This is a genomic window from Mycobacterium szulgai, assembly GCF_002116635.1.
Taxonomy (GTDB): Bacteria; Actinomycetota; Actinomycetes; order Mycobacteriales; family Mycobacteriaceae; genus Mycobacterium; species Mycobacterium szulgai.
On sequence record NZ_LQPW01000016.1, the window covers coordinates 1 to 55,807 of the forward strand.

Sequence of the window (55,807 nt, forward strand, 5' to 3'; positions counted from 1 at the left end):
CACCCACCCAACCCCCGCCCGCGGTGGCGCCGTGTCCGGGACCGACCGGCGAACGCGCCCCGTGGTGGTATGAACCCTTCCAGCCACAACCATCACCGACAACCAACTAACCCGGCCACCTACCACTGGGCCCGATTCACCGACTACCGGTCTCTTACCTGCGGCTATACACCTTCAAGACAAATTACTTGGGCAGGCGGGGGAGTAGCAGGCCGTAGCCGTTGGCGCGCAAGCTGCACCGCAGCGCTGCCGTCGGGGTGTGGTCCAGCAGCCAACCGCTGATGGCTGACTGTTGGCGGGTCACCGACTCGCCATCCACCTTCAGCAGCCTGAGCAACCTCAGCGCTGTTGACGGTTCCACTTCTGAAGCCGCGTCCATCCTCGTTACCTCCCGCTCAGCCGGATTGGCCGTGGCATGCCCCGGCTGGGAAAATCGATACCCAGATCGGGGGCCGCGCAAACCCGGCGCGGCCGGGAACCCCGGTGGTACCGGTTAGGGCGGAGGTGCTTCGCGTCGTGGACGTTCGATGTGGATCAATCGACGCGAGATGCCGGCGAACGGCGTGTTCGATTCCAGCGACCGTCGCTTCAGCAAATCGAATGTCCCGGGGAGCAAGCGCACGGCGGAATTAGTCGTCGCGCCGAAAGATATTCCACACCAGTGCGGCATGAGTGGCGAAAGCCAGGCCTGCTTCTACCGAATCGTCGTCGAATGCATGCGGTTCCCCGAATCGACTTGTGCCGCCGTAGTCCGGCATCGTCTCATTATCGACGCGACCGCCACGGCGTGGCAAAGCGAGTACACGGAATGCGCAGCTAGACAGACATAATCGCGGTATGTCCCGATGCGCATGTTTGAGGCACGCGCGGATCGGCTATGGACAAACGTGGGGGGGTTCTCGTAATTCACACGAAGCGTAGCGCTTCGGCGAGGAACGCTATGGACTCGAAAGGGAGGAGTCAAGTATGAAGTTCACGAAAACCGCTGCAAAAACTGCTATCGGAGCCGCTGGAATCGCAGCTGCTGCCGCATTCAGCGCAGCTCCGGCAATGGCCAATCCAAGCATTCAGGATTTCGGCACGAGTGCGCCGCTCATCAGTGGGCCGCTGGTTACCGCCTACACGGTCAGCGACTTGCAGCCGAGCAGCACCACGATCCCTGGCTATACACCCAAGGGTCAGCTGTGGGAGGCCAACGTCACCGCGGTGGCCAATAGCGGCACGGTGACGCCCGTGGTGTCCGACTTCAACGCGCGCACCGCAACCGGCCAGAACTACCACGTCGTCAACAACGTGCCTGCGCCGGCCGGTATCAACCCCGCGCCGATTCCGCAGGGCGGCCAAAGCACCGGAAAGGTCTACTTCGACGTGACCGGTGCCCCCCCGAATGGAGTCGTCTACAACGACGGTGTTCAGGACGTCCTCATCTGGACGAATAACGCCTGACTTTTGCACGGCGTAACCCCTCCCCGCGTCAATGGCGACGCGGGGAGGTTGCGTTTCTGCCGGACTCGGGTACTCAACGGCGATGACACGTTCGGACCACAGACCACCCGAAGTCGTCGAGCAGGCGCGTCAGCACACCGATCAAGCACGCGAGTCGATGCAGGAAAAGCGCGACGGCCTGGACGGCGGCTTGAGCGGCTGGGTGGCCAAACGCGCCGGGGAATGGCATCTCGAGGGTCAGGACGAGACCACGCTGCAGCGCCAGAAATTCTTCTGGAATGTGTTGGTGGACTACTGGTTTCGCATGGAGATAGACGGCTGGGAGAACGTCGGCGACGCGCCGGTGCTGCTGATCGGTATCCATTCCGGTGCCCCGTTCGTCTGGGATGCGTGGACCGTCGGCCTCCAGTGGTGGCGACATTTCGGCCCTGAGCGTCCATTGCACGGCACCGCACACGACGCGCTGATGGCGATTCCGGGTATCGGCCGCTATTTCCGGTCGATGGGTGTGCTTCCGGCCGCCCCGGACGCGATCGCCACGGCGCTGGCCGAGGGACGCGACGTGGCGTTGTGGCCGGGCGGTGAGGTGGATTCGCTGCGGCCGTGGACTGAGCGTGATCGCGCGAACCTGGCGGGGCGCAAGGGTTTCGTGAAGATGGCCATCGGCGCGGGAGTGCCGATCGTGCCCATCGCGACCGTCGGCGGCGCAGACGCGATGCCGGTACTGATCCGCGGTGATCGTCTCTCCCGGGCCTTGCGACTGGATCGGATACTGCGGCTCAAGGTGTTTCCGCTGGCCATCTCTCTGCCCTGGGGGATAGCGCCGGCGGCGCTTCCGCAGCTGCCGCTGCCGGCCAAGATCCGGACCCGGTTCATGCCCGCTGTCGAGGTGGATCACGATCCGGCCCGGGCATCCGACGACGAGTACATCGATCGCAAGTACCACGAGGTAGAGGACAGCATTCAGCGCGGGATGGACGCGCTGGCACGCAGACGCACCCTGCCGGTATTCGGCTGAGGCCGCTATTGCGCGATCGAGCCCTCCGCCGGCGTCGGCGCTGCCCAGGCCGGGTTCAGCAGCGGGTCGCCGACCACCCATCGCGGTTGCGGTGGCGTCACCGCCATATAGCCCACACCGCGCACGGTATCGATCATCGACTCGTACTCGGGGCCAAGCTTGGCCCGCAGCCGTCGCACGTGCACATCGACGGTTCGGATACGTCCGGTGCAGTCGTATCCCCACACTTCGTGCATGAGCCGGGTGCGGCTGAAGGCCCGGCCCGCATGCTGCACAAGGAAATTCAGCAACTTGAATTCGGTGAGCGTCAGGCCGAGGCCCTTGCCGTCCACCGACACGCTGTAGCTGTCGGGGTGCAAGACGAGGTCCCCGAATTGCAATGTGCCGGCAAGGGCGCTGCGGCGGCGCGCGATCGCCAACCGCAATCGCGTTTGCAGCTCGGTTGCGCCGGCAGCCGCCAGCAGCACGTCGTCGAAATTCCAGTCCACGTCGACTTCGACGAAGTCGGCAGGCGCGACGACGGCGACCACGGCAAGCGACGGCATACTGGCCGTCAGACGCCGGCAGACCCGGCGCGCCGTGACCAGATCGCTGCGCGCGTCGATCACGGCTACGTCGGCGCCGCCGGCTACCGCTTCGTCGCTATCGTCCAGCGGCGCGCGGCGAATGACCTGCGCAAAGGACGACAGTGTGGGCAGCGACGACTCGAAATCTGCGGCATTGGTCAGTAGCAGGACTTCCAACAGACGTCTCCAAACTTGATCAGGGTGCCCGACCCCCTCTCCGTAGGCACCTCCGGGGAGATGACTGCAGCGCAGCGCTGGATACCCGATTAAGGGCCGAACTATTCCAACCCTGTGGAATGACTTCGCCCAACAACCGCGCACGATCGGATCGTCAACTGGGCAAATAACGCACCCCGCCCACGCGGGGGTGGTGGGATGAGGCAGGATATGAGCGGCCGTCCCAGGTGGTTGCCGGGATGGCACTGTCATGCGAGGAGACTGATGACGGAGCCGACGAGCACCAACGGCATACCGGTCCGGCCGTCGAGGTATTCGCGGGTGCTGCTCAAGCTGGGCGGCGAAATGTTCGGTGGTGGGCAGGTCGGGCTGGACCCCGATGTCGTGGCGCAGGTGGCCCGTCAGATCGCCGACGTGGTCCGCGGGGGTGTGCAGATCGCTGTGGTGATCGGCGGGGGCAACTTCTTCCGTGGGGCACAACTGCAGCAGCTGGGCATGGAGCGCACCCGGTCGGACTACATGGGCATGCTCGGAACGGTAATGAACAGTCTTGCCCTGCAGGACTTTCTGGAAAAGGAAGGCATCGTCACCCGGGTCCAGACCGCGATCACCATGGGCCAGGTTGCCGAGCCCTATCTTCCGCTGCGGGCCGTGCGCCATCTGGAGAAGGGGCGGGTGGTCATTTTCGGCGCCGGCATGGGGCTGCCGTACTTCTCCACCGACACCACCGCGGCCCAGCGGGCGCTCGAGATCGGCGCCGATGTGGTCTTGATGGCCAAGGCGGTCGACGGCGTATTCGCCGACGATCCGCGGACGAACCCCGACGCCGAACTGCTCACCGCCGTCAGCCATCGCGAGGTGCTAGACCGTGGGCTGCGGGTGGCCGATGCGACCGCGTTCAGTCTTTGCATGGACAATGACATGCCGATCCTGGTGTTCAACCTGCTGACCGATGGCAATATCGCCCGAGCGGTCGCTGGTGAGAAGATCGGGACGCTGGTCACCACGTGAGGAGCGGCGCAGATGATCCGCGCTGGCGACGATGCAGAGCGGAGCGATGGCGGAGCGATGAGGAGGAGCGGCGCAGATGATAGATGAGGCTCTCTTCGACGCCGAAGAGAAAATGGAAAAGGCCGTATCGGTGGCCCGCGATGACTTGTCCACGATCCGGACCGGTCGTGCCAACCCGGGCATGTTCTCCCGGATCGCCATCGACTACTACGGTTCGACTACGCCCATCACCCAGCTGGCCAGCATCAATGTGCCGGAGGCGCGGCTCGTCGTCATCAAGCCCTACGAAGCCGGCCAGCTGCACGCAATCGAGACGGCCATCCGCAATTCCGACCTGGGCGTCAATCCCAGCAATGACGGCACTCTCATTCGGGTCGCGGTACCCCAGCTCACCGAGGAACGTCGTCGCGAGCTGGTCAAGCAGGCCAAGGGCAAAGGCGAGGACGCCAAGGTCTCGGTGCGCAACATCCGTCGCAAAGCCATGGAAGAACTGCACCGCATTCGCAAGGACGGCGAGGCCGGCGAGGACGAGGTCGTCCGCGCGGAAAAGGACCTGGAGAAATCCACTCACCAGTACGTCGCGCAGATCGATGAGCTGGTCAAGCACAAAGAAGGCGAGCTGCTGGAGGTCTAGCGACCGTCCAGCAGCTAAGTCCCTTCAGATCAGTGGCAACCACCGATACCGACCCCGGCGCGCCGCAAGACGAGCCTGCGCAGCCGCCGAAGAAGGCGTCGCGAGCCGGGCGCGATCTGCGCGCCGCGAATCTGGTGGGCTGGGGTATCGGCCTCGCCCTCATCGCGACGGTGATCTACGCCCCGCGTGGCTGGGTCGTGTTCTGCGCGGGTGCCGCGCTGATCGGCAGCCACGAGGTGGTGCGCCGGCTGCGCGAAGCCGGGTATCTGATTCCGGTCATCCCGCTGTTGGTCGGCGGTCAGGTCACCGTCTGGATGACCTGGCCCTACCGCGCGGTTGGTGCCCTGGCCGGGTTCGGCGCCATGGTGGTGGTCTGCATGGTATGGCGGCTTTTCATGCAGGACGCGCGCGACGACAACGACGCGCCGAAGACGAGCAACTATTTGCGCGACGTATCGGCAACGGTCTTTTTGTGCGCGTGGGTGCCCCTGTTCACGGCTTTTGCCGCGATGCTCGTGTACGACCCCAAACACGGCCCCGGGTACGTCTTTTGCCTGATGCTCGCAACCACCAGCTCCGACGTGGGCGGCTACGCATTCGGAGTCTTCTTCGGCAAGCATCCGATGGTCCCGAAGATCAGCCCGAAGAAGTCCTGGGAGGGTTTTGCCGGTTCGTTAATCTGCGGGATCACCGCGACGATCCTGACGGGGACTTTCTTAGCCGGAAGAACGCCATGGGTCGGCGCGCTGCTGGGTCTGCTTTTCGTGCTCACCACCACGTTGGGCGATCTGGTCGAGTCGCAGGTCAAGCGTGACCTGGGCATCAAGGACATGGGCCGGCTGCTGCCCGGCCACGGTGGCCTGATGGACCGGCTCGACGGCATACTTCCCTCCGCGGTGACGGCCTGGATAGTGCTGACCCTGATTCCTTACTAAGGGCCGATACTGGACAGATCATGGTCCAACAGTTGATCTTCGAGGCACCTCGGCGTGGCCAGCCGCCGCGTCACCTGGCCGACCTCGACGCGGCGGGGCGTGCGTCAGCCGTTGCGGAGCTCGGACTGCCGGCGTTTCGGGCCAAACAGCTGGCGCATCAGTACTACGGCCGGTTGATCGCCGACCCACGGCAGATGACCGACCTGCCCGCGGCGGTGCGAGAGCAGCTCGCCGAGACGATGTTCCCCGAGCTGCTCACCGGGGCCCGCCACGTCGCCTGTGATGCCGGCCAGACGCGAAAGACGCTGTGGCGGGCCCAAGACGGCGCGACCATCGAATCGGTGCTGATGCGCTACCCCCAGCGCAACACGGTGTGCATCTCATCGCAGGCCGGCTGTGGCATGGCCTGCCCCTTCTGCGCCACCGGCCAAGGCGGGCTGACCCGAAACCTGTCGACCGCGGAAATCCTCGAGCAGGTGCGTGCCGCCGCGGCGACGCTGCGCGACGACTTCGGCGATCGGCTGTCCAACGTGGTGTTCATGGGCATGGGAGAGCCGCTGGCGAACTACGCCAGGGTGCGCGACGCGGTGCAACGCATCACCGAACCACCGCCTTCGGGTTTCGGGATTTCAGCGCGCTCGGTGACGGTGTCGACGGTGGGTCTGGCGCCGGCCATCCGCAAGCTTGCCGATGAGCGGCTGGGCGTCACCCTGGCGCTGTCCCTGCATGCCCCTGACGATGAGCTGCGCGACACGCTGGTTCCGGTCAACAACCGGTGGAAGATCCCTGAGGCACTGGACGCGGCCCGCTATTACGCCGACGTCACCGGCCGGCGGGTGTCCGTCGAGTACGCGTTGATCCGGGAGGTCAACGACCAACCGTGGCGGGCAGATCTGCTGGGCCGGCGGTTGCATCGGGCGCTGGGGCCGCTGGTGCATGTCAACCTGATCCCGCTCAACCCGACACCGGGCAGCCAATGGGACGCCAGCCCCAAACCGGTCGAACGGGAATTCGTCAAACGTGTTCGTGCACAAGGCGTTTCGTGCACGGTTCGCGATACCCGGGGCCGGGAGATCAGTGCCGCATGCGGACAGCTGGCCGCTGAGGGGTAACGAGCTGGCGTGGCGATGAACCCGCGAAGGATGCGCTTCGTCAAATACGGTATGACCCTTCGCCTGCTCTCCCGAAGCAAAGCCGCTGCGGCCGTGGTAGCCGCGTTTATCTTGATGTTCGGCCTGGCCACCGCGCCGCGCGCGCTCGCGGCCGATGATCGTCTCAACTTCACCGCCACCACCCTGGGCGGCGCCCCCTTCAACGGTGCGAGCCTGCAGGGCAAGCCGGCGGTGTTGTGGTTCTGGACGCCGTGGTGCCCGTTCTGCAACTCCGAGGCGCCCGGCCTGAGTCAGGTGGCGGCCGCCAATCCAGGGGTGACCTTCGTCGGCGTCGCGGCTCATTCGGATGTGGGGGCGATGCAGGGCTTCGTCGCCAAGTACGGTCTCAATTTCACCAACCTCAACGACGCAGACGGTGCGATCTGGGCCCGTTACAACGTGCCATGGCAGCCGGCCTGGGTTTTCTATCGCGCGGACGGCTCCTCGACGTTCGTCAACAACCCGAGCGCGGCCATGTCGGAGCAGGAGCTGGCCGGCCGGGTGGCGGCGCTGACGGCCTGAACCGGTGAACCAGGCGTTGATCGGATTGGCCTTCGCCGCCGGGTTGGTGGCAGTGCTGAACCCTTGCGGCTTTGCCATGCTGCCCGCGTACCTGCTGCTGGTGGTACGCGGGCAGCCGTCTGCCGAGCCGGCCTCTGTGCTCGGCGCCGTGGGCCGGGCGCTGGGCGCCACGCTGGGGATGGCGCTGGGTTTCTTGACGGTATTCGGCCTGTTCGCAGCGCTGACCATCGCAGCGGCCGACACGGTGCAGCGCTACCTGCCGTATGCCACCGTGGTGATCGGCACCGTGCTGCTGGCATTGGGTATTTGGTTGCTGGCAGGCCGCGAACTGACGGCGCTGACGCCGCGACAGCGGACGGCGCGATGGGCGCCGACCGTTCGGTTGGGATCCATGTACGGCTACGGCGTCAGCTATGCGATCGCGTCGTTGTCGTGCACCATCGGCCCATTCCTGGCGGTCACCGGGGCCGGCCTTCGGGGTGGTTCGGTAGCGGGCAGCGTGGTCGTCTATCTCGCCTACATCGGCGGGCTCACCCTGGTGGTCGGTGTGCTTGCGATCGCGGCAGCCACCGCGAGTTCGGCACTGGCCGACCGCTTGCGACGCATCCTGCCGTTCGTAAACCGGCTCAGTGGGGCGGTGCTGGTGCTGGTCGGGCTGTACGTGGGCTACTACGGCATCTATGAGGTGCGGCTGTTCACCGGCAATGCCGATCCTCGGGATGCGGTGATCACCGCGGCCGGGCGGGTGCAAGGAGCGCTGGCGGGCTGGGTGCATCAGCACGGCGGATGGCCGTGGGCAGCGGCCCTCGTAGCACTGGTGTGTGTTGGGTTGGCCGGGGTTGTGGGGCGGCAAAAATGGCTGCGCAGACAGCGCGACACCAAAGATGCGCTTGCGGTGATGTCAAAGTAGTGTCACCATGACACCATGGATTTACAGCCTTATGTCGACGCGGTTCGGCACGAGCTGAACCTGGCCGCGGCCGCCGCCGGTGCCGAGGCGCAGAGTCTCGCCGAGCGACTGACTGCTCCGCTCGAGTCGGCCCTGCGGCTGGCGCTGCTGGAAGCGTTGTCGGCGGCGGCCGACGAGATCACCGGTGAACTCGCGCCGCGATCCGTGGAGGTTCGGCTCCGGGGACGCGACCCGGAGTTCGTTCTGAGCGACGGCCCGCACGAGCCCGATACCGGCGACCAGCACCAGGTGTTCGAGGCGCACTACCAACCCCTCGATGGCGCCCTCGATTCGGGCGACGGCGGCACCTGGCGAGTCACCCTGCGGCTGCCCGAGGGGCTACGCGCGGCCGTCGAAGCGGCCGCCCGCCGCGACGGAACGTCGCTGAACGCATGGCTGGTGCGCGCCGCCGCGAAGGCCAGCCACGGGGTGGGCGCGCCGTCCGATTACAGCGCCCGCGGTCACGGTCAGCACGTGACCGGCTGGGTGCGCTGACCTCAATTACCAAGGAGACGACAATGCAAACTTTTGACACGCCCGAGCCGATCAGCGTGCGCCTGGAAGCCGGCGCGGGTTCGGTCCGGCTTGTCGCGACCGAGCGCGCCGACACCGTAGTGCAGGTCCGCCCCCGCGACGAATCGAGCGGTTCCGACGTGTGGGCCGCAGAACACACCCGCGTGGAATTCCGCGACGGCAAGCTGGCCGTGTCCGGCGCCAAGCGCGGTCTGCCCAGGTTTCGGTGCGGGGCCGTCGACGTAGAGATCGCGCTGCCGTCGCGGTCTCGGGTCTACGCCACGCTGGCATCGGCCGACCTGCGCGCTGACGGCGAGTTCGCCGACTTCCGCTTCGGGTCGGCCAGCGGCGCGGTGGACATCGACGTCGTCATCGGAAAGATCAAGGGCGCCAATGCGTCCGGATCGTTTCGCGTCAACAGGGTGGAAGGTTATGCGTCGGTGGCAACCGCGTCGGGTGCGGTGCACGTCGGCAAGGTGGACGGCGAACTCAAGTTCAAGGGTGCCAGCGGCTCGTTGACGGTAGAGGAGCTGCGCGGCGGCGTGAAGTCGCGCACCGCCCCGGGGTCGGTGTCGGTGGGTGTGGCAGTTCGCGGTGCGGTATCAGCCGCGACCGGTAGCGGTGAGGTTGCCGTCGGAATTCCGGAGGGTACTGCCGCCCGGCTGGACATCACCACTGGATCCGGTGTCGTCACCAATCGGCTGCAGCCGTCAGACGGCCCGGAAGTCGGCGACGAGACCCTCACCCTGCAGGTGCGCAGCGGCTCGGGCGACGTCGACATCCATCGGGCGACACCCGCCCACGAAGCCGTGGGCGGGTGAGCGCTACCTGATCCAGCCGCGCCTGCGGCCCCACAAGTCGCGGACCAGCACCACCAGCACCAGGACGGCGAACCCGATCAGGAACCAGTCCTCGACGTGGCCGACGTGGTTGCCGCGCAGCATCGCCAGCAGGAACAGGATCGCGAACGCGCCGACGAAATGCCAGGTGCGGTGATTGATCCTGCTCCAACCCCACGCTGCGGACGGCACCTCAGCGACGTCCACACCGTTGAACTCGTCCACCTCAGTACTGGCCACGGCCGTTCCTCCGGATTTGCTTAAAGGTTGGAGGACATTCTGGCACACACCGCGTAGGCGGCACTGGCTACGTGTGACTAGCGGGGCGGCATCAGGACGGTGTCGATCATGTACACCGTCGCGTTCAAGGTCTGCACCCCGCCGCACACCACCGAGGCGTTGTTCACCCTGAGGTTATTGCCGGAACCGGTGACCGTCAGCGACGCGCCCTGAACCGTGGCATGCGTGCCGATGACTTGGGCGGGCGTCAGCTGCCCGGGCACCACGTGATAGGTGAGGATCTTATTCAGCAGTGGCGCATCGGTTTTCAACGACTCGACCGTCGCGGCGTCAAGTTTGCCGAAAGCTTGATCGGTGGGGGCGAAGACCGTGAACTGGCCGCCGTTGAGGGTGTCCACCAGATTCACCTGCGGGTTGAGCTTGCCCGAGATCGCCGAGGTCAGCGTGGTGAGCATCGGGTTGTTCGAGGCCGCCACCGCTACTGGATCGGCGGCCATCCCTTCCACGGATCCCGGCCCGGTGGGCACCTGCTGCGCGTAGGCCTGGCAGCCGGGACCGACCAGCGTGGTCGCCGGAGTGGCTGCCGCCGTGGGCGCGCCGGCCACTGCGAGACCGATCGCGGCCGCCGCTGCGAAAGTCATTGCCGCAGTAGCCTTCTTCTGTAGCTTCATTGCCTAAACTCCTCGGTGATTGTCGACGTCGGTGCTGCCGACTGATTTGTTGTGACATCAACGATTCGGAGCCGGATGGGTTTTGGATGGATCGCATTCCAAAGTCGTCAGCCGTAGGTGAACGAATACACCTGCAACCCTTGGCTGGGAACCACTTCAAGAGTGCCGTCGACCACCTGTTCGCCCGCGACGACCTGGTGGGCCGTCGGCGCGCCGCTGATCGGCAGTGTCGTCGACTTGCCGTCGCGCAACACCGTCAGGCTTCCGGTGCCACCGACGACGAGATAGACGTTCTTGGCGTGATAGTTGAGCTTGATGCCGGAGTTGTCGCTTTCAGCCGTCGCACCCTGGTAGTCCAGCGACCAGCGGCCGCTGAGCGCGAAGGAATTCACAGCCAGCGCCGGCGGGTAGGTAAACGTCGCCGAACCCTGGTCGTAGCGCTCGTTGCCGCCGAAATTGATCACCTTGCCGACCCCGAAATACGTCTCGGGGGTGAGCCCGATGGCTGGCGTGGTGTCGGCCGCATCCACCGGTGGCGGCAGCGCCGCGCCGGCGTTGGCGTCGAGAACTAACTGGCGAATCAGCTTCTCGGTGCCGTCGTAGTCGCCTTCGCCGAATTTGATATGGCGGACAATGCCTTTGGCGTCGATCAGGTATTCGGCCGGCCAGTATCGGTTGCGGTAGTTGGTCCACGTCGAGTAGTTGTTGTCCAGCGCTATGGGGTAGGTGATGCCCAGATCGGCGGCGCCGCTCGCCACGTTGCCGGCGACCCTCTCGAATGCGTACTCCGGCGTGTGTACGCCGATGACTTCGAACCCACTGTCCTTATAGGCCCGATACCAGCCGACGGTGTGCGGGATGGCGCGCTGGCAGTTGATGCACGAGTACGCCCAGAAGTCGATGAGGACCACCTTGCCGCGCAGTGAGGCGAGGTCGACGGGCTTGTTGCCGGGGGTGTTCAGCCAGGCCTCGATACCCCGGATATCCGGTGCGGCACCGCAGTTTTCAAGTTGCGCGGCGCCGTCGGTGCAGTTGGACAACTGCGCGTTCTGGTCATTGACCAAGCCACCGAGGTTGAGCTTCTCCCGAAGCTGGTTGTCCCCGCCCACCTTCTGCTGCAACGCGCTGGTGTAGTCGGGAATGGCCCGCTGCAGCACAGCGGGCACGTTGAACACCAGCGCGACCGCCAGCAGGATCGTGACGATCCCGGCCGCGACCCGGATCTCGCGCTGGCGGCGCCGAAACGCGCTCACCCGGGCAGCCACCTGCTGGCCGGCCAGTGCGAAGAACAACAGCGGCAATGCCGCGCCGACGGCGAACGAACACGTGAGCACCACGGTGTTGACGCCGATGTTCGAGGTGGCCCCGGCCACTACGATGGCGGCCAGTACCGGGCCCGCGCAGGGCACGTAAAGGGCGCCCAACGCCAGACCCAGACCGAAGCCGTTGCCGCCGGTGTTGACCTGCTTTTGCGGGATGCGCGAAAAGGGCCGCTCCAACAGCTGCTCAACCCGGGGAAAGATCAGTCCCAGACCGATCCCGACAAGTGCGACCAACGCCACCCAGCGAATCGCGTCCTGCCGCAGGTGCAGCAGCGAGAGCAGCGCGGTTCCGGCCAGCGTGACGACGCTGAAGCTCAGCACCAGCCCGGCGATCACCCGGTAGGGCCGCAGCGCCTCGGACCGCAGCCGTTTCGGCTTGACCGCCACCGCAACCGCGCCGGGCTCTGCCGGTGCCGCAGGTGTCCGAGCGCCGGAAAAGAAGATCACCGGCAGCACCGGCAAAATGCACGGCGATATCCCGGTGATCAAGCCTCCGATGAGGCCGATGAGTGCAAGCGTCAACATGTCTCCTATTCGAAGCCGAGGCCGCCGCGGATCGGAGCGAGCCCGAATTCTCTTGCGCGGTAGAGGCATTCACAGTAGGAAAGGGCGGCCCGGCAGAGCCGGGCCGCCCAGAGCTGACGCAGCCGCTACGTTGTCGGCGGCATCAGCACGGTGTCGATCATGTACACCTGCGCGTTCGCGGTGGACACGCCACCGCACACCAGGCCGGCGTCGTTGACCTTGAGGTCGTTGCCGCTACCCGTGACATTGACGGTGGCGCCCTGCACGGTCGTGTGCTGGCCGTCCACCTTTGCCGGACTAAGCTGCCCGCTCACCACGTGATAGGTCAGGATCTTGTTCAGCAGCGGCGCGTCGGTCTTGAGGCGGTCCAGTGTCGCGGCGTCGAGCTTGCTGAACGCCTTGTCGGTGGGGGCGAACACGGTGAACTGTCCGCCGTTGAGGGTGTCGATCAGGTTCACCTGCGGGTTGAGCTTGCCCGACAACGCCGAGGTCAGTGTGGTCAGTTGCGGGTTGTTCGACGCTGCCACCGTCACCGGGTCCTGCGCCATGCCCGCCACTGAGCCAGGCCCGGTGGGAACCTGCTCGGCGTAGCTGGCGCAGCCCGCGCCGATGAGGTTGGCCGACGGATTCGCGGTCGGTGTCATCGGGGCCGCCGTCGAGGAGCCGGCGGGCTTGGAGGTACTGGGACTGGCCGTCCCGCCGTTGCTCGAACACCCTGACAACATCACGACCGCGATCGCGCCGATGCCCGCCGCCGCACACGCCTTGCGCTTCACATCTTTCATGGTTGATCCGACTCCCTTGTCTCTCGTGTCGTGGGCCTGCACCCTCTATTCGGTGCCGGTTCCGGGACGGATGGGAGGCACAATGATCAAGTGACCAATCTGACCGACCGGCGGCTGCGTGTTCTGGTGCTGGGTAGCACCGGCTCGATCGGCACTCAGGCTCTTGAGGTCATCGCCGCCAATCCGGACCGTTTCGAGGTGGTCGGTCTGGCCGCCGGGGGCAATAACCTGGACACGCTGCTGCGACAGCGCGCCGAGACCGGGGTGACCAATATCGCCGTCGCCGACGACGAGGCGGCGCAGCGGGCCGGCGACATTCCCTACCGGGGCGCCGACGCCGTCACCCGGCTGGTCGAGGAAACCGAGGCCGACGTCGTGCTCAACGCGCTGGTCGGGGCCCTGGGCCTGCGACCGACGCTGGCCGCGCTGCAGTCGGGCGCTCGCCTGGCGCTGGCCAACAAGGAATCGCTGGTCGCCGGCGGACCGCTGGTAGTGCAAGCGGCGCTGCCCGGTCAGATCGTGCCGGTCGACTCCGAGCACTCCGCGCTGGCGCAGTGCCTGCGTGGTGGAACTCCCGACGAAGTCGCCAAGCTGCTGTTGACCGCATCGGGCGGGCCGTTCCGGGGCTGGTCGGCCGCCGATCTCGAGCACGTCACCCCGGAACAGGCCGGGGCGCACCCGACCTGGTCAATGGGCCCGATGAATACCCTGAACTCGGCATCGCTGGTCAACAAGGGTTTGGAGCTCATCGAGACGCACCTGTTGTTCGGCATTCCCTATGACCGCATCGAGGTCGTGGTCCACCCGCAGTCGATTATTCATTCGATGGTCACTTTCATCGACGGTTGCACGATCGCTCAAGCCAGTCCGCCGGATATGAAGCTACCGATTTCTCTGGCCTTGGGCTGGCCGCGACGGGTTCCCGGGGCCGCCGCCTGTTGTGATTTCACCACCGCCCAAACCTGGGATTTCGAGCCGCTGGACGCCGAGGTTTTCCCGGCCGTCGAATTGGCCCGGCACGCCGGCGAGATCGGCGGCTGCATGACCGCGGTCTATAACGCGGCTAATGAAGAAGCGGCGGCAGCCTTCCTCAATGGCCAGATCGGGTTTCCCGCAATTGTCGGCACAATTGCCGAGGTGCTGCAAGGCGCCGACCAATGGGCGCTTTTACCCGCTACCGTGGATGACGTGCTCGACGCGCAGCGCTGGGCGCGGGAACGGGCGCGGCGCGCGGTATCCGGAATGGCTTCAGTGGGTCGGCACGAATCGACCGTGGCGATCGCAAGCGCGGCGAAGCCGGGCGAAGCGGGTCGACACGAATCGACCGTGGCGATCGCAAGCGCGGCGAAGCCGGGCGAAGCGGGTCGACACGAATTGAATGTAGAAAGGTCCTGACAGCGGAGATGATGTTCGTTATCGGCATTGTGCTGTTCGCACTGGCCATCCTTATTTCGGTGGCACTGCACGAGTGTGGCCATATGTGGGCCGCGCGGGCCACCGGGATGAAGGTGCGCAGGTATTTCGTCGGCTTCGGTCCCACGCTGTGGTCGACGCGCCGCGGTGAGACCGAATACGGTTTCAAGGCCATCCCAGCGGGCGGCTTCTGCGACATCGCCGGCATGACTCCGGTCGAGGAGCTGGCGCCCGACGAGCGTGAGCGCGCGATGTACAAGCAGAAGACGTGGAAGCGCGTCGCGGTGCTGTTCGCCGGGCCCGCCATGAATTTCGTGATCTGCGTGGTGCTGATCTATGGCATCGCGCTGATCTGGGGCCTGCCCAACCTGCATCCGCCCACCAAGGCCGTCATCGGCGAAACCGGTTGTGTCGCACAGGAATCGGTTCAGGGCAAGCTGGAGAAGTGCACCGGCCCGGGGCCGGCGGCGCTGGCCGGGCTGCGCGCCGGGGACGTCGTCGTCAAGGTCGGTGACACCCCGGTGTCGACGTTCGAGGACATGGCCGCGGCGGTGCGCAAGCTGCACGGCACCGTGCCCGTCGTCGTCGAGCGGGACGGCACCACGATCACCACCAACGTCACCATCGAATCCACCAAACGCTGGGTGCCCAACAAGCAGGGCAACCAACTCGAGCCGGCCAACGTCGGTGCCATCGGGGTGGGTGCGGCACGCAACGGGCCCACGCAGTACAACGTCTTGACCGCGGTGCCCGGCACTATCGCGTTCACCGGTGACCTGACCGTCGAGGTGGGCAAGGCCCTGGTCACCATCCCGACCAAGGTGGGTGCGCTGGTGCACGCCATCGGCGGGGGACAGCGTGACCCGCAGACGCCCATCAGCGTGGTCGGAGCCAGCATCATCGGCGGCGACACCGTCGACCACGGGTTGTGGGTGGCGTTCTGGTTCTTCCTGGCCCAGCTGAATCTCATCCTGGGTGCGGTCAACCTGCTGCCGCTGTTGCCGTTCGACGGTGGGCACATAGCCGTGGCGGTGTTCGAGAAGATCCGCAATATGATCCGCACGGCGCGCGGCAAGGTGGCCGCCGCGCCGGTGAACTACCTCAAGCTGATGCCTGCCACCTACATTGTCCTGGTTTTCGTGGTTGGGTACATGTTGTTGACCGTCACCGCCGATTTGGTCAACCCGATCAGGCTCTTCCAGTAAGGGCCGGAGAGAAGGGTCAACTGTGACCGTTGGCCTGGGCATGCCGCAAAGTCCGGCACCCACGCTTGCCCCGCGGCGCACCACGCGTCAGCTGATGGTCCGCGACGTCGGGGTGGGTAGCGACTATCCGATCTCGGTGCAATCGATGTGCACCACCAAAACGCACGACGTCAACTCCACTTTGCAGCAGATCGCCGAGTTGACCGCGGCCGGTTGCGACATCGTCCGGGTGGCGTGCCCGCGTCAGGAGGACGCCGACGCGCTGGCCGAAATCGCCCGGCACAGTCAGATTCCGGTGATCGCGGACATCCATTTCCAGCCGAAGTACATTTTCGCCGCCATCGACGCGGGGTGTGCTGCGGTGCGGGTGAACCCGGGCAACATCAAGGAGTTCGACGGCCGGGTCGGAGAGGTCGCCAAGGCCGCCGGCGACGCCGGCATCCCGATCCGGATCGGCGTCAATGCCGGTTCGCTGGACAAGCGCTTCATGGCCAAGTACGGCAAGGCCACACCCGAGGCGCTGGTCGAGTCGGCGCTGTGGGAAGCCTCGCTGTTCGAGGAGCACGGGTTCGGCAATATCAAGATCAGTGTCAAGCACAACGACCCGGTGGTGATGGTCGCCGCCTACGAGCAACTAGCGGCCCAATGCGACTACCCGCTGCACCTCGGCGTCACCGAAGCCGGTCCGGCCTTCCAGGGCACCATCAAGTCCGCCGTCGCCTTCGGCGCCCTGTTGTCGCGCGGCATCGGCGACACCATCCGGGTGTCGTTGTCGGCACCGCCGGTGGAGGAGGTAAAGGTCGGCAACCAGATTCTCGAGTCGCTCAACTTGCGCCCCCGGTCGCTGGAAATCGTGTCGTGCCCGTCCTGCGGCCGCGCCCAGGTCGACGTGTACAAGCTGGCCAACGAGGTGAGCGCCGGTCTGGACGGTCTCGACGTGCCATTGCGGGTAGCGGTGATGGGTTGTGTGGTCAACGGCCCGGGCGAAGCGCGCGAGGCCGACCTGGGTGTGGCGTCGGGCAACGGCAAGGGCCAGATTTTCGTCCGCGGTGAAGTAATCAAGACCGTGCCCGAAGCGCAGATCGTCGAGACACTGATCGAAGAGGCCATGCGGCTGGCCGAGCAGATGGGCGAGGAAGTCGGTTCGGAATCCGAGCACGATCCGGGCGCGACATCGAGCGGTTCGCCGATTGTGACCGTAAGCTGATAGTGGCCAACATCACTGGCCGCTCAACCGCACTGTTCGCACCACGGAGAGTTCTTCAGATGTCGGCTCCGCCCATCTTGCGCCTGGTAGGCGAGCGACGGGTGTCCGTGGTGCGCGACGCTGCCGCGGTGTGGCGGGTTCTCGACGATGACCCGGTCGAATCGTGCATGGTCGCGGCGCGGGTCGCGGACTACGGGATCGAACCCAATTCGATTGGCGGTGAGCTGTGGACCCTGCGTGGTCCGCAGGAGTCGCTGTGTTTCGCCGGCGCCAACCTAATCCCGCTGCGCGGCGGATTGATCGACCTGAACGCCTTCGCCGATGAGGCCATGAGCACGTCGCGGCGGTGCTCGTCGCTGGTGGGCAGGGCGGACCTGGTGTTGCCGATGTGGCAGCGCCTGGAGTCGACTTGGGGGCCGGCGCGCGACGTGCGCGATGAGCAACCGCTGATGGCCATCAACACCCATCCCAGTTGCGCGATCGACCCCGGGGTGCGTCAGGTACGGCCCGAGGAGCTGGACGCCTACCTCATTGCCGCCGTCGACATGTTCATCGGTGAAGTGGGCGTCGACCCGCGGCTGGGCGACGGCGGTCGGGGCTACCGGCGCCGGGTGGCCAGCCTGATCGCGGCCGGGCGCGCCTGGGCGCGCTTCGAGCATGGACAGGTGGTTTTCAAGGCCGAAGTGGGTTCACAGTCGCCGACCGTTGGGCAGATTCAGGGGGTCTGGGTCCACCCCGAGTGGCGTGGCCAGGGTCTGGGCACGGCCGGAACCGCGACGCTGGCCGCGGTGATCGTCGGCAGCGGGCGCATCGCCAGCCTGTATGTGAACAGCTTCAACACCGTCGCCCGGGCGGCCTACGCGCGCGTCGGCTTCAAGGAAGTCGGCACTTTCGCCACGGTGTTGCTCGACTGAGCCGTGAAACTGTAGTTAGCGCGCAGAAGTGCCCCCCGTGGTCAGCACGGCAACTACCGGCTCGCTACGCAGCACCTAATCTGCCGTAACGGTTCGGTCTCGGTGTGTCTGCGCCGGTGTCACAGTCACAGTTCTTAACATCAGCAACGATGGTAACAAGAACAACATTGGCCTCAGCTGCCGCAGCTTTCCTCTTTGTCGCGGTGACCGCGCTGCCCGGATGCACGCCGCGGCCCGAAGGCCCAGGTCCGGCGGCCGAGAAGTTCTTCGCGGCCCTCGCCGTCGGCGATACGGCGACCGCCGCGCAGCTCAGCGACGACCCCAACGAAGCCCGCCAAGCACTCAACGCGGCGTGGGCGGGATTGCAGGCCACTCACCTGGACGCGCAGGTGCTCAGCGCAAAGTACGCCGAGGACACGGGCACCGTCGCGTACCGCTTCACCTGGCATCTGCCCAAGAACCGGACGTGGAGTTACGACGGCCAGCTGAAGATGGCGCGCGACGAGGGGCACTGGCAGGTCCGTTGGGCCACCACCGGGCTGCACCCCAAGCTTGGGGAGCATCAGACGTTCGCGCTGCGGGCCGATGCGCCGCGGCGCGCATCGGTGAACGAGCTGGGCGGTAGCGACGTGCTGGCGCCGGGCTACCTGTATCACTACTCACTGGATGCCACCCAGGCAGGACCCGAGCTGATCGGCACGGCGCACGCGGTGGTGGACGCGCTGCGACCGTTCAACGACACACTGAACGACCCGCAACTGCTCGCCGAGACCGCCAGCTCGGCCACGCATCCGCTGGATCTGGTCACGCTGCTTCCCGACGACAGCAACAAGGTCTTCCCGGCGATCGGCAAGCTGCCCGGCGTCGTGATCACCCCGCAGCCCGAGCTGCTGCCCACCGACCCGAATTTCGCGCCGGTAGTGATGAACGAGGTGAAGAAAGCGGTCGCCGACGAACTTGACGGCCAGGCCGGCTGGCGGGTGGTCAGCGTCAACCAGAACGGCGTCGACGTCGCGGTGCTGCACGAGGTCGAGCCATCCCCGGCGCCGTCGGTCTCGATCACCCTGGACCGGGCCGTCCAAAACGCCGCCCAGCACGCCGTGGACACTCGCGGCGGCAAGGCGATGATCGTCGTGATCAAGCCGTCGACCGGCGAGATCCTGGCGATCGCCCAGAACGCGGGCGCCAACGCTGACGGCCCGATCGCCACTACCGGGCTATTCCCACCCGGGTCGACGTTCAAGATGATCACCGCCGGGGCGGCCGTCGAACGCGATATGGCTACCCCGAACACGATGGTGGGTTGCCCCGGCCACCTGGACATCGGGCACCGGACCATCCCCAACTACGGCGGCTTCGATCTTGGAGTGGTGCCGCTGTCGCGTGCCTTCGCCAGTTCGTGCAATACCACGTTCGCCGAACTCAGCAGCAAGTTGCCGCCGCGGGGCCTGACCCAGGCGGCCACCCGCTACGGCATCGGGCTCGACTATCAGGTGGATGGCATCACCACGGTGACCGGTTCGGTACCGCCGACGGTGGATCTGGCCGAGCGCACCGAGGACGGTTTCGGTCAGGGCAGGGTGCTGGCCAGCCCGTTCGGGATGGCCCTGGTGGCCGCCACGGTCGCGGCCGGCAAGACTCCGGTTCCGCAGCTGATCGCCGGCCGGCCCACGACCGTGGACGGCGACAGCACGCCGATCAGCCCGAAGATGATCGACGCGCTGCGGCCGATGATGCGCTTGGTGGTCACCAACGGCACCGCCAAGGAGATCGCCGGCTGCGGCGAAATCTTCGGCAAGACCGGTGAAGCCGAGTTTCCGGGCGGGTCGCATTCCTGGTTCGCCGGCTATCGCGGCGATCTGGCGTTCGCTGCGCTCATCGTCGGAGGTGGCAGCTCGGAATATGCGGTCCGGATGACCAAGGTGATGCTCGAATCACTGCCGCCGGGCTTTCTGGCCTAGGCCGGTTACGGCACGCCGTTGAGCCCCGGCAACCCGTTCTGGCCGAACAGCCGGCCGCCGGTGCCACCGATACCCGGATTGCCCGGCAGTAAGCCGAGGCCGGCGTTGCCGCCGTTACCGCCGTCGCCGATGAGGTGGGCGTCGCCGCCCCGGCCACCGTCACCGCCGTTGTCGATTCCGGCGACCGACTCTCCGCCGGCGCCGCCGGCACCGCCGTTGCCGATCAGCCCCGCTTTCCCACCGTGCCCGCCGGCCCCGCCCAGGGCGGTGCCGATCCCGGCGGGCCCGCCGCTGCCCCCGATCCCGCCGTTACCGAAGAGCCACGCGCCGTTCCCGCCGGCGCCGCCGACGCCTCCGGTGTTCTGGCCGGAACCGGCGGCTCCGCCGGCACCGCCATTACCGAACAACCCGATGGCGTTGCCGCCGTTGCCGCCATTCCCGCCGTTGGCATCGCCGATGCCGGCGGGTCCGGCATCACCGCCGGCTCCGCCGTTGCCGAAGACCACGCCGCCGGTTCCACCGGCCCCGCCGGTGCCCCCGGTGTTGTGACCGGCCCCGCCTGCGCCACCGGCGCCGCCGGTGCCGAACCACCCGCCCGGCCCGCCGACACCTCCGGTGCCGCCGGCTTGTGCCAACGAAGCTCCGCCGACCCCGCCGGCGCCGCCGGAACTGAACAGCCCACCGGCACCACCGGCTCCGCCGGAACCGGCCGCGCCGGTTGACGCCTGGCTGCCCAGCCCCCCGGCGCCGCCGGTCCCGGCGGTGCCGAACAGGCCGGCGTTGCCGCCGGCCCCGCCCGCCCCGCCGTTGAGACCGAACCCGCCGCTGCCGCCGGTCCCGCCGACCCCGAACAGTCCGCCCGTTCCGCCGGCACCGCCGTTGCCGGCCGGGACAGCGTTAGAACCCCCGCCGTCGCCACCGTGGCCGCCGTTGCCGAACAGCAGGCCGGCCGCGCCGCCTCGGCCGCCGTCCTTGCCGGGCGCACCGGACCCGCCGGCGCCCCCGTTACCGATCAGGATGCCGGCGTCGGCACCATTGTTTCCCGTTCCCGGGGCGCCGGGTGCGCCGTTTCCGATCAACGGGCGCTGGAACATCGCGATCGACGGTGCGTTGATCGCGCTGAGCAGGCTCTGTTGGGCGTTAAAGGATTCGGCGGCCGCGTACGCGCCCGAACCCACGCTCATGGCGTGGACAAACTGGGTGTGAAACGCCGTAGCCTGGGCGCTGAGCCTCTGGTACGCCTGGGCGTGCGCGCCGAACAGGGCGGCAATGACCGCCGACACTTCGTCGGCCCCGGCGGCCAGCACCGACGTCGTCGGTAGCGCCGCGGCCGCACTGGCCGCGTTGATCGTTGAGCCGATACTCGCCAAATCGGCGGCCGCCGCGGACACCATTTCCGGCGTTGCGATTACAAACGACATCTGGCGCCTCGCAATACGTGTTGCCGCGCGAGCAAAGGTTCATCGTATCGTCCGTCAGCTGGATCTTCGCCCGGTTTCAACCCTGTAGCCTGGGGTTTGCTGGATAGCGCGACACGACATCAGGAAAGGCCATGACAGAGACCGGTGGGGACATAGCGGCTCCAATGGCGGCTCCAATGACATTGCGGGTCTCGGACGCCGACCGCAACGGCACGATGCGCCGCCTGCACAACGCGGTGGCCCTTGGGCTGATCGATATCCACGAGTTCGAGCAGCGCTCGTCGCGGGTGTCCTTCGCGCGCACTCGCAGCGAGCTGGACGGGCTGGTAGGTGATCTGCCCGGCCCAGGCGCGATCGTCACCTCCGCTGCCGACCGGGTGGAACTGCGTGGCTGGGCCGGCTCGCTCAAGCGCCAGGGTGCCTGGATGGTGCCCACCCGCCTGTCGCTGGTGCGCCGGCTAGGGTCGATCGAACTTGACCTCACCAAGGCCCGGTTCGCGGGGCCGGTGGTGGTGATCGAACTCGACATGAAGTTCGGCTCGCTGGACCTGAGATTGCCCGAGGGCGCCAGTGCCTCCATCGACGACGTCCAAGTCTATGTGGGCAGCGCCAGCGACCGCCGCAAGGACGCCCCGGCCGAGGGAACTCCGCACGTCGTACTGACCGGACAGGTGACGTGCGGCTCAGTGGTCATCCGCGGACCGCGGCGGGCGTTACTGCGCCGCCCGCGATTAAGCTAGCTGCCATGCCTGCTCGAACCGCGCTTTCCCCCGGCGTGCTCTCAGCAACGCTGCCGGTGCCCACGTGGATCGCGCGGCCCGAATACGTCGGCAAGTCGACGGCCAAAGAGGGCTCCGAGCCGTGGGTGCAGGAACCGGAAGTGATCGAAAAGATGCGCGTCGCCGGCCGCATCGCGGCCGGTGCCCTGGCCGAGGCGGGCAAGGCGGTCGCACCCGGGGTCACCACCGACGAGCTCGACCGGATCGCCCACGAATACATGGTCGATAACGGTGCCTACCCGTCGACGCTGGGCTACAAGGGATTCCCGAAGTCGTGCTGCACCTCGCTGAACGAGGTCATCTGCCACGGCATCCCAGACTCGACGGTGATCGAAGACGGTGACATCGTCAACATCGACGTCACGGCCTACATCGACGGCGTGCACGGTGACACCAATGCGACCTTTCTGGCCGGCGACGTCTCCGAAGAGCACCGACTGCTGGTGGAACGAACCCGCGAGGCGACGATGCGTGCCATCAATGCCGTCAAGCCCGGGCGTGCCCTGTCGATCATCGGCCGGGTCATCGAATCGTATGCAAATCGGTTCGGGTACAACGTGGTTCGCGACTTCACCGGTCACGGGATCGGCACCACTTTCCACAATGGACTGGTGGTGCTGCATTATGACCAGCCCGCGGTGGGGACGATCATTCAGCCGGGCATGACGTTCACCATCGAGCCGATGATCAACCTTGGCGCCCTGGACTATGAGATCTGGGACGACGGCTGGACCGTGGTCACCCGCGACCGCAAGTGGACCGCTCAATTCGAGCACACGCTGCTGGTCACCGACACCGGCGCCGAAATCCTCACGCTGCCGTAACGGGTGAGTGGGGCGCTGCTGGTCGCCGGCACCAGCTCTGATGCCGGGAAGTCGGTGGTGGTCGCCGGGCTGTGCCGGCTGCTGGCGCGCGGCGGGGTCAAGGTCGCGCCGTTCAAGGCGCAGAACATGTCCAACAATTCCGCGGTGACGGTCGAGGGTGGTGAAATCGGCCGGGCACAGGCGATTCAGGCCCGCGCGGCGGGCCTGGAACCCAGCATGCGGTTCAATCCGATCCTGCTCAAACCCGGCAGCGACCGGACTTCGCAGCTGGTGATCCGCGGCCACGTCGCCGATTCCGTCACCGCAGCAGGGTATTTCCAGCATCGCGACCGGCTGGCAGCCGTCGTCATGGACGAATTATCCAGCTTAAGAAGCGAATTCGAGGCGATAATCTGTGAAGGCGCCGGCTCACCAGCCGAAATAAACTTACGTGCAACTGATTTGGCGAATATGGGCCTGGCCAGGGCGGCCAACCTGGCGGTCGTTCTGGTTGGCGACATCGACCGCGGCGGACTGCTGGCGCACTTGTTCGGCACCGTCGCCGTCCTCGACCCCGACGATCAGGCGCTGATCGCGGGCTTCATCGTCAACAAGTTTCGCGGAGACCCGGCACTGCTGGCGCCGGGCCTGCAGCAGCTACTCGAACGGACCGGCCGCCCCACCTACGGCGTGCTGCCCTACGCCGAGCAGCTTTGGCTCGATGCCGAAGATTCGCTGTCGGTGGTTGCCCATCGGGTCGTCGGTACCCCCGCGGCGCCGCTCGGTGACCAGTGGCTGCGGGTGGCGGCGGTTCGCCTGCCAAGGATTTCCAACTCCACCGACGTCGAGGCGCTGGCGTGCGAACCCGGCGTGCTGGTGCGCTGGATCACTGACCCCGCCGACCTGGCCGACGCGGATCTGATCGTGCTGCCCGGCAGCAAGGCCACCGTCGCAGACCTGTGCTGGTTGCGCGAACGCGGCTTGGCCGGCGGCGTCGTCGATCACGCCCGCGCCGGCAAGCCGGTACTGGGTATCTGCGGAGGTTTTCAGATGCTGTGCCGGCAAATCGAAGACACCGTGGAGTCCCGAGCCGGAGTGGTCGCCGGGCTGGGACTGCTGGATGCCGACGTCGTCTTCGCCGCCGACAAGATTCTGCGTAGCTGGCAACCGCCACTGGCCGGCTACGAAATCCATCACGGCCGCATCGGCAGGTGCACCGAGGCGGCGTGGTTCGGTAGCGACGGCGTGCCGCAGGGAATCGTGGGCGACGCGGTCTTCGGTACCCACTGGCACGGCCTGCTGGACAACGACGACTTCCGTCGCACTTGGCTCGCTCAGGTTGCCGGGGCCGCCGGCCGGTCCGGCTTCGTCGTCGCCCAGGACGTGAATGTGCCCGCCCGTCGCGATGCTCAACTGGATCTGATGGCCGATCTGTTGGCATCCCATCTCGACATGGACGCGATTGTCGGCCTGCTTGACGGCCCACCGCCGCGACCGCACCTGATCAGCGAGCTGCGCAGGTAGAACCTGGGAGCCTCGCGCACCCAACTGATTACCGGTAGCTTGCGTAAGTGGCTTCGATGATGACCACACTCGACGGATTTCCCGTCCCGGTCGCGGTGACCGGGCCGGATAACGGTGTCGTCGTGGTCTTGCTCGCCGCCGATCAGCGCCCGCTCGCCGCGTATGACGCGGTCTGCGAGCGCCTGCACACCGCTTCGCTACGCACCATCGTCATCGGCAGTGAGCCGCGACTGACCCCCAAGTCGGTGATCGGCATCCTCGATGCGCTGAGGGTCGGGTGGGCGGTGCTGGTCGGCGACCGCACCGGCGCCGAGCTGGCCTGGGAATTAGCGGCGACCAGGGTCGGCCGGTTCGTGGGCCTGGTCGTCATCGACCGAGGGCATCCACGAGTGCCCGACGTCGACGGCGTGGTACGCGACGCGGACTGTCCACCGGTCGAGGTCAGCACGACCGTTCTGGTGAGCTCGCCTGCCGTGCGGGCGATCGCTCACGACAGCCAGCGATTCGTCTATGCCGAATACCGGGTGGTGGACCTGCCCGGACGGCGCAACGCGCAAGAGTCGACGGCCCAGCTCGCCACCGAGATCGTGTTGCGTACCAGCGCCTGGTAGCTTTCCGGCTGCTGGCCGCGCGGTTGACCACCACCGAATGGTTGACTTGCGGGCATGACCGGTCCCGAGTTGGAACAACTGGTCGCTGCCGGTGAGATCGACACCGTCATCGTGGCGTTCACCGACATGCAGGGCCGGCTCGCCGGCAAACGCATCTCGGGCCGGTTCTTCCTCGACGAAGTGGCCGCCCATGGCGTCGATTGCTGCAGTTATCTGCTGGCTGTCGACGTCGACATGAACACGGTGCCCGGCTATGCGATGTCGAGTTGGCAGAGTGGCTACGGCGACATGGTGATGACGCCGGACCTGACCACCCTGCGACTGATTCCGTGGCTGCCCGGCACCGCCCTGGTGATAGCCGATCTGGTGTGGGCCGACGGCAGCGTGGTCGCCGCCTCGCCGCGCAGCATCCTGCGCCGCCAACTCGATCGGCTCGCCCAACGCGGACTGAGCGCCGATGTCGCCACCGAGCTGGAGTTCATAGTCTTCGACCAGCCCTACCGGCAGGCCTGGGCCAGCGGCTACCGCGGGCTGACGCCGGCCAGCGATTACAACATCGACTACGCGATATCGGGCTCGTCGCGAATGGAGCCGCTGCTGCGCGACATCCGGCTGGGTATGCAGGGAGCGGGACTGCGACTCGAGGCCATCAAGGGCGAATGCAACCGGGGCCAGCAAGAGCTCGGGTTTCGCTACGACGAGGCGCTGGTCACTTGTGACAACCACGCCATCTACAAGAACGGTGCCAAGGAGATCGCCGACCAACACGGCAAAAGCCTGACCTTCATGGCGAAATACGATGAGCGCGAAGGCAATAGCTGCCACATCCATCTGTCACTGCGTCGCGAAGACGGGACACCGGTGTTCGCCGACGACAGCGGCCCGCACGGCATGTCGCCGACGTTCCGCAGCTTTGTCGCCGGCGTACTGGCCACGCTGCCCGAACTCACCCTGTGCTACGCACCGAACATCAACTCCTACAAGCGATTTACCGACGCCAGCTTCGCGCCCACCGCGGTGGCGTGGGGGCTGGACAACCGCACCTGCGCGCTGCGGGTGGTGGGCCACGGCGCCAGCATCCGGGTGGAATGCCGGGTGCCCGGCGGGGACGTCAACCAGTACCTGGCGGTAGCAGCGCTGATCGCGGCCGGGCTGTACGGTATCGAGCGGGGCCTGCAACTATCCGAGCCCTACACCGGAAATGCCTACCAAGCCTCCGACATCGAGCGGCTGCCCGCCACCCTGGCCGACGCCGCGGCGGCGTTCGAGACGTCAGAAGTGGCCGCCGATGCGTTTGGCGACGATGTTGTCGCGCACTACCTGAACAACGCGCGAGTGGAGCTGGCGGCGTTCAACGCGGCGGTCACCGATTGGGAGAGGATGCGTGGTTTTGAACGGCTTTAGGTCCGATGGCGGCGACCCGCAGCGCCCGGCTTCGCCGCGCTTGCGATCGCCGCGGTGCCGTCCGGTGGTGGGTCTTACGGCTTACCTGGAGCAGGTACAGACCGGAATCTGGGATGTCCCCGCGTGCTATCTGCCCGCTGACTACTTCGAGGGCGTCAGCATGGCCGGCGGTATCGCTGTATTGCTGCCGCCGCAGCCGGCGGATCCCCAGATCGTCGAATCGCTGCTGGACAGCCTGCACGCCCTGGTGATCACCGGCGGTTACGACGTCGACCCGGCTGCCTACGGTCAGCAACCGCACCCGGCCACCGACCAACCCCGAACCGCACGCGACGCTTGGGAATTCGCGTTGCTCAAAGCGGCGTTGGACCGCGGGCTGCCCGTCCTGGGCATCTGCCGCGGTGCGCAGGTACTCAACGTCGCCCTCGGCGGCACGCTGCACCAGCATCTGCCCGATGTGCTCGGCCACAGCGGCCATCGGGCCGGCAATGGGGTGTTCACCCGGTTACCGGTGCGCACTGTGCCTGGCACCCGGATCGCCGCACTGATCGGCGAGTCCGCCGACGTCCCGTGCTACCACCATCAAGCCATCGACAAGGTCGCCGACGGCCTGGTCGTCAGCGCGGGGGATATCGACGGCGTGGTCGAGGCGCTGGAACTGCCCGGCGACAGGTTTGCAATTGCGGTGCAATGGCATCCGGAGAAGTCGCTGGACGACCTACGGCTGTTCACCGCGCTGGTCGACGCGGCCCAGTCGTACGCGGACCGATGAGCACAGCGCAACTGATCAACCCCGCCACCGAACAGGTACTGCGGACGGTCGAGCACGCCGACGGCGGGGCTGTCGACGACGCGGTGCGCCGGGCCCGGGTCGCCCAGCGGCGCTGGGCGCGGTCGTCGCCCGCCGAACGGGCCGCCGGCCTGCGGGCGTTCGCGGCCGCAGTCGACGCCCACTGCGACGAACTGGCCGCGCTGGAGGTGGCCAACTCCGGTCATCCGATCACCTCGGCCGAGTGGGAGGCCGGCAACGTCCGCGACGTATTGCAGTTCTACGCGGGTAGCCCGGAACGCTTGTCCGGCAAGCAGATCCCCGTCGCGGGCGGGCTGGACGTCACGTTCCACGAGCCGATCGGCGTGGTGGGGGTGATCACGCCGTGGAACTTTCCGATGGTGATCGCGACGTGGGGCATCGCGCCGGCTCTGGCCGCCGGTAACGCGGTGCTGGTCAAGCCCGCCGAGTGGACCCCGCTGACCACGATGCGGCTGCGCGAGCTGGCGGTCGAAGCCGGGCTCGACGGAGACCTGCTGCAGGTATTGCCGGGTAAGGGTTCGGTAGTGGGGGAGCGGCTGGTCACCCACCCCGATGTGCGCAAGATCGTCTTCACCGGCTCCACCGACGTCGGCAAGCAGGTGATGGCAGCGGCGGCGGATCGAGTCAAACGGGTGACGCTGGAATTGGGCGGCAAGAGCGCCAACATCGTCTTCGCCGACTGTGACCTGGAACGCGCGGCGGCGACCGCACCGGCCGGCGTCTTCGACAACGCCGGCCAGGACTGTTGTGCGCGCAGCCGAATTTTGGTGCAGAGCAACGTATACGACCGATTCATGGAGCTGCTGGAGCCGGCCGTCAAAGGTGTCGCCGTGGGCGATCCGGGGTCGCGCGAGACTGAGATGGGCCCGTTGGTATCGGCAGCTCACCGGGACAAGGTGGCCTCCTATGTACCCGACGACGCGCCCGTCGCCTTTCGGGGCAGCGCGCCGTCGGGTCCGGGATTCTGGTTTCCCCCGACGGTTCTCACTCCTGAGCGGGGGGATCGCACCGTCACCGAGGAGATCTTCGGGCCGGTGGTCACGGTGCTCAGATTCGACGACGAGGGCGAAGCCATCGCGCTGGCCAACGACACCGAATACGGGCTGTCCGGATCGATCTGGACCAACGACCTGTCGCGTGCGCTGCGGGTGTCGCGGGCGGTCGAATCGGGCAACCTGTCGGTGAATTCGCATTCCTCCGTGCGGTTCAACACCCCGTTCGGCGGCTTCAAGCAGTCGGGTTTGGGCCGTGAGCTGGGGCCAGATGCGCCCCTGCAGTTCACCGAAACCAAGAATGTGTTCATCGCAATCCAGGAGGAGGCGCAGTGACGGACCTGACCCGACGGCTGGCGGGCCGGGTGGCGGTCATCACCGGCGGCGGCAGCGGTATCGGCCTGGCGGCCGGTCGCCGGATGCGGGCCGAAGGCGCGACGATCGTCGTCGGCGACGTCGACGCACAGGCCGGCGCGACAGCCGCCGACGAACTCGCCGGATTGTTTGTGCCGGTGGATGTTTCCGATGAAGCGGCGGTCAACGCGTTGTTCGACACAGCTGCGCACACCTACGGTTCGGTGGACATCGCGTTCAACAACGCCGGCATCTCGCCGCCGGAGGACGACCTGATCGAGAACACCGAGCTGCCGGCGTGGCAGCGGGTTCAGGACATCAACCTTAAATCGGTGTACCTGTGCTGCCGCGCCGCGCTGCGGCATATGGTGCCGGCCGGAAAGGGCTCGATCATCAACACGGCCTCGTTCGTCGCGGTGCTGGGTTCGGCGACATCGCAGATCTCTTACACCGCTTCCAAGGGCGGGGTGCTGGCCATGTCGCGCGAGCTGGGCGTGCAATTCGCCCGGCAGGGCATCCGTGTCAACGCCCTGTGTCCCGGGCCGGTCAACACCCCACTGCTGCAGGAGCTTTTCGCCAAGGACCCCGAACGCGCCGCCCGCCGGCTGGTGCACGTGCCGCTGGGCCGATTCGCCGAGCCGGACGAAATAGCCGCCGCGGTAGCGTTTTTGGCCAGTGACGACGCGTCGTTCATCACCGCGTCGACCTTCTTGGTCGACGGCGGCATCAGCTCTGCCTACGTGACTCCGCTGTAGGTCATCCGGCGGCCGGCGGGTGGACCACCACGGTGGGCCGGAAACCGTAGCGGGGTGTCTCGCTGAAGCCACGTCCGGGCAGGCCGCTCAGGGGCAGCCCACCGAGCATGCTTGACGGCGCCTCGGTGACCGTGGCGGCCCCCGCCCCGGCGTTCGGCAGCGCCGACGCGACCGCTCCCAGCGGCGATGTCCCCGTCCAAGCAGGTGGCACCGACAACGAGCCGATCGACGCGGCGTTGCCGACCCCGGCTGACATCGCCCCGCCGATTCCGCCCACCGACGCGCCGAGGTCGCTTGCGGCGCTACCGGCGGCGGCCGCGGCCCCTTCGGCCGCCTCGCCGGCGGCCTCGGCCTGCATGCTCACCGCGTCGGCCAGCGTGCCGAGGAAATTTCCCGGCGTGTAAAACCCGGAGGAGAGGATGTTGAATCCGACGCTGCTCAGGGCGACGCCCAATGGCGAGCCGTCGGCGCCGGTGAGGAAGTTGAGCAGCCCGGCCGGGGTGGATAGGTCAGCCCCGGTCATGCCGAACCAATCCACCATCGCCGTCCCCTCCAGCCCCATTGCGCCCGCCGGCGACGCGAGTCCCTGCAGTGCCGTCGGCACCGCGGAGGTGAATTGCGAAAGTGCCTCGGGGATAACGGCATTAGTGCTTACCTGGGTCAGGGCCGCAGCCTGGCCGGCGGTGGTGGGCGGCGGCGTCCCGAACGGCGTCAACTGCGATGCCGCCGCCGAAGACGCGGCATAGCCGTACATGGCGGCGGCATCCTGGGCCCACATCTCGGCATAGTGCGCCTCGGTGGCTGCGATCGCCGGGGTGTTCTGCCCGAACAGGTTGGTGGCGACCAGCGATGCCAGCAATGCGCGATTGGCAGCGATCACCGGTGGGGGCACGGTCACGGCGAATGCCGCGGCATACGCTCCCGCGGCCGCCTTGGCCTGACCTGCGGCCTGTAGCGCCTGCGTTGCGGTGATCCGCAGCCAAGCCACGTACGGTGCGGCGGCGTCCGCCATCGCGGCCGAGGCAGGGCCCCGCCATGGCCGACTCGTCATGTCGGCGATGGCGAGGCCGTAATCGTTTGCAGCCGAGGATAACTCGGCGGCCAGGCCATCCCAGGACAGCGCGGCGGCCAACAGCGTGCCGGCTCCCGGGCCGGCATACATGCGGGCGGAGTTGACTTCTGGGGGAAGCGTTGCATAGTCCATGGTGCGAGTCCTTTCGGCTGGCGCGGGCGAACGGCATGACCGGCTGCCGCGACAGTGCCCGGGGCATGCGGGTACGACACACGACGGTCAGACGTCGACGTGCGTGAAATTAGTTGTGGTGCAAGGAATCAGGCCTATACATGGTCGAGCCCACTGCGGTTCGGCGGTGGTCGCGGCTGCACGCGGTCCAGCCGGCGGGCGCGGGCGGGACTGTGCATTATTCGGCCAACCCAAGGACCGGCCACCGAACGTCCCCTCAATGTTCAAAAAAACTTCTTATAACGTCCACGTAACTACAGTGCTCACCCAGATGCAATCCATTTGCAGGAGCAAATTTGCGAATTTGTTCGCAACTGACGCTTTGCAGCCGACCGTCAGCCGTGGAAGGAGATCAGGGGTATGGCCATTTCGGCCGCGGTGGCAGCTCCGTGAAAGCCGATGAGACGAGCGGTTTCCGGTGGCTCGTGGCCCGTGGCCAGTACCGCCGCGTCGCCGGTGCAGGTGACCACGACGTCACCGACGCGGGGCAGGTGCCGCGGGTTCATCGGCCCGAACGCCCCAGTGGCCACGGCCTCCTCGCGCGTGCAGACGTCCGCCGCGCCGCCCAGCACTTCGCGCCAGGCTGCCAGCACATCGGTAACTGCCCCCGGTTCGGTGTGCAGGTAACGCACTCGCGGTTCGCCGGCGACGACGCGGACGCCCGCCGTTAGCCGCGGGTCGGCGTCGAGGTCGATGCGCGCCATCGGTGGGACGTTGAGTCCACCGTGGTCGGCGGTCACCAGCAGTGCCGCACCGGCGGGCAGCGCTTCGACCAGGCGGGTCAGCAGGGTGTCGACGTAGGCTGCGGCGTCATGCCACTGAGTCGACCCGATACCGAACACATGGGCTGCGGTGTCCAGTTCGGCGACATAGCCATAGACCAGTCCCGGGGCCGCGCGTAGTTCGTCGGTCATCTGCTGGGCATAGTCGTCGTTGGCGTTCACCGGCCGAAAGTGGGCGCCACCATAGGCGGCTTCGGTCAGCCCGCTGCCGATGAACCATGCCGGCAGCACGGCGCGAGCGCCGACTCCGGCTTGCGTCAGCCGCTCGAACCACGTTGGCAATGGCTGCCATTGACGGTGCGGCGGGTCGTCACGCCAGCGGACGTGGCTGAGCACCCGGTCCGTGCCGGGGATGTTGACGGTGAAGCCCAGGATGCCGTGCTCACCGGGTGACGCGCCGGTTCCCAGCGACACCAGACTGGTCGGTGTCGTTGACGGAAAGGTGCAGACCAGTTGGCTCAGCCGGCCGACGCCACCGGTCAGGACCGAAGCCAGCAGCGGTGCATCGCGCGCCAACTCCGGTAGCAGATGCCAACCCATGCCGTCGACGAGCAGGACCGCTACCCGGTCGACGCGGCCGAACTGCGGCACCAACTCCAGCGTGTCGACCGCGCCGGGAACCCCGAGCAGGGCCGCCGCGCCGGGCAGCACGTCGCGGATCGAACCGGCCATGACGGCCAGTGTGGCACGCGACTAGACGTGGGCGAGTCGCTGGCTGGTGACGCGCAGTTGCCGGTCGGTGCTCGCGGCCAGCGATTGCAGCTGTCCCGGCTGCAGCCGGCCGCACAGCCGGCCCCAGTGCATGGCGACATCGTCGCCGGCGGCCGCGTCCGGCACCGCGCTGTACCCGTCGGCCCACACGTCCACAACGCGAGTGCCGGGTTCGGACAGCGCGAGGACACCGCCATCCCAGACCAGCCTTTGGCAGGACACTTCGATGCTGTCGCCGTCGCGCGAAACTACCGTCCCCCAGCTGATCCGGCAATTGTCGAGCACGTGCAGCGGCTGTTCGTGGATGCCGCGGCTTAGAAAGCGCGTCCACGGATAAACACCGAAAACGTGGAAGCAATGGTTGGCGGCCGCCTCAGCCGTCAGCTCGGCGGTCAGATGCGACCAATAGCTGCCGGCGTGTGGGCCGATGATCGCCAGCAGTTCGTGTAAGAACGGCTCCGGATCGAGGTCTGCCCCAACGCCGCCGCCCAGCCAATACGACTCCACCAGGCGGTAATCCAATGGATCGGCGATACCGGTCAACGCCGAAAGCACCCGCAGATACGGCCAGGCGCCGGAGAACTTCGTGGCCGCGTGGCGAACCTCGTCGACCGAACCGTCGCGCAACGTGGCACCCAGCGGCGGGCCGCAAAAGCCAAGGGCATTGGGCGCATACGCGTAGCGGGCGAACATCTCGACACCGCGAGTGTCCGGGCCGGCCAACTCCTCACACCCGCCCGGATTGCCCCACGAGTTTGGCCGCATCGCGGTGCATGCGGCCGAAGTTGTAGTACGCCGCACACGCTCCCTCGGGGGACACCATGCAGGTTCCGATCGGTGTCTCCGGCGTGCATGCGGTGCCGAAAACCTTGCATTCCCAGGGTTTTAGCACGCCCTTGAGCACCTCACCGCACTGGCAAGCCTTCGGGTCGGCGACCCGCACGCCGGGCATCGCGAACTGCAGTTCGGCGTCGAATTCCGCGAAGTCGTCGTGCAGCCGCAGCGCGCTGTGTGAGATGAATCCCAGTCCGCGCCATTCGAAGTGTGGGCGCAACGCGAATACTCTGCCCATCAGCGCCAGCGCCGCGGGGTTGCCGTGCTCGGGCACCACGCGCTTGTACTGGTTTTCCACCTCGCAGCGGCCCTCGCGGATCTGGCGCAACAGCATTGCCACCGAAGCCAGGATGTCCAGTGGCTCAAAGCCGGATACCACCAACGGCTTTCGGTATATCTCCGGAACGAACCGGTACGGCCGGTTACCCACCACCGTCGACACATGCCCGGGTCCGATGAATCCGGACAGCCGCAGATCCGGGGATTCCAGGATGGCCTTGATCGGCGGCACGATCGTGACGTGATTGCAGAACACGCTGAAATTCGACAGGGCCAGGTCGCGTGCCCGAACCAGCGTCACCGCCGTTGAGGGCGCGGTGGTCTCGAAGCCGATCGCGAAGAACACCACCTTTTTGTCCGGGTTGTCCTGGGCGATCTTGAGTGCGTCCAGCGGTGAGTACACGAACCGCACGTCGGCGCCGCGCGCCTTGGCGTCCAGCAGGCTGCCGTGCGAACCGGGTACCCGCATCATGTCGCCGAAGCAGGTGAAGATGACCCCGGGCTGGGCCGCCAGCCACATCGCATCGTCGATGCGGCCCATCGGGATCACGCAGACCGGGCAGCCCGGGCCGTGCACCAGCTCGACGTTGTCGGGCAGCAGGTGTTCGATGCCGTGCCGGTAGATGGTGTGCGTGTGGCCGCCGCACACCTCCATGAACTTGAAATGCTCGTCGTTACCGGCCAGGTTCTCGATCGCAACCAGTAGCTTGCGGGCCGCCGCCGGGTCACGGAATTCGTCCACGAATTTCATTGCCACTCCTTAAACGATGGCCTTAAACGATGGCCTCAAATGATGGCGGAGGAATCGAAAGCTTCCATTTCGGTGGTGTACGCGTCGCCCAACTTCTTGATGGCCGCCAGGGTGAGCAGCGCCTCAGTCTCGTCGATCTTGGCCATCGCGAAGCCGACGTGGACCAGCACCCAATCGCCGGGCTCGGGCATGTCGTCGTCCAGCAGCCGCACGCTGATGGTGCGCTGTACACCGCTGACGTCGACCTTGGCCAGATAGTTCGCCGGATCGGTGATTTCGACGATCCGTCCCGGAATTCCCAGGCACATCGGATGCTCCTTTCCCTCAGCAGATCCGGGGTAGTGGGTCGCCGACGAGCATGTCGACGATTCGGGTGCCGCCGAATCCAGTACGCAGCACGACGCCTTGCGCCGGCTCGGTGACGATTTCGCCGACTTGCGCCGCATCTGCGCCCAGCGGATGTGACCGCAACGCTGCCAGGCCCGCTTCGGCCTCGTCGGCAGCGACGACGGCGACGAACTTTCCCTCGTTGGCCACATACAGCGGGTCGATGCCGAGTAATTCGCACGCACCGTTCACCATGGGCCGCACCGGGATTCGTTCCTCCTCCAGCAATACGCCCAGTCCGCAGGACTGCGCCAGTTCGTTACACACGGTGCCCACGCCGCCCCGGGTGGCATCGCGCAGCCAACGGGTGGACGGCGCGGCAGCTATGAGCAGTTCCACCAGCGGGCTGAGGCTGGCGGTGTCGGACTCGATGTCGGCCTCGATGGCAAGGTCGCCGCGGGCCAGCATCACGGCCATGCCGTGATCACCCATCGAACCCGACAGCAGCACCTTGTCCCCGGCGCGCACGGACTGCGCCGACAGCTGCCGGCCCGACGGAATCACGCCGGTTCCGGTGGTGGTGATGAACAGGCCGTCGGCCGCACCTCTGGGCACCACCTTGGTGTCGCCGGTGACGATCGCGACGCCGGCGGTGGCGGCCGCGGCAGCCATATCGGCCACGATCTCCTTCAATTCGGCGATCGGGAAGCCTTCTTCGAGCACGAACGCCGCCGAGATCCAGGACGGCACTGCGCCGGCCATGGCCAGGTCGTTACACGTTCCGTGCACGGCGAGTTCACCCAGGCAGCCCCCGGGAAAACGTCTGGGCGCCACCACAAACGAATCGGTTGACATCGCGATTCGTTCCCCGCTGGGCAGGGTGAGGACGGCGCCGTCGCCGAGCGGCTCCAGCATCGGATTGGTGAAGGCCTCCATGAACACCGCGTCGACCAGTGCCGCCGAAGCCTTTCCGCCGGCGCCGTGGGCCAGCGTGATGTGGTCGTCCAGCAACCGGGGACGGCGCCGGCGGAACGACTCGATCCGCTCGATCACCTCGCGTTCGGCGAACCGTGGCCCCGAGGACAGGTATTCACCCGCGGGGGTACTCATGCCGCCCCCAAATCGTGATCGCCCAAGCGTTCGTGGACGGCCAGCCACAGCCGATAGCCCAGCAGCGCTTGGGCTTCCTGTATCCGGTGCACGCTTTGCGAACGAACGATGAAGCAGGCGTCCACATTCGGATTGTCGGCGAAGGCGCCGCCGTCGTATCCCGCGAAGCCGACGGTGTACATATCCCGCTGGCGAGCCTCGGCCAGCGCGGCAAGCAAATTGGGGGAATTGCCGCTTGTCGACATCGCGATAGCGATGTCGCCGGCCGTCGCGCGGGCGATCAGCTGGCGGGCGAACACCAAATCGAACCCCACGTCGTTGCCCAGTGCGGTGATGATCGCCTGATCGGTGGTCAATGACCAGGCCGCCAGCGGCTGTCCCATCGGGGGCCGCGCGAACAGCCGCGCCAGCGTGGCCGAATCGGTGCAGCTGCCCCCGTTTCCAAAAGTGAACAACCGGCCGCTCGCAGCGAAGCGGCGCGCCATCTCGGTGGCGGCCCGGTCCAGCAGCCCGGCGTTGGCCTCCAGAGTGGAGCGGCGAAGTTCCAGACTCTCGGCGGCTTTGGCCTGCGCCGAGGCGGCCAGGTCGGCCAGTAGCGACGCCGCGTCGTCCTCCTGAGAGTCGATGAACGGATAGAGGAAGTTGGTCGGTTCGTCGTTGGTCACAGGTCCTCCTGATGGCGGCTGATCGCCGTGCCGGCATGTACTAGGACGAGGTCGCCGACAGCGACGGCGCCCACCAGCGTCGTCACCACGGTCTCGACGCCTCGGGCGGTGCGCACTGTGGCCGTCCCCTCGGCGCCGGCGCCGACCACTTCGCCCAGCCGGCCTTCGTCACTGCAGGTAACGCAGACATCTTCGGTGCATTCCGGCTTCAGTAGGCCAGAATGCTCGAAGCACACGTGAGTCAACTCCCACAACAGGTGATAGAACAGCACGAAGCCGCCCGTGGCCGGCACCAGCGGATCGGGGTCATCGAGCCAGAGCACGTGGTCTGCCATGCCGGCCGCAGGTCGTTCACCGCTGCCGATCCAGATGGTGGTGGCGCCCCAGGCCGGGGCGCGGTGCATCACCGATGCCACCTCGGGCTGATCTGCACCCGAGACCGCAACCACGATGTCGTTGGGCCGCACCGACACCCGCACCAGGTCTACGAGATCGGGTCCGGTCAGGGCCACCGCGGGCAGCGCCCGCTTGCCCATGATCACCGGATGCACGAATTCGACGGCGATGTGCTGGGCGTGCGGTTCCCACGACGGCGCGATGGACCACATGGTGGCGCCCCCGGCGAAGCGTTTGGCCAACGTCAACGCGGTGGCCGCCAGGTCGGCCGCCAGATCTGCGGCCAGGCCGCGGTCGATCGCGGTGCTGGTCATCGTCTCAGCCCCCTTCCAGCGCGGTCAGCATCGAGATAGCCGCCTGACCCAGGGCCAATCCGCCGTCGTTCGGCGGCACCAGGTGATGGGTCAGCACCTCAAAACCGGCCAGCTGCAATTGCTTTCGGCACAAGCGCAGCAGCAGAGCGTTCTGGAACACCCCGCCGGTCAGCCCCACCAGCTGCCCGTCGCCGGCCACCCGTTCGACCGCGTCGGCGACGGCGACGGCCACCGCCTGATGAAAGCCCGCCGCCAGCGCCGCCGGTTGCGCTCCGGCGCGCAGTCCTGACACCAGTTCCCGCATCATGAGGCTCGGATCGATCACCCCGTCGGCACCCACCCCGAACCGCAGCGGAACGCCCGCCGAAGCCGTCTCGGCCAACGCCTCGAGTTCGATGGCGGCCTGCCCCTCGTAGTCGATCCGGTGCCGCACCCCCAGCAGCGAAGACACGGCGTCGAAGAGCCGGCCCATGCTCGAACACGGCACACAGCCAGTGCCGCTCTCCAACTGCGAACCGGTGAGCCGCAATTCCTCCGGTGCCGCTGCGGCGACCGGCGCCAGATCCGGCGTCCAGTCAACGCCGGCCAGCCACAATTGAGACAGTGCCATTCGCCACGGATTGCGCACCGCGGCGTCACCGCCGGGCAACGGCACCGGCAGCAGGTGCCCGACCCGGGTGAACCGCTGGCTGTCGCGGCCGAGCGCGAGAATCTCACCGCCCCAGATTGTTTCGTCGCAGCCGTAGCCGGTGCCGTCGAAGGCGACTCCGATGATCGGCTCGCCGAGGCGTCCGTGCTCGGCCAGCAGGGACACTACATGGGCGTGGTGGTGCTGAACCAGATCCAGCGGCCCATCCTGGGTGTGCCGCTCGGCCCAGTTGCGGGTGTGGTAGCCCGGATGCAGGTCGGCGGCCAATCGCGATGGCTTGCCGCGTATTTCGCGGAGCTGGTCCACCGCACGCTCGAATGCGCGCAGCGTCTCCCAGGTCGCCATGTCGCCGATGTGTCCGGACAGGTAGGCGCGCGAGCCGTCGGTGAGGCAGCAGGTGTTCTTCAATTCCCCACCCACCGCCAGTACGGCCGGGCCGTCAAGCCCGAGATCGACCGGGAGCGGGGCATAGCCGCGTGAACGCCGGATCGGCAGTTCCTGACCCTCGATCACCCGCACCACCGAGTCGTCGCACGGCACGTGGATGGGCCGGTCGTGGTCGAGGACAGCATCGCGTAATCGTGGAAGTCGTTGCCGCGCATCCTCATCGGAGAAACAGATCGGCTCGTCGGACCGGTTGGCACTGGTCAGTACCAACGCATCGGGGACTGGCGCGCGGGCGCCGGGCACCGGGGCCAGCAGCAGGTGATGGATGGGGGAGTAGGGCAGCATCAGCCCGAGCAGTGGGCTGCCCGGGGCGACGTCTTCGGCCACAGCCGCATCCCCGCGCCGCCGCAGCAACACGATCGGCCGGGCCGGCCCCGACAAGACCGCGGCCTCGGTTTCGTCGATGTAGGCGTAGCGGCGCGCCACAGCCAGATCGCGGACGAGCAGGGCGAAAGGCTTGGCGCCCCGGGCCTTTCGGGTTCGCAGCGCGGCGACGGCAGCCTTGTCGTAAGCCAGGCACGCCAGGTGGTAGCCGCCGATTCCCTTGACTGCGACCACGGCACCCGCTGCCAGCGCCCGCTGGGTGGCTACCAATGCGGCATCGGAACCGTCGACCCGTCCGGCCGGCGAATTGAACCACAGCGACGGTCCGCAGTCCGGGCAGGCTATCGGCTGCGCATGGAATCGGCGATCGGCCGGATCGTGGTATTCGCCGGCGCATCGAGGGCACATGGCGAATTCCGACATGGTGGTGCCGGGCCGGTCATAGGGCAACGCCCGGATGATGGTGAACCGCGGCCCGCAATTGGTGCAGGTCACAAACGGGTGGCGGTAGCGCCGGTCGAACGGGTCGAACAGTTCGGCGATGCACTCGTCGCACACCGCGACGTCGGGCGGGATCGGTGTCTTCGGTATCCCGGCACCGGAAACCGGCCGGCTCGCCACGATCGCGAACAGGGTCGAGCAGGCGGCGTCGGCCGCCATGTCGGTCACCGAGACGGCGCTGATGTGTGCCAGCGGCGGGGCCTCGGCCCGAAGCCGGCGGCCGAACTCGTGCACCCGCGACGCATCACCCTGTACCTCGAGAAAGACTGCGCCGGAATCGTTGCCGACGAAGCCGGCCAAACCCAGATCGGTGGCGATGCGGTGTACGAACGGACGAAAACCAACCCCCTGCACGACACCGGTCACGGTGAAGCGTTGCCGGACGGCGCCGGACGGCAGTGTCAGGGGGCTGGTGGTCATGTATCGCCCCGGCCCATCAGCTGCAGCCCTGCCATCGCCTGTTCGGCGCCGGCCCGGTCGGTCTTCTCCACCACGAAACCCATGTGGATGATCACCCAGTCGCCGGCGGCGAACGTCTCGTCCGGCAACATGCCCACGTTGACCCTGCGCGGCTCGCCGGCAACGTCGACGAGTGCCAGTTGGCCGTGGTAGCCGTCGAGCATCCTGATCACCTGACCAGGTATACCCAGACACATGGTCTTCAGCCTTCCTCGCCCAGGGCGGCGACGATCTTCTCCACCGCCCGCACGGCCCGCGGGACGGCTTTGGCGACGGGCTCGGTGAGGCCGATGCCCTCCTCGACGCTGCCCGCCTCGCACCCGACGACGACAGTGTAGGGCGGCTCACCGCCCAGCGCCCGTAAGCTGGCGAACACCGTCTCGGGATCCATGCTGTGGCCGTCCAGACCGGCTGTACAGGAACCGGATTCGTGGTCGGCCTGGAAAACGTGCAACGTTCCCGGGTTGCCGCGGCTGGGTACCGCGTCCACGAGGACCAGCGTGTCCCATTCCTCCAACAGGTCGTAGGCCAGGTGCATGCCGCGGATGCCGTAGTCGATGACCCGCACACCGGCTTGCAGGATCTCGGCGTGGCGGACCACCTCTGAGCCGAAACCGTCATCACCGAGGAAGATGTTGCCGATTCCGGCCACCAGGATGCGCGCTGTCATGGGGTTGCCTGCGTCCTGGCAACCTACATGCGCCGCAGCCTCAGGTAGCGACGGGCATCCGGGATCGAGATCAGTCCCATGACCAGTGCCGCCGCGACGACGAGGCCGAGTATGACGAGAAAAACCCAACCTAAGACTTCCATTTCGAACTCCTTACTCTGGTGGGGATTGGTCTGTGGTGTCCAGCGGTTCGACTTCGTCGGGGGAGAAGTACAGGTAGCGCCCGTACCAGTCGTGTAGTTCGGCAGCCGGGTCGTCGTCGACGGTGACAGCAACATGCTTGTTGCCCTCGACATCCTCGTGCACCGATGCGACGTGAGCGGTCTTGCCGGCGACGAAGATGTCCTGGGCGTCGGCGTTGCGCCGCGGTCGCAGCCGGACCCGGCTGCCCCGGGCCACCCGGACACCGTTGACCAGCACGGCGTCGATCTCGGGACGAACCGCGTTGTCGGCCAGCGGGTCCCACCAATCGATACCCTCGGGTATCTCGGGGACCAGTCCGGCCCCCCCATGCGGATCGCGTAGCACACCGTGCAGGCGGGCCATCGCATCCGGCGACATGGCGTCGCACTGGTCGATGATGCGGGCCGCGCGCGGATCGGTGGCGCGTGCTTGTGCTTTCTCCTCGTCGGTCATCGTCATCACGCGCAGCGTCAGGATCTCGTCGATCTCGGTGCAGTCGTACAGGGCGGTGTTGCTCTGTTCGGCGACCTCGGGATGGTCGTAGAGAATGATCGGCGAGATGAGCAGTGTGTCGGTTGCGCCGGGCGGGCCGGCCAGCACGGGGAAGCAGCGGTGCTGACGACAGCGCGCCACGGCGTTCACCGCATCGGGTGGCGGCTCGAGGAGTGACACGAACCGGCCGCCGACGACTGCGGCGATGACGTGGGCTCCGATCATGGATCGCGCGGTGGAATCGTTCTTGTCGACTGCGGCGAGGCCGACGTTGCTCAGCTGCAACGAGATTCGGCGCAGATCGCCATCCAGCTCGGAGCGGACGGAAAGCGCGCCCCGCACCTCTCGGCGTTCGCGGACCAGACGGCCACCCTCGACCGGTTCGATCTCCACCCCCGCGGCAGCCGCCACCGGCAGCGTCCAGTGCTGCTCGGTGTGTTCGAATTCCATTGGACCGAAGGACATTTCACATTCGACGGCTTCGTCCCACGTGAGCCATGACCCCGTCGGCGTGGACAGCTCGGCTACCGGCTCGAAGCCGCCGTCACGTTCGCGCTCAGCGGTGCGGTGCTGTAGGTGCAGGAACCGCAGCACCAAGGTGATCGCCTTCGCTCCGTCGACCAGAAACTGCGCGGCCAGCGTGTCGTCTTCGCCACGGCCGGCTTCAGCAGCTCCGGGCGGGCCCAAAACGCCGAACTGCCAACGAGATTGGTTCTTGCTCGACGTGCCGCGATACGGATAGAGCAGGTAGCCTTCGTAGAGCACCGCGTCAGCGACGGCGCGGGCGTGGCTCCGGCTCGAGGTGAGCGCAGTCTTGGATGTCACCGCGCCGCCTCCTCGGATGCGTTGGCCAGCAGGGCGGTGACGGCGTCGTCGAGGTCGAGCATCCCGTGCGCTGACTTGTAGCCGGCCAGCGCGGTGACGGTTTCGTGGCGCAGGCGCACCCAGCCGGTGTTCGGATAGTGCTGAGCGATCAGTTGCTGCCAGACCGCGACCGGCATGTCGTAGCGGTCCTCGCAATCCCAGGACACCTGCTGCACCGAGAATCCCCGCTCGGATTTGGCGAAAATGGTCCCGCTGAACAGGAATTGGAGGGGCACGGTGCCGTCGCGCAGCGCGTGCAGATATTTGGCAGCGGCCACCTCGAAGTCGTAGCTGCAGTCCAATGGCAGTGCGACCGGCGTATCGCTGACGAAGCCCGGCACCATCGCGGTGCAGTGCTGCCACAGGAAGGTGCGCTGGGTGCTCGCCCAGCGGTCCCGCGTTCCGAACAGGTCGGCCAACCCGGCGGCCTCCTCGTCGGAATAGGACCGTCGCAACGGCTCAATGCGGACCTGGCAGCGCAACGCGATGGCGTGCACCGGCTCACCGGTATTGGCGGTGACGTGGATTCGGGCCGTGAGCACCGGAGTAACGGTGTAGGGCTCGGGTGCTACGTCCAGGACGCTGAAGCTGACCCGCATCGGCTCGCCGGTCATCGCGGTGTCTCCCGGGCACGTGCGGCAATCTGGGCGAAGAAACCGTCGATGAATTCACGCGCCTGCTGGCCGCCGTCGAAACCGCGCCACAGCATCCGTAAGCGCCCGACGAACTCATAGCAGGCGTCGATGGGAACGAGATACGTTTGGGGCTGCGCCGATTCGTCGTCTTCGGGCACCCGGATCAGTAACGCCTCGACGTCGTCGGCCAGTAACGCCACCCGGGGGTCGGCGGCGATCGCGTTCCAGGCGTCGAGGTCCAGTTCGGATTCCGTCGCCCCGGCCGGGCCGGGATAGAAGGCGACGGTGCGCTGCAGCGCGGAGTTGGTAAAGAAGAAGGCCACACCGACCGGGATTTGCAGTGCCTCCCAGCCGCGGCGGTCCAGTGCGAAGTCGCGCAGCGCCAGATAGCGGTCGGGCACCGCCCGGTAGCGCAGTTCGGCGCCAGAGTCGGTGAACAACAGATAGCAGGCACGGCATACGCACATCAGCTGCCGGGCGGCCACATTGACAACGTGCTGATGCTCCTCGGCGATTGACTCCGAACACATCTCACACCGCTCGCCGGCCGGCTCGGGAGGGCGGCGGTTGGTTTGAATGCGGCTCAGCACGTCGTAGGGAGTCGTCATACCGGCACCCCAGTGGCATGCAGTGCCAACGACGGCACACCGTCGCGCGCCAGCAGTGGGACCGGCTCAAGGCGCGCCCCATCTGGGCCGGCGCCCGCCCGCACCACGTCGAAATCGGTGTGGCAGCGCGGACATCGCAGCATCGCGTCGCACAGTGCGGCGCCGGCAAGCGAGTCATCGCACACCGGGCAGTGGTCGCGGTAGGCCAGGGTCTGGGCGCCTACCCGGCACACCAGTAGCGCGGTTCCCGCCACCAGGAACCCCGCGACTTCACCGGGCCCCAGGTCGGCCAGCTCGGGCACCGGGTGCCAGCTGCTTGACCCGTGACTATTCGAATGTACATGCGACAGCAGGGATTCCGGGCGGATCACGTTCGTATCGGGCTGGGACCGCACGTCAATCGAGGTGACTTCCGGGGCGGCCGCCCGCACCGCGTCTTCCACCGCCAGTTCCAGCGTCACAGCCGAGGACGGACAGCTCTTGCAGCTGCCCTTGAAGGCCAATCGCACGGTGCCGTCGTCGGTCACCTCCAACAGCTCGACGTCGCCGCCGTGGGAACCCAGGTAGGGCCGCACCCGGTCCAGCGCGTCGCAAACCCGCCGGTGCACGTCGTGCGGGTGCAGGCCGTGCACCAGGAGCAGGCTGGCCACCAGGTCGTCGGTGACCAGCCGCTCGGCTACGCCTGCAGCGTCAGCCAGCTCGATGATCCGTTGCAGCCCAGCCCCGTACAGTCCGACCACCTCGCGGACCAGCTGCTGCGCGCGATCGTAGGCGGCCGTACCGTTCGCGGCGCACGCATCCAGCAGCGTCTGGATCCGATCGCCCGCAGCGCGCCATTGTGTGTCGTTGTCGAGAATTTCCGGGCGATCCGCCATGCGTCACTCCCCAACGGGTGACTGGGTGGGGGTGTGCAATCTCTCCAGCGTCTTGCCCTTGCCCAGGTACATGTGGACACCGCAGGGCAGACACGGGTCGAAGCTGCGCACGGTGCGCATGACATCGATGCCCTTGAAGTGCTCCCGGTCGTTCTCCTCGAAGATCGGTTGGCCTTGCACCGCATCCTCGTAGGGGCCCGGTGTGCCGTAGCTGTCACGTGGGTTGGCGTTCCACGGCGTCGGTGGGTACGGGTGATAGTTGGCGATCTTGCCGTCCCGGATCACCAAGTGGTGGCTTAGCACACCGCGCACCGCCTCGGTGAAGCCGCACCCGATGGCCTCGTCGGGCACCTCGAACTTCTCCCATGTCTTGGTACGGCCTGCGCGTATTTCCGCTAACGCCTTCTCGGCGAAATGCAGCGCGCATGCGGCCGCATAGGCCTGGAAGTAGGTCCGTGCCCGGTCGCGCTCGATGGTGTTGCTGCCGTACTTGGGAACCTTCCACTCGAATTCGACGGGGCCCTTCAATGCGGTCTTGGGCAGGTTGATCTTCACGCTGTTACCGGTCGCCTTGACGTAGCCGATGTCGACCAGGCCGGCCAGCGCGGTCGACCACAGTCGCGCCAGCGGCCCGCCGCCGGTGTCCAGCGCCAGGTGATCCTTGCCGTCGAACCAGCGGGGCGACATCACCCAGCTATACTTGCCGCCGTCCAATTCGCGCTTCTGCGGGTGCGGGTTGGTGTGCTGGTTCCACGGGTGGCGACGGTCCACCTTATTGCCGAGCGGATCGGTCTTGACGAACATCTCCTGGTCGGTCCAGTCGTCGTAATACGAACTGCCCAACAGGATTCGGATGCCAAGGTTGATGTCGACCAGCGAATGGGTGACCAGCTTGCCGTCGACCACCACACCCGGGGTGACGAACATCGCGTTGCCCCAGCGCTCCATGTCCTTGTACTCGAAGTTGCACACCTCGGGATCCTGGAAGGACCCCCAGCAGCCGAGCAGCGTACGGCGCAGGCCTACCTTCTCGTAGCCGGGAATCGCTTCGTAGAAGAAGTCGAACAAGTCGTCGTGCATCGGGACGACCTTCTTCATGAACTCGACGTAGCGCATGAGCCGCGTCATGTAGTCGGTCATCAACTGAACGGTCGCTACGGTGCCGACCCCGCCCGGATACAGGGTGGACGGGTGTACGTGGCGGCCTTCCATGAGGCAGAACATTTCTCGGGTCCAGCGACTGACCGCAAGTGCTTCCCGATAGAACTCGCCGCTGAACGGATTGAGCGAGCGCATGATCTCGGCGATTGTCTTGTACCCGTGCGCGTCGGCGTGTGGTGCCGCGGTGTTCTCCGCCTTGGCCAACACGCTCGGGTTGGTCTCGGCGACCATCTTCTCGCAGAAGTCCACCCCGACCAGGTTCTCCTGAAAGATGTTGTGGTCGAACATGTATTCCGCGGCCTCGCCGAGGTTGACGATCCACTCGCCGATATGCGGCGGCTTCACCCCGTAGGCCATGTTCTGCGCGTAGCAGGAGCAGGTGGCATGGTTGTCGCCGCAGATCCCGCAGATGCGGCTGGTGATGAAGTGCGCGTCGCGGGGATCCTTGCCCTTCATGAAGATCGAGTAGCCGCGGAAGATCGACGACGTGCTGTGACACTCGACGACTTCCCGGTTCTCGAAATCGATCTTGGTGTAGATGCCGAGGCTGCCCACGATCCGGGTGATCGGATCCCAGGCCATTTCGACGAGCTGGCCGGGTTCGCGCTTTGCGGTGGTCGGCTCGGGAACGATAGTTGTCATGGAAATATCTCCGTCTTGAGCTGAGTGAAGTGCCGCGAGCTACCGCGTACTCACCAGGTTCGGCGCGCCCCGGTGGTCAGTTGGGTGCCCTTGTGGCGCCAACGCGGTTCCTTGTCGAGGGTGTTCTCGGTGATGCCACGCAGACTGCGGATGACCGTCCCGTACAGGCCCGACGCTGTGCTGGATAGCTTGCCGCCCGGCGGCTCGTCCATGAACGGCATGAACTTGTCGGGGAAGCCCGGCATGGTGCATCCGATGCAGATCCCGCCGACGTTGGGGCAGCCGCCGATGCCGTTGATCCACCCGCGCTTGGGCACGTTGCACTTCACCACGGGTCCCCAACAGCCAAGCTTCACAATGCATTTCGGTGATCCGTACTCGGTGGCGAAATCGCCCTGCTCGTAGTAGCCGGCCCGGTCACAACCCTCGTGCACGGTATTGCCGAAGAGCCACTTGGGGCGCAGTGCGTCGTCGAGTGGGATCATCGGCGCCTGGCCGGTGGCCATGTAAAGCAGGTAGGTGAGCGTCTCGGCCAGGTTGTCGGGATGGATCGGGCAGCCGGGAACGCAGACGATCGGGATGCCGGCCTTACTCTTCCACTCCCACCCGAGATAGTCGGGGACACCCATCGCTCCGGTCGGGTTGCCGGCCATGGCGTGAATGCCGCCGTATGTCGCGCAGGTTCCCACGGCGACTATCGCGGTGGCCTTGGGCCCCAGCCGGTCGAGCCATTCACTGGTCGTCATCGGCTGGCCGGTTGCCGGGTCGTTGCCGAAGCCGCACCAATACCCCTCGTCTTTGATCTTCTCGTTGGGAATCGACCCCTCGACGACAAGCACAAACGGGTCCAATTCACCACGGTCGGCTCTGAAGAACCAGGCGAGGAAATCGTCGGCACCCCCGCTGGGTCCGCACTCGAAATCGATCAACGGCCAGTGGACGGCGACCTGCGGAAGGCCGGGAAGCGCGCCAAGCGCAATCTCCTCGACGCTGGGCTGGGTGGCGGCAGTCAACGCTACCGAATCGCCATCACAACTGAGACCTGCATTGATCCATAGAACGTGGATCAACGTTTCTTCTGCTTTGACTGCTGCTTCCGTAGGCATGCTGCAGCTTTCCGGGGCCGGGCTGGCGTCCCCTGCACCGCCGGAGTCGACCGTCGGCCCACTTGCGCGGCGCTGTTTTTGGGTCTACCCCCGCTACCCGGTGTTGTCAACGTTTCGCGGTTGGCGCCTAGCCCTTGATGCAAGCGATTTGCAAGTGCCTGGCCCGCAAGTGAAATCGATGAGCGACGGGTTCAGCAGACCGGGCCCGCGGCGAACCGGCGCAGCCAGCCGAACCAGGCGTCCATGCCGGCTCCGGTGCGCGCGCTGACCGGCAGGATGGTGGCGGCCGCGTTGACCTCGCGGACGTGTGCGATATACGCGTCGACATCGGCATCCAGATAGGGCACCAGGTCGATCTTGTTGAGCAGCACCAAATCCACCGAGCGGAACATCACCGGGTATTTCAGGGGCTTGTCCTCACCCTCGGTCACGGAGTAGACCATCGCCTTGGCGTGCTCGCCGACGTCGAATTCGGCCGGGCAGACCAGATTGCCGACGTTTTCGATGATCACCAAATCCAGGCCGGGCAAGTCCAGGCCGGGCAGGGCACGGTTGACCATGGGCGCGTCCAGGTGGCACTCGCCGCCAAATCCGTTGCTGGTGTTCAGCAGTGACACCTGGGCGCCGCGACCGGCGAGCTTGGCGGCATCCAGGTCGGTGGCGATGTCGCCCTCGATGACGCCGATGGCGAGCTCTGCGGCGAGTTCGTCGAGGGTGGCTTGCAACACCGTCGTTTTGCCCGATCCCGGTGAGCTCATCAGGTTGAGCGCGCGGATGCCGTTGCTGTCGAATGCGGCCCGGTTGAAATCGGCACGCGCATCGTTTTCGGCGAAGATGTCTTCGAGTACATCGATTCGCTGGGCTCCGGTCTGGTAACCGCTGTGGTCACCATGCTCGTGCTCGTGATCCGCGTGCTCGTGGGTGTGCACAGTTCCGTCGTCGTGCCGGTGAAACCTGCCCATTGCGAAGACCTTTCACGAGACGTCGAGTGAGGTCACCAGGAACTCGTTGCCGTGCAGCACCTCGACGTCGGCGCTGTCGCAACGCGGGCACCAGATTGACCAGGCCGAAGTGATCTCCGATGTTGCGCCGCAGGCGCGGCACCGCACCTCGGCGGTGATGCATTCCAGTTCCAGCTCGGCGTCCGGCATGTCCGCCGAGTCGCGGACCAGCGTCCAGCAGAACGACAGCGACTCTGGAACCACCTGCCGAAGCGCGCCGACTCGGACCCGGACGACGTCGACGTGGCGCCCGTCGGCGTGCGTTTTGACCAGGCCGGCGATCGCTTCACACAACGCGAGTTCATGCATCGCCTGGCCGAGACCCTGGGCAACCCATGAGCCTGTTCTACACCGCCGCGCGGCCAGGTTCCACAATGTTGGCTTGAGCCGTTGCGCCTCAGCTTGTTTCGCTGGCCGGGGTCCACCGCTCTTCGATACGGCCGTAGCGCCACACCAGTACCGCGATAGCCCAGGCGGCGACGAACATCGCGACCACGACGAAGCCGACGGCGTTGAGGTTCAGCCCGCCCAGCCAGTCCCAGAACGGGCCGCGCCAGCCGAACTGGTCGGCGAACAGGCCGAGCAGTTCGACGGTGCCGATCAACAGTGCGACTGCCACCGAGAGTCCGGTGATGGTGATGTTGTAGTAGATCTTGCGCACCGGGTTGGAAAACGCCCAGCCGTAGGCGAAGTTCATGAACGAGCCATCAATGGTGTCCAACAAGCACATCCCGGCGGTGAACAGCACCGGCAGGCACAGAATGGCGTACCACGGCAGCCCGGCGGCCGCGCTGGTGCCGGCCAGGACCAACAGCGCGATTTCGGTGGCGGTGTCGAATCCGAGGCCGAACAGCAGTCCCACCGGATACATGTGCCAGGACTTGGTGATCGACTTGGTGAACCGGCCGAGAAACCTATTGATAAGCCCTCGGTTTTCCAGCTGTTGCTCGAGTTCCGCTTCATTGAAATCACCACGGCGCAGCCGCGCGAACACCCGCAGAATTCCGGCCAGGACGATGACGTTGAGGATGGCGATCAGATACAGGAACAGGCCCGAGACGCTGGTGCCGATCAGTCCGGTGTAGCGGTGCAGCGTCGAGGAATCGTCTTCGACCGGGCCGGCGAGGGCTTTGAGCCCGGTCGTCAGCAGCACCGCCAAAGCGAAAACCACTGTGGAGTGACCCAGGGAGAAAAAGAAGCCGACGGCAAGCGGGCGCTGCCCGTCGCTCATCAGCTTGCGGGTGGTGTTGTCGATGGCCGCGATGTGGTCGGCGTCGAATGCGTGTCGCAAGCCCAGGGTGTAGGCGGTAACCCCGACACCGATGCCGAATGCCTTGCCGCCCAAGCTGAGCCGCGCCGGATCCACGACGCAGACCAGGGTGATCCAGCCGATGAGATGTAAGGCGACGATCACCGCCAGCATCGATCCCAGGCGCCACCACTCCGCCGTCGACAAGGTGCTGCGCAGCTTCGACCATCGTGACCGGCCAGTGAGGGCACTGGTCGACTTCACCGCGGGCACCCATCGACTGTAAGTACTGTGTTGAGATGGATGCAAATTACTTGCAGGAATGCCGACGGGCGGGTGTGCGCATTCGTTGGCAATCGCGCCCGCGTGGCGCGACACTGAACAGGTGACAGCCAAGCCGTCCGGCGTAGAGCCGGCGGTCGCCGAACGAATCGGCGAATTCCTGCGCGCCAGGGGCCTGCGCCGGATGACATCGCGGATCCAGGTTCTGGCGGTGCTGGAGCCGGTCAGCGGCCACCTTTCGGTGGCCGATATCCATCACCGGCTCGCCACCCGCCTGCCGCCGGGCGCCCAACCGCCCGACCTGGCGACCATCTATCGCACGGTGACCACCCTGGTGGCGCAGGGGGTGTTGCACGCGTTGACCCTCGACGGCGGGGTCACCACCTATGGTCTGGCCACCGCCCCGCACCATCACGCGGTATGCAACCAGTGCGGCGCGATCATCGAAGTGCCCGCGCGCCAGCTCAGCTCCGCGCTGCAGCATGCGATGGCCGGCAGTTCCTTCGCGCTGTCCGAGCGTGCCGGCCTGACGCTGCGCGGCCTGTGCCCGGTCTGCCAGGACATCGTGCAGGATCTCGACGACCCGACCGATCCGCGCCCGCCCAAGCGGCGGGATCCGCGACAGCGCCGGCGCTGAGTTCAGTGCAGACCCAGTAGCGCGTTTTCGACCACTTCGGACAGCGCCGGATGAATCCAGTACTGGCCGCGGGCCATTTCGTGCGCGGTCAGCCCGAAGCTCATCGCCTGGATCAACGGCTGGATGATCGACGAGGCCTGGAAGCCCGCGATGTGTGCGCCGAGCAGTCGCCCGGTCCCGCGTTCGGCGACGAGCTTGACGATTCCGGTGGTGTCCTCCATGGCCCAGCCGAAGGCGACGTCACCGTAATCCTGGATTTTCACCGATATGTCGAATCCCTGTGCCAGCGCTTCGTTTTCGGTCAATCCGACGGTGGCCAGCTGCGGATCGGTGAACACCGCCGACGGTACGAAGCGGTGATCGGTGACCGCCATCGATGAGGTTTCGTCCCAGTCGCAGAGCAGATTTCTTTGCACCACCCGCGCTTCGTGATTGGCGACATGCTTGAGCTGATACGGCGACGAGACGTCGCCGAGCGCGAAAACCCCACGGGCTGAGGTGCGTTGGTATTCGTCGACCACCACCCGGCCGTCTTCGACGTCGACACCGGCCTGCTCGGCGTCCAGCAGGTCGGCGTTCGACACCCGCCCGGTGGCGACCAGTAGCAGGTCCGCGTCGAGGGTGGAGCCGTCGTCGAGGTCGAGACTGACCCCCGAGCCCCGGTTTCGGCCGGCTACGACATTGCGCTGGGTACGCAGTTCCCATTTGTTTGCCGCGATGCGGCTGAATCGCTCACAGATGGTGTGGTCGTATTGGCGCAGCATTGTGCCGCTGCGCATCACAATGGTGACCCGCACGCCGAACGCGGAGAACACGTGCGCGAATTCGGCTGCCACAAAACCACTTCCAACGATCACGAGGTGCTCGGGCAGCTCCGGTATCCGCATGATGGTGTCGCTGGTGTGGTAGTGGACGCCGCAGTCAAGGATGGCCTGCGGAATGCGCGGCCGGGAGCCCGCCGCGATCACCACCTGCTCGGCGGTGAACTCAGGCCCGGCCTCGGTCCGCAGCAAGTAACGCCCGTCCGACTGGACCGGCCCGAATCGGGTGTGGCTGTGGTACACGTCGACGTTGGGTGAGGCGCGGCGATACTGCTCACCGCTGACGCCGATGGGGTCGATTCGTCCGAAGACGCGCGAGACGACGTCGGTCCAGCGCACCCCGTCAAGATGTGCGTCAACACCGAAGCGGGCCGCGTCCCGGATCGTCTCGGCGACATCGGCGGCGTAGACGAACATCTTGGTCGGAATGCAGCCGACGTTGAGGCAGGTGCCGCCGAAAATGCCCTGCTCGCTGATCGCCACCCGCCTATCGGCATAGCGCTCATCCAGAATGCTGTTGCCCGAACCCGTTCCGATGATCGCGATGTCATAGGTTTCCATGTCGTCAGCCTTTCCCCTTGCCCTGGTCGGCGCGAAAGTAGTCGTCCAGCCACTGGTCGAGGTGCCGGAAGGCTATCTGGCGTGGCTGCGGCAGCGATAAGAACACATCATGTTTGGCGTCGGCCACCGGAACGATAGTGCTGCGGTTGCCGATACAGCCGGCCCACCGGGCGATCTGGCTGACGTCGAGTACCGCGTCGCCGCGTTGCATCGCCGCCGGATTGGTGCTTTCGCGCACCGTGTGGTCTGAACGCAGGATGAGGCTGGGTACACCGACGTCGAGCCCGCGATGCAGCCGGGCCTGGCCGCGACGCACGGCATGCAGCCAGCCGAACGTGATGGGGAAGCCGCCCACTGGTTTCCATTGCAGGTTGTAGTCGAACTCGCCGCCGTAGTCTCGGTGCAGGCTGGTGCCGTAACCGCCCTCAGCCGGTGCCCGGAGCACTCCCTTGGAACGCAGTCGCGACAGGGCGGCGATCGTCGCCGACGTCACGCCCATGCGCACAATCGCCGGGCCTTGCAGATCCAGGAATGGACTGTTGAGCACCAGGCCCGCGACGCCGGCATCCGCGGTCGCGCCGCGCTGGCGTAACCGGTTCAGCCACAGCGACACGATCAGCCCGCCCGCCGAGTGGCCGTATACCAAGACCCTGGCCGAAGGGTTCTGTTCGGCGATGACCGACAGCGCGCGTTCGAGTTCGGCGTCGTAGTAGGCGAGGTCGGTGGTGAAGTGCGGGCTGTGGCCGGGTTGCCGAGAGCGTCCGCACTTGCGCAGGTCCAACGCATAGAAGCTGAACCCGCGGCCGGCGAAGTGATCGGCCACTTCGGTGTGGAAGAAGTAGTCGGTATAGCCATGCACCGCTAGGACTGCATGATCGGCGCCGGTGGTGTCCCCGCGGCGGATCAGGGTTGCGGCTATCTCGCCTTCGCCATCGGGATCAAGGCCGAGCGGGATGGTGCGCTGCCAATAACCGGGCAGGACGTCGGGCATCCAGCCTGTCACGGGGCCAGCTTAAAACGTGGTCCCAGCGGTTGCGCAGCAGTTGGCCGTGGTCATCCGGATGCGCCGTCGGCGCCGTCGACCCCGGCAGTCCCGATGGCGCCGAGGCTGCCGTTTCCGGTCTGGCCGGTGCCGAACGCGCCGCGGGCACCGGCCGCGCCGCCGGTGCCGCCGGTGCCGCCGGCGCCGCTGATACCGCCGGCTCCAGAGCTGCCCGTGTGGCCACTGAGCCACCCGCTGCGCCCGCCCGCGCCGCCGAAGCCGGCGGCGCCACCGGTACCGCCGGTGCCGCCGTTACCGCCGTTGCCGGCGTCGCCGCCGTCGCCGCCCTCGCCGTCATAGGTCAGCGCTGAGGCAGTGCTGGTGTCGTTGCCGCCGGTGCCACCGCTGCCACCGACGCCGCCGGTGCCACCCTTGCCGCCGGCCCCGGCGATACCGCCCGCACCGCCGTCGCCGCCGTCGCCGAAGAGCAGCCCGCCGGCGCCGCCATGACCGCCTTGCCCGCCGGCGCCGCCGGTGCCGCCGGTGCCAAGGGCGCTGCCGCCATTACCGCCGTCGCCGCCGTCGCCGCCCCAAGACCTGATCGCACTGCTGCTGTTGATCTTGGCATCGCCGCCGATGTTGCCGTTACCGCCGTTGCCGGCCGAGGCGCCGAGTCCGCCCGTACCGCCGGTGCCGCCCATTCCGCCGGTGCCGCCGTTGCCCGCCAGCAGCCCGCCATGGCCGCCGTCGCCGCCCACGCCGCCCGCGCCGCCGGCAGCCCCGGACACATTGGTGTCCTGGCCATTGCCGCCGTTGCCGCCCGTCCCCCCGAGGGCGGTGGTCATGGCGGTCGCCTTGCCGCCGGCCCCGCCATTGCCGCCGGCACCGCCCATGGCCTGGGCATCGCCACCGGCGCCGCCGTTACCTGCGGCGGCGGTCGACCCGGTACTGGCCGAAGCACTCCCGCCGGGACCCCCGTTGCCGCCATTTCCGCCGTTGCCGCCGTCGCCGCCCGCCCCGCCGGTGGCGGTACCCGACGCGGCGGACGCGTTGCCGCCGCTTCCGCCGGCGCCACCGGTCATCGCGACCCCGCCGTCAGCGCCGGCGCCGCCAGGCGTGCCGACGGCACTGGTGCTCCCGCCCGTGGTGCTGCTGGTGCCTGGGGTGCCGGCCGACGCCGTGCCGGCCGGAACCGGGTTGCTGCCGGCAACGCCCGTTGTGCCGCTGCCGCCTTGTCCGCCGATTCCGCCGTCGCCGAACAAAACTGCATTGCCACCGTGACCGCCGATACCCCCGCTGCCGCCGTTGACCCCCATCACGCCCTGTCCGCCGTGTCCGCCGGCCCCGCCGTTGCCGAACAGCAGTCCGCCGGTGCCGCCGTTGCCGCCGGCGGCGCCGGCGCCACCGGTGCCGCCGGAACCGCCGTTGCCGAATAGCCCCGCGTCGCCCCCGCGGCCGCCCGCCTGAGCGCCGCCCCCGGCTGCGCCGTTACCGCCGTTGCCATACAGCAATCCGCCGGCCCCGCCGGCCTGGCCCGGCGACGTTCCATCGGCGCCGTTGCCGATCAGCGGGCGGCCGAACAACGCCTGGGTAGGCGCGTTGATCAGGTCCAGCACCGCCTGCATAGGCGAGGCGCTGGCCGCCTCGGCGCCGGCATAGGCACCCGCGCTCGCGCTCAGCGCGCGGACGAACTGGTCGTGGAACGCCGCAGCCTGGGCGCTGACCGTTTGATATCCCCGAGCATGCGTCGCGAACAGGGCGGCGACCGCTGTCGACACTTCATCTTCTGCCGCGGCCAGCAGGCTGGTCGTGGGAGCTGCGGCTTCCGAGGTTGCCGATTCGAGCGCCGCTCCGAGTCCATCGAGATTCGTGGCGACTGCGGTAACCGCGTCGGGTGAAGTGATCACATACGACATGCACTACCTCCTGGCGATATCTGCGGCGCAGATCGCCGTTAACTGCGCCCGCGCACATCAAGGACGAAATCACGCAGCGCGGCGCCGATGACGTCAGCTGAGTCCTCCTGGATGAAATGGCGTCCGGCGACCTTGATTTCACGCTGGTTTGGCCAGCTGCGTGCGAAATCGAGTTCGCTGCCACCTTCCTGCAGGATAGTGCCCGGCTCGGCGACCACGAGCAGTTTCGGGATATTGCTGTGCGATAAGAACTCTGCGTATTCCTGCACAATTTCGTGGACGTCGGCGGGCTCACCCTCGATCGGGATTTCGCGGCCCCACAGCAGTGTGGGGACGCGGCTGTGCGGCGTGGGGTAGGGCTTGCGATAGGCGGCCATCTCCTCGTCGGTGAGTTGGCGCAGCACGCCGCCGGGCACGATCTGCTCCACAAAGACGTTCTGCTCCAACGCCATCTGCTCGCCCTGCTCGGAACGCAGCGCCCGGAAGAAGGGCTGCAGGTCAGTGAAACCCGCCCAGGGCCGGGGCTGGACCAGCGCCTCCATGTACGCGATGCCGGCGATCTGCTCGGGATAGCGCAGCGTTCGGTAAAACCCCAGCGCCGAGCCCCAGTCGTGGATCACCAGGATCACTGGTTCGCCGATCCCGACGGCCTCGAACCACGCGTCGAGGTAGCGGGCGTGGTCGGCGAATCGGTAGGAGAAGGTCGGTGATTTGCCCGAGTCCCCGTGGCCGACCAGGTCGGGTGCCAAGCACCGACCCAGGTCGCTCACATGCGGGATCACGTTTCGCCACAGATACGACGAAGTCGGGTTGCCGTGCAGGAAGACGATGGGATCGCCCTGGCCGACGTCCACGTAGCTCATCGAGCTGTTGAGGACGTCGACCCGCTTCTTGGGTCCGGTGATGGCAGCCGTCATCGTCCACATGCTTACAGAGCCGCAGTCAAAACAGAAGGTGTTGAAACTATCGCTTCAGCTACCTAGCTTGACGGACAATTCCGGGGCGATAAACCGACAAAGTTAAGGAGCCAATCGTGCCCGACCGAATCGAATCAGGGAAAGTCATTGAGGATTCGGGCGATCCGGTGGGGCTGAAACTGTATGTCGTCACCTCGGAGGCGCGCGAGCTGGACGCCGTGCTGCAACGCGTCCAGGATCACTTCGCTTATGTGCGGGAGCTGGAGGACCGCGGCGTGCTGTTCGCCGCCGGCCCGCTGTGGACCGACGACGGCGAATACTTCGAAGGTGACGGCCTACTGATCTACCGCGCCAATTCGCTGGCCGAGGCACGTTCGATCGCCGACGCAGATCCCATGCACGCCAGCGGCGCCAGGACCTACCGGATCAGGCCCTGGTTCATTCACGACGGCAATATCGGGATGCGCGTGATCTTGTCCCAGTCGCGCCACGAGCTGTTGTAAATCGCGCCGCAGCCGTCGGGATAACCTGGGAACCTGCATATCCAGGAGGAAGGACCGCAGGCCCGGTGTCCAAGCTAGCCAGAACAGACGTCGTACTGGTGGGTGCCGGAATCATGAGCGCGACGCTGGGTGCGTTGCTGCGCCGGCTGGAGCCGGACTGGTCTATCACCCTGGTCGAGCGGCTGGACGCCGTCGGCGCCGAAAGCAGCGGCCCCTGGAACAACGCCGGCACCGGCCACGCGGGGCTGTGCGAAATGAACTACACCCCGCAGCGGCCCGACGGCTCGATCGACATCACCAAAGCGGTATTGATCAACGAGCAATTCCAGGTCACCCGCCAATTCTGGGCGTATGCCGCCGAACACGGCATCCTCACCGACGTACGTGGCTTCCTGCATTCGTTGCCGCACGTGAGCTTTGTGCGGGGCCCCGGGCGCGTCGATTATCTACGG

At 66.7% G+C, this 55,807-nt stretch carries 60 protein-coding genes (1 of these 60 cut by a window edge); 28 read left to right on the plus strand and 32 right to left on the minus strand.

Going from position 1 to position 55,807, the window contains the following annotated elements; all coding sequences use genetic code 11:
* The coding region (locus AWC27_RS31820) for a hypothetical protein (protein WP_245846841.1) at positions 1-110 on the plus strand (110 nt) is incomplete at its 5' end.
* Between the two features lie 74 nt (positions 111-184).
* On the opposite strand, the gene AWC27_RS03835 is transcribed toward AWC27_RS31820, so the two are convergent.
* On the minus strand, positions 185-379 hold the full coding sequence (locus tag AWC27_RS03835) for a hypothetical protein (RefSeq protein WP_085669283.1): 195 nt from the start codon (positions 377-379) through the stop codon (positions 185-187).
* 148 nt (positions 380-527) lie between these two features.
* Here AWC27_RS03835 and AWC27_RS29875 point away from each other — a divergent pair, with 148 nt between their 5' ends.
* The 3 genes from AWC27_RS29875 (at position 528) to AWC27_RS03845 (ending at position 2,464) form a co-directional block, all read left to right on the plus strand.
* The gene (locus tag AWC27_RS29875) at positions 528-830 is read left to right on the plus strand and encodes a hypothetical protein (protein ID WP_139836749.1); all 303 of its coding nucleotides are present in this window, start codon (positions 528-530) and stop codon (positions 828-830) included.
* Between the two features lie 136 nt (positions 831-966).
* Positions 967-1,446, plus strand: coding sequence for an MPT63 family protein (locus tag AWC27_RS03840; RefSeq protein ID WP_085669284.1), 480 nt, complete (start codon positions 967-969; stop codon positions 1,444-1,446).
* 82 nt (positions 1,447-1,528) lie between these two features.
* On the plus strand, positions 1,529-2,464 hold the full coding sequence (locus AWC27_RS03845) for a lysophospholipid acyltransferase family protein (protein WP_085669285.1): 936 nt from the start codon (positions 1,529-1,531) through the stop codon (positions 2,462-2,464).
* A 5-nt stretch (positions 2,465-2,469) separates the two neighbouring features.
* Here the strand turns inward: AWC27_RS03845 and AWC27_RS03850 are convergent, their stop codons facing one another.
* Positions 2,470-3,207 carry a winged helix-turn-helix domain-containing protein gene (locus AWC27_RS03850; RefSeq protein WP_245846834.1) on the minus strand — a complete coding sequence of 246 codons (738 nt, stop codon included), beginning with the start codon at positions 3,205-3,207 and terminating at the stop codon, positions 2,470-2,472.
* Positions 3,208-3,471: 264 nt separating this feature from the next.
* On the opposite strand from AWC27_RS03850, the gene pyrH reads away from it, so the two are divergent.
* The 8 genes from pyrH (at position 3,472) to AWC27_RS03890 (ending at position 9,743) form a co-directional block, all read left to right on the plus strand.
* Complete coding sequence (gene pyrH / locus AWC27_RS03855; protein WP_083111613.1) at positions 3,472-4,218, plus strand: UMP kinase; 747 nt, start codon at positions 3,472-3,474, stop codon at positions 4,216-4,218.
* A 76-nt stretch (positions 4,219-4,294) separates the two neighbouring features.
* Entirely contained in the window at positions 4,295-4,852 is a 558-nt protein-coding gene (gene frr, locus AWC27_RS03860) for a ribosome recycling factor (RefSeq protein ID WP_085669287.1), read from the plus strand.
* 32 nt (positions 4,853-4,884) lie between these two features.
* Positions 4,885-5,787 carry a phosphatidate cytidylyltransferase gene (locus tag AWC27_RS03865; RefSeq protein WP_085669288.1) on the plus strand — a complete coding sequence of 301 codons (903 nt, stop codon included), beginning with the start codon at positions 4,885-4,887 and terminating at the stop codon, positions 5,785-5,787.
* A gap of 20 nt (positions 5,788-5,807) precedes the next feature.
* A complete protein-coding gene (gene rlmN, locus AWC27_RS03870; protein WP_085669289.1) occupies positions 5,808-6,899 on the plus strand; it encodes a dual-specificity RNA methyltransferase RlmN in 1,092 nt (363 codons plus the stop codon).
* 51 nt (positions 6,900-6,950) lie between these two features.
* A complete protein-coding gene (gene dsbE, locus AWC27_RS03875) occupies positions 6,951-7,460 on the plus strand; it encodes a disulfide bond-forming protein DsbE (RefSeq protein WP_085669365.1) in 510 nt (169 codons plus the stop codon).
* A 4-nt stretch (positions 7,461-7,464) separates the two neighbouring features.
* A complete protein-coding gene (locus AWC27_RS03880; protein WP_085669290.1) occupies positions 7,465-8,370 on the plus strand; it encodes a cytochrome c biogenesis CcdA family protein in 906 nt (301 codons plus the stop codon).
* 15 nt (positions 8,371-8,385) lie between these two features.
* Entirely contained in the window at positions 8,386-8,904 is a 519-nt protein-coding gene (locus AWC27_RS03885) for a histidine kinase (RefSeq protein WP_085669291.1), read from the plus strand.
* A gap of 23 nt (positions 8,905-8,927) precedes the next feature.
* Positions 8,928-9,743, plus strand: coding sequence for a DUF4097 family beta strand repeat-containing protein (locus tag AWC27_RS03890; protein WP_085669292.1), 816 nt, complete (start codon positions 8,928-8,930; stop codon positions 9,741-9,743).
* 3 nt (positions 9,744-9,746) lie between these two features.
* Here AWC27_RS03890 and AWC27_RS03895 read toward each other — a convergent pair whose 3' ends face one another.
* The 4 genes from AWC27_RS03895 to AWC27_RS03910 all read right to left on the minus strand — a co-directional run bounded on the left by AWC27_RS03895 (position 9,747) and on the right by AWC27_RS03910 (position 13,304).
* Complete coding sequence (locus AWC27_RS03895) at positions 9,747-10,001, minus strand: DUF2631 domain-containing protein (RefSeq protein ID WP_083111606.1); 255 nt, start codon at positions 9,999-10,001, stop codon at positions 9,747-9,749.
* A gap of 77 nt (positions 10,002-10,078) precedes the next feature.
* On the minus strand, positions 10,079-10,672 hold the full coding sequence (locus tag AWC27_RS03900) for a fasciclin domain-containing protein (RefSeq protein ID WP_085669293.1): 594 nt from the start codon (positions 10,670-10,672) through the stop codon (positions 10,079-10,081).
* 107 nt (positions 10,673-10,779) lie between these two features.
* Complete coding sequence (locus AWC27_RS03905; protein ID WP_085669294.1) at positions 10,780-12,519, minus strand: cytochrome c biogenesis protein DipZ; 1,740 nt, start codon at positions 12,517-12,519, stop codon at positions 10,780-10,782.
* Positions 12,520-12,644: 125 nt separating this feature from the next.
* Entirely contained in the window at positions 12,645-13,304 is a 660-nt protein-coding gene (locus AWC27_RS03910) for a fasciclin domain-containing protein (protein ID WP_085669295.1), read from the minus strand.
* A 36-nt stretch (positions 13,305-13,340) separates the two neighbouring features.
* On the opposite strand from AWC27_RS03910, the gene dxr reads away from it, so the two are divergent.
* From dxr to AWC27_RS03935, 5 genes are all read left to right on the plus strand, one after another.
* Positions 13,341-14,699: a 1-deoxy-D-xylulose-5-phosphate reductoisomerase gene (gene dxr, locus AWC27_RS03915; RefSeq protein ID WP_085669366.1), complete on the plus strand. Its 1,359-nt coding sequence runs from the start codon at positions 13,341-13,343 to the stop codon at positions 14,697-14,699.
* A gap of 8 nt (positions 14,700-14,707) precedes the next feature.
* The gene (locus tag AWC27_RS03920) at positions 14,708-15,922 is read left to right on the plus strand and encodes a M50 family metallopeptidase (RefSeq protein ID WP_085669296.1); all 1,215 of its coding nucleotides are present in this window, start codon (positions 14,708-14,710) and stop codon (positions 15,920-15,922) included.
* A gap of 22 nt (positions 15,923-15,944) precedes the next feature.
* Positions 15,945-17,129, plus strand: coding sequence for a flavodoxin-dependent (E)-4-hydroxy-3-methylbut-2-enyl-diphosphate synthase (ispG, locus tag AWC27_RS03925; RefSeq protein WP_085669297.1), 1,185 nt, complete (start codon positions 15,945-15,947; stop codon positions 17,127-17,129).
* Positions 17,130-17,188: 59 nt separating this feature from the next.
* On the plus strand, positions 17,189-18,043 hold the full coding sequence (locus AWC27_RS03930) for a GNAT family N-acetyltransferase (protein ID WP_085669367.1): 855 nt from the start codon (positions 17,189-17,191) through the stop codon (positions 18,041-18,043).
* Positions 18,044-18,192: 149 nt separating this feature from the next.
* The gene (locus tag AWC27_RS03935) at positions 18,193-20,004 is read left to right on the plus strand and encodes a penicillin-binding transpeptidase domain-containing protein (RefSeq protein WP_085669298.1); all 1,812 of its coding nucleotides are present in this window, start codon (positions 18,193-18,195) and stop codon (positions 20,002-20,004) included.
* A gap of 5 nt (positions 20,005-20,009) precedes the next feature.
* Here AWC27_RS03935 and AWC27_RS03940 read toward each other — a convergent pair whose 3' ends face one another.
* Positions 20,010-21,425: a PE family protein gene (locus AWC27_RS03940; RefSeq protein ID WP_085669299.1), complete on the minus strand. Its 1,416-nt coding sequence runs from the start codon at positions 21,423-21,425 to the stop codon at positions 20,010-20,012.
* Positions 21,426-21,556: 131 nt separating this feature from the next.
* Between AWC27_RS03940 and AWC27_RS03945 the strand changes: the two genes are divergently transcribed.
* Genes AWC27_RS03945 through AWC27_RS03980 form a run of 8 tightly spaced genes read left to right on the plus strand, consistent with a single transcriptional unit; the run spans position 21,557 to position 29,458 of the window.
* A complete protein-coding gene (locus AWC27_RS03945; protein ID WP_085669300.1) occupies positions 21,557-22,165 on the plus strand; it encodes a DUF1707 SHOCT-like domain-containing protein in 609 nt (202 codons plus the stop codon).
* Positions 22,166-22,170: 5 nt separating this feature from the next.
* Entirely contained in the window at positions 22,171-23,028 is an 858-nt protein-coding gene (map, locus tag AWC27_RS03950; RefSeq protein ID WP_085669301.1) for a type I methionyl aminopeptidase, read from the plus strand.
* A gap of 3 nt (positions 23,029-23,031) precedes the next feature.
* Positions 23,032-24,531: a cobyric acid synthase gene (locus AWC27_RS03955; protein WP_085669302.1), complete on the plus strand. Its 1,500-nt coding sequence runs from the start codon at positions 23,032-23,034 to the stop codon at positions 24,529-24,531.
* A 56-nt stretch (positions 24,532-24,587) separates the two neighbouring features.
* The gene (locus AWC27_RS03960) at positions 24,588-25,142 is read left to right on the plus strand and encodes an alpha/beta hydrolase (RefSeq protein ID WP_085669303.1); all 555 of its coding nucleotides are present in this window, start codon (positions 24,588-24,590) and stop codon (positions 25,140-25,142) included.
* 54 nt (positions 25,143-25,196) lie between these two features.
* Positions 25,197-26,546: a glutamine synthetase family protein gene (locus AWC27_RS03965; RefSeq protein WP_085669304.1), complete on the plus strand. Its 1,350-nt coding sequence runs from the start codon at positions 25,197-25,199 to the stop codon at positions 26,544-26,546.
* Positions 26,512-27,318, plus strand: coding sequence for a gamma-glutamyl-gamma-aminobutyrate hydrolase family protein (locus tag AWC27_RS03970; protein ID WP_211281552.1), 807 nt, complete (start codon positions 26,512-26,514; stop codon positions 27,316-27,318). Before AWC27_RS03965 ends, AWC27_RS03970 begins: the two co-directional genes overlap by 35 nt.
* On the plus strand, positions 27,315-28,685 hold the full coding sequence (locus tag AWC27_RS03975) for an aldehyde dehydrogenase family protein (RefSeq protein WP_085669306.1): 1,371 nt from the start codon (positions 27,315-27,317) through the stop codon (positions 28,683-28,685). The genes AWC27_RS03970 and AWC27_RS03975 overlap by 4 nt, the downstream gene beginning before the upstream one ends.
* On the plus strand, positions 28,682-29,458 hold the full coding sequence (locus AWC27_RS03980) for a 3-oxoacyl-ACP reductase (protein ID WP_085669307.1): 777 nt from the start codon (positions 28,682-28,684) through the stop codon (positions 29,456-29,458). Before AWC27_RS03975 ends, AWC27_RS03980 begins: the two co-directional genes overlap by 4 nt.
* 1 nt (position 29,459) lies before the next feature.
* Here AWC27_RS03980 and AWC27_RS03985 read toward each other — a convergent pair whose 3' ends face one another.
* The 21 genes from AWC27_RS03985 to nicT form a co-directional block, all read right to left on the minus strand.
* The gene (locus tag AWC27_RS03985) at positions 29,460-30,662 is read right to left on the minus strand and encodes a PPE family protein (protein ID WP_085669308.1); all 1,203 of its coding nucleotides are present in this window, start codon (positions 30,660-30,662) and stop codon (positions 29,460-29,462) included.
* 374 nt (positions 30,663-31,036) lie between these two features.
* The gene (locus AWC27_RS03990; RefSeq protein ID WP_085669309.1) at positions 31,037-32,155 is read right to left on the minus strand and encodes an alkaline phosphatase family protein; all 1,119 of its coding nucleotides are present in this window, start codon (positions 32,153-32,155) and stop codon (positions 31,037-31,039) included.
* Positions 32,156-32,176: 21 nt separating this feature from the next.
* The gene (locus AWC27_RS03995) at positions 32,177-32,959 is read right to left on the minus strand and encodes a DUF6390 family protein (protein WP_372516812.1); all 783 of its coding nucleotides are present in this window, start codon (positions 32,957-32,959) and stop codon (positions 32,177-32,179) included.
* On the minus strand, positions 32,922-34,058 hold the full coding sequence (hypD, locus tag AWC27_RS04000; RefSeq protein ID WP_085669310.1) for a hydrogenase formation protein HypD: 1,137 nt from the start codon (positions 34,056-34,058) through the stop codon (positions 32,922-32,924). Before hypD ends, AWC27_RS03995 begins: the two co-directional genes overlap by 38 nt.
* Positions 34,059-34,093: 35 nt before the next feature.
* Complete coding sequence (locus AWC27_RS04005) at positions 34,094-34,366, minus strand: HypC/HybG/HupF family hydrogenase formation chaperone (protein WP_085669311.1); 273 nt, start codon at positions 34,364-34,366, stop codon at positions 34,094-34,096.
* A gap of 16 nt (positions 34,367-34,382) precedes the next feature.
* A complete protein-coding gene (hypE, locus tag AWC27_RS04010; RefSeq protein WP_085669312.1) occupies positions 34,383-35,495 on the minus strand; it encodes a hydrogenase expression/formation protein HypE in 1,113 nt (370 codons plus the stop codon).
* Entirely contained in the window at positions 35,492-36,160 is a 669-nt protein-coding gene (locus tag AWC27_RS04015) for a D-sedoheptulose-7-phosphate isomerase (protein ID WP_085669313.1), read from the minus strand. The genes hypE and AWC27_RS04015 overlap by 4 nt, the downstream gene beginning before the upstream one ends.
* Positions 36,157-36,870, minus strand: a complete 714-nt coding sequence (locus AWC27_RS04020) for a HypC/HybG/HupF family hydrogenase formation chaperone (RefSeq protein WP_085669314.1) — start codon at positions 36,868-36,870, stop codon at positions 36,157-36,159. The genes AWC27_RS04015 and AWC27_RS04020 overlap by 4 nt, the downstream gene beginning before the upstream one ends.
* 4 nt (positions 36,871-36,874) lie before the next feature.
* The gene (gene hypF / locus AWC27_RS04025) at positions 36,875-39,211 is read right to left on the minus strand and encodes a carbamoyltransferase HypF (RefSeq protein WP_085669315.1); all 2,337 of its coding nucleotides are present in this window, start codon (positions 39,209-39,211) and stop codon (positions 36,875-36,877) included.
* Positions 39,208-39,447: a HypC/HybG/HupF family hydrogenase formation chaperone gene (locus AWC27_RS04030; protein ID WP_085669316.1), complete on the minus strand. Its 240-nt coding sequence runs from the start codon at positions 39,445-39,447 to the stop codon at positions 39,208-39,210. Before AWC27_RS04030 ends, hypF begins: the two co-directional genes overlap by 4 nt.
* Positions 39,448-39,452: 5 nt before the next feature.
* Positions 39,453-39,920, minus strand: a complete 468-nt coding sequence (locus tag AWC27_RS04035; protein WP_085669317.1) for a hydrogenase maturation protease — start codon at positions 39,918-39,920, stop codon at positions 39,453-39,455.
* 23 nt (positions 39,921-39,943) lie between these two features.
* Positions 39,944-40,063 carry a DUF6893 family small protein gene (locus AWC27_RS33100; protein WP_372516811.1) on the minus strand — a complete coding sequence of 40 codons (120 nt, stop codon included), beginning with the start codon at positions 40,061-40,063 and terminating at the stop codon, positions 39,944-39,946.
* Between the two features lie 10 nt (positions 40,064-40,073).
* Positions 40,074-41,420 (minus strand): hypothetical protein, encoded by a 1,347-nt coding sequence (locus AWC27_RS04040; protein WP_139836751.1) that lies wholly within the window; start codon positions 41,418-41,420, stop codon positions 40,074-40,076.
* Entirely contained in the window at positions 41,417-42,073 is a 657-nt protein-coding gene (locus tag AWC27_RS04045) for a DUF6084 family protein (RefSeq protein ID WP_085669318.1), read from the minus strand. Before AWC27_RS04045 ends, AWC27_RS04040 begins: the two co-directional genes overlap by 4 nt.
* Positions 42,070-42,702, minus strand: a complete 633-nt coding sequence (locus AWC27_RS04050; protein ID WP_085669319.1) for a DUF5947 family protein — start codon at positions 42,700-42,702, stop codon at positions 42,070-42,072. Before AWC27_RS04050 ends, AWC27_RS04045 begins: the two co-directional genes overlap by 4 nt.
* Positions 42,699-43,577 (minus strand): NifU family protein, encoded by an 879-nt coding sequence (locus AWC27_RS04055; RefSeq protein WP_085669320.1) that lies wholly within the window; start codon positions 43,575-43,577, stop codon positions 42,699-42,701. Before AWC27_RS04055 ends, AWC27_RS04050 begins: the two co-directional genes overlap by 4 nt.
* A gap of 3 nt (positions 43,578-43,580) precedes the next feature.
* Positions 43,581-45,380, minus strand: coding sequence for a nickel-dependent hydrogenase large subunit (locus AWC27_RS04060; RefSeq protein WP_085669321.1), 1,800 nt, complete (start codon positions 45,378-45,380; stop codon positions 43,581-43,583).
* A gap of 50 nt (positions 45,381-45,430) precedes the next feature.
* A complete protein-coding gene (locus AWC27_RS04065) occupies positions 45,431-46,486 on the minus strand; it encodes an NADH-quinone oxidoreductase subunit B family protein (protein ID WP_085669322.1) in 1,056 nt (351 codons plus the stop codon).
* A gap of 191 nt (positions 46,487-46,677) precedes the next feature.
* Positions 46,678-47,448, minus strand: a complete 771-nt coding sequence (gene hypB, locus AWC27_RS04070; protein WP_085669323.1) for a hydrogenase nickel incorporation protein HypB — start codon at positions 47,446-47,448, stop codon at positions 46,678-46,680.
* A gap of 12 nt (positions 47,449-47,460) precedes the next feature.
* Complete coding sequence (locus AWC27_RS04075) at positions 47,461-47,796, minus strand: hydrogenase maturation nickel metallochaperone HypA (protein ID WP_085669324.1); 336 nt, start codon at positions 47,794-47,796, stop codon at positions 47,461-47,463.
* Between the two features lie 88 nt (positions 47,797-47,884).
* Positions 47,885-49,000, minus strand: a complete 1,116-nt coding sequence (nicT, locus tag AWC27_RS04080; RefSeq protein ID WP_139836756.1) for a Nickel transporter NicT — start codon at positions 48,998-49,000, stop codon at positions 47,885-47,887.
* A 121-nt stretch (positions 49,001-49,121) separates the two neighbouring features.
* Here nicT and AWC27_RS04085 point away from each other — a divergent pair, with 121 nt between their 5' ends.
* On the plus strand, positions 49,122-49,655 hold the full coding sequence (locus AWC27_RS04085) for a Fur family transcriptional regulator (RefSeq protein WP_085669370.1): 534 nt from the start codon (positions 49,122-49,124) through the stop codon (positions 49,653-49,655).
* Between the two features lie 2 nt (positions 49,656-49,657).
* Here AWC27_RS04085 and mtr read toward each other — a convergent pair whose 3' ends face one another.
* Genes mtr through AWC27_RS04105 form a run of 4 tightly spaced genes read right to left on the minus strand, consistent with a single transcriptional unit; the run spans position 49,658 to position 54,852 of the window.
* Positions 49,658-51,037, minus strand: coding sequence for a mycothione reductase (mtr, locus tag AWC27_RS04090; protein WP_085669325.1), 1,380 nt, complete (start codon positions 51,035-51,037; stop codon positions 49,658-49,660).
* Between the two features lie 4 nt (positions 51,038-51,041).
* On the minus strand, positions 51,042-52,040 hold the full coding sequence (locus AWC27_RS04095) for an alpha/beta hydrolase (RefSeq protein WP_139836752.1): 999 nt from the start codon (positions 52,038-52,040) through the stop codon (positions 51,042-51,044).
* Positions 52,041-52,090: 50 nt separating this feature from the next.
* Positions 52,091-53,935 (minus strand): PE family protein, encoded by a 1,845-nt coding sequence (locus AWC27_RS04100; RefSeq protein WP_085669327.1) that lies wholly within the window; start codon positions 53,933-53,935, stop codon positions 52,091-52,093.
* Between the two features lie 38 nt (positions 53,936-53,973).
* On the minus strand, positions 53,974-54,852 hold the full coding sequence (locus tag AWC27_RS04105) for a haloalkane dehalogenase (protein WP_085669371.1): 879 nt from the start codon (positions 54,850-54,852) through the stop codon (positions 53,974-53,976).
* A gap of 116 nt (positions 54,853-54,968) precedes the next feature.
* On the opposite strand from AWC27_RS04105, the gene AWC27_RS04110 reads away from it, so the two are divergent.
* Complete coding sequence (locus tag AWC27_RS04110; protein ID WP_085669328.1) at positions 54,969-55,355, plus strand: YciI family protein; 387 nt, start codon at positions 54,969-54,971, stop codon at positions 55,353-55,355.
* Positions 55,356-55,420: 65 nt separating this feature from the next.
* A protein-coding gene (gene mqo, locus AWC27_RS04115) for a malate dehydrogenase (quinone) (RefSeq protein WP_085669329.1) crosses the window boundary here: on the plus strand, positions 55,421-55,807 show its 5' end (the start). It continues 1,095 nt past the right edge of the window; only the first 387 of its 1,482 coding nucleotides appear in the window; its start codon is at positions 55,421-55,423; the stop codon falls past the right edge of the window.

Excerpts from the sequence above, each read along its gene's own strand:
- AWC27_RS29875 (WP_139836749.1), top strand. The coding sequence starts at position 528 with ATGTGGATCAATCGACGCGAGATGCCGGCGAACGGCGTGTTCGATTCC.
- AWC27_RS04020 (WP_085669314.1), bottom strand. The coding sequence starts at position 36,870 with ATGACCAGCACCGCGATCGACCGCGGCCTGGCCGCAGATCTGGCGGCC.
- AWC27_RS04065 (WP_085669322.1), bottom strand. The coding sequence starts at position 46,486 with ATGCCTACGGAAGCAGCAGTCAAAGCAGAAGAAACGTTGATCCACGTT.
- pyrH (WP_083111613.1), top strand. The coding sequence starts at position 3,472 with ATGACGGAGCCGACGAGCACCAACGGCATACCGGTCCGGCCGTCGAGG.
- AWC27_RS03940 (WP_085669299.1), bottom strand. The coding sequence starts at position 21,425 with ATGTCGTTTGTAATCGCAACGCCGGAAATGGTGTCCGCGGCGGCCGCC.
- AWC27_RS03835 (WP_085669283.1), bottom strand. The coding sequence starts at position 379 with ATGGACGCGGCTTCAGAAGTGGAACCGTCAACAGCGCTGAGGTTGCTC.
- AWC27_RS03945 (WP_085669300.1), top strand. The coding sequence starts at position 21,557 with ATGACAGAGACCGGTGGGGACATAGCGGCTCCAATGGCGGCTCCAATG.
- AWC27_RS03985 (WP_085669308.1), bottom strand. The coding sequence starts at position 30,662 with ATGGACTATGCAACGCTTCCCCCAGAAGTCAACTCCGCCCGCATGTAT.
- map (WP_085669301.1), top strand. The coding sequence starts at position 22,171 with ATGCCTGCTCGAACCGCGCTTTCCCCCGGCGTGCTCTCAGCAACGCTG.
- AWC27_RS03890 (WP_085669292.1), top strand. The coding sequence starts at position 8,928 with ATGCAAACTTTTGACACGCCCGAGCCGATCAGCGTGCGCCTGGAAGCC.
- hypE (WP_085669312.1), bottom strand. The coding sequence starts at position 35,495 with ATGAGTACCCCCGCGGGTGAATACCTGTCCTCGGGGCCACGGTTCGCC.
- AWC27_RS03930 (WP_085669367.1), top strand. The coding sequence starts at position 17,189 with ATGTCGGCTCCGCCCATCTTGCGCCTGGTAGGCGAGCGACGGGTGTCC.
- hypD (WP_085669310.1), bottom strand. The coding sequence starts at position 34,058 with ATGAAATTCGTGGACGAATTCCGTGACCCGGCGGCGGCCCGCAAGCTA.
- AWC27_RS04045 (WP_085669318.1), bottom strand. The coding sequence starts at position 42,073 with ATGACCGGCGAGCCGATGCGGGTCAGCTTCAGCGTCCTGGACGTAGCA.
- AWC27_RS03990 (WP_085669309.1), bottom strand. The coding sequence starts at position 32,155 with ATGGCCGGTTCGATCCGCGACGTGCTGCCCGGCGCGGCGGCCCTGCTC.
- AWC27_RS03960 (WP_085669303.1), top strand. The coding sequence starts at position 24,588 with ATGATGACCACACTCGACGGATTTCCCGTCCCGGTCGCGGTGACCGGG.
- hypB (WP_085669323.1), bottom strand. The coding sequence starts at position 47,448 with ATGGGCAGGTTTCACCGGCACGACGACGGAACTGTGCACACCCACGAG.
- AWC27_RS04035 (WP_085669317.1), bottom strand. The coding sequence starts at position 39,920 with ATGACAGCGCGCATCCTGGTGGCCGGAATCGGCAACATCTTCCTCGGT.
- AWC27_RS03910 (WP_085669295.1), bottom strand. The coding sequence starts at position 13,304 with ATGAAAGATGTGAAGCGCAAGGCGTGTGCGGCGGCGGGCATCGGCGCG.
- AWC27_RS04005 (WP_085669311.1), bottom strand. The coding sequence starts at position 34,366 with ATGTGCCTGGGAATTCCGGGACGGATCGTCGAAATCACCGATCCGGCG.
- hypF (WP_085669315.1), bottom strand. The coding sequence starts at position 39,211 with ATGACCACCAGCCCCCTGACACTGCCGTCCGGCGCCGTCCGGCAACGC.
- AWC27_RS04055 (WP_085669320.1), bottom strand. The coding sequence starts at position 43,577 with ATGGCGGATCGCCCGGAAATTCTCGACAACGACACACAATGGCGCGCT.
- rlmN (WP_085669289.1), top strand. The coding sequence starts at position 5,808 with ATGGTCCAACAGTTGATCTTCGAGGCACCTCGGCGTGGCCAGCCGCCG.
- dsbE (WP_085669365.1), top strand. The coding sequence starts at position 6,951 with ATGACCCTTCGCCTGCTCTCCCGAAGCAAAGCCGCTGCGGCCGTGGTA.
- AWC27_RS03995 (WP_372516812.1), bottom strand. The coding sequence starts at position 32,959 with ATGCGGCCAAACTCGTGGGGCAATCCGGGCGGGTGTGAGGAGTTGGCC.
- AWC27_RS33100 (WP_372516811.1), bottom strand. The coding sequence starts at position 40,063 with ATGGAAGTCTTAGGTTGGGTTTTTCTCGTCATACTCGGCCTCGTCGTC.
- AWC27_RS03905 (WP_085669294.1), bottom strand. The coding sequence starts at position 12,519 with ATGTTGACGCTTGCACTCATCGGCCTCATCGGAGGCTTGATCACCGGG.
- AWC27_RS03900 (WP_085669293.1), bottom strand. The coding sequence starts at position 10,672 with ATGAAGCTACAGAAGAAGGCTACTGCGGCAATGACTTTCGCAGCGGCG.
- AWC27_RS03965 (WP_085669304.1), top strand. The coding sequence starts at position 25,197 with ATGACCGGTCCCGAGTTGGAACAACTGGTCGCTGCCGGTGAGATCGAC.
- AWC27_RS04030 (WP_085669316.1), bottom strand. The coding sequence starts at position 39,447 with ATGTGTCTGGGTATACCTGGTCAGGTGATCAGGATGCTCGACGGCTAC.
- AWC27_RS04075 (WP_085669324.1), bottom strand. The coding sequence starts at position 47,796 with ATGCATGAACTCGCGTTGTGTGAAGCGATCGCCGGCCTGGTCAAAACG.
- AWC27_RS04105 (WP_085669371.1), bottom strand. The coding sequence starts at position 54,852 with ATGACGGCTGCCATCACCGGACCCAAGAAGCGGGTCGACGTCCTCAAC.
- AWC27_RS03885 (WP_085669291.1), top strand. The coding sequence starts at position 8,386 with ATGGATTTACAGCCTTATGTCGACGCGGTTCGGCACGAGCTGAACCTG.
- AWC27_RS04050 (WP_085669319.1), bottom strand. The coding sequence starts at position 42,702 with ATGACGACTCCCTACGACGTGCTGAGCCGCATTCAAACCAACCGCCGC.
- frr (WP_085669287.1), top strand. The coding sequence starts at position 4,295 with ATGATAGATGAGGCTCTCTTCGACGCCGAAGAGAAAATGGAAAAGGCC.
- AWC27_RS03920 (WP_085669296.1), top strand. The coding sequence starts at position 14,708 with ATGATGTTCGTTATCGGCATTGTGCTGTTCGCACTGGCCATCCTTATT.
- AWC27_RS04060 (WP_085669321.1), bottom strand. The coding sequence starts at position 45,380 with ATGACAACTATCGTTCCCGAGCCGACCACCGCAAAGCGCGAACCCGGC.
- mtr (WP_085669325.1), bottom strand. The coding sequence starts at position 51,037 with ATGGAAACCTATGACATCGCGATCATCGGAACGGGTTCGGGCAACAGC.
- AWC27_RS03975 (WP_085669306.1), top strand. The coding sequence starts at position 27,315 with ATGAGCACAGCGCAACTGATCAACCCCGCCACCGAACAGGTACTGCGG.
- AWC27_RS04100 (WP_085669327.1), bottom strand. The coding sequence starts at position 53,935 with ATGTCGTATGTGATCACTTCACCCGACGCGGTTACCGCAGTCGCCACG.
- AWC27_RS03935 (WP_085669298.1), top strand. The coding sequence starts at position 18,193 with ATGGTAACAAGAACAACATTGGCCTCAGCTGCCGCAGCTTTCCTCTTT.
- AWC27_RS03845 (WP_085669285.1), top strand. The coding sequence starts at position 1,529 with ATGACACGTTCGGACCACAGACCACCCGAAGTCGTCGAGCAGGCGCGT.
- AWC27_RS03840 (WP_085669284.1), top strand. The coding sequence starts at position 967 with ATGAAGTTCACGAAAACCGCTGCAAAAACTGCTATCGGAGCCGCTGGA.